Here is a 57,671-nt window from a genome sequence, read left to right as displayed (position 1 = left end):
AATCTCAAGATCGGTTTGGTTGTATTGTGAAACCATTAAGTCTCTTTTTTCTACTCCAACCCCATGTTCACCGGTCAGACATCCGCCAACCTCGACACAGAGTTTCAGGATATCCGCCCCGAACGCCTCGCATTTCTCAAGATCGCCGGGTTTGTTGGCGTCAAACAGGATCAACGGATGCATGTTGCCATCGCCTGCGTGGAACACGTTGCCCACGTCCAGCCCATACTCTTTCGACATTTCACCAATACGGCGTAGCACCAAGGGAAGTTCGGACACGGGGATCGTGCCATCCAGACACATATAGTCGTTGATCTGCCCCATCGCCCCGAAGGCCGACTTGCGGCCCAGCCAGATTTTCGCGCTTTCCTCGGCAGACGTGCTTTCGCGCAATTCCACCGGGTTATGGGCGCGGGCAATCTGCGTGATGCGCGACAGTTGATCGTCAATCTCGGCGTCCGACCCTTCGACCTCGATGATCAGCAACGCCTCGCAATCGGGATAGCCTGCCCCGGCAAAGGCTTCGGTGGCGCGGATGCAGGGGCGGTCCATGAACTCGATCGCGACGGGCAGGATGCCAGATTTGATGATGTCGGATACGCAATGGCCCGCGACTTCGTTCGAGTCGAACCCGACCAGCACCGGGCGCGCGCCTTCTGGCTTGGCAAGGATGCGCAGGGTCGCCTCGGTCACGATGCCCAATTGGCCCTCGGATCCGCAAATCAGCCCCAACAGGTCCAGCCCGCCCGCATCCAGATGCGCGCCTCCGATCTCGATCACCTCGCCATCAGCCATGACCATCGTCACGCCCATCAGGTTGTTGGTGGTGACACCATATTTCAGGCAATGCGCCCCGCCCGAATTCATCGCGATATTGCCCGCAATCGCACAGGCCAGTTGGCTTGACGGATCGGGGGCATAGAAGAAGCCTTCTTCTTCGACCGCACCGGTGACGGACAGGTTGGTGCGCCCCGACTGCACCCGGATGATCCGGTTTGCGAAATCGGTTTCAAGCACGTCATTCAGCCGGGCCACCCCCAAGATCACACTGTCGGACGTGGGCAGAGCACCACCGGCCAGCGACGTGCCTGCGCCACGTGGCACCACCGGCACGCCTTCCTCGTGGCACACCCGCATGACCGCCGACACCTCTGCGGTCGAGGCGGGCAGCACGGCACATAGCGGTGGACACTTGTAGGCGGTCAACGCATCACATTCATAAGCGCGTGTTTCAAACGGATCATGGACAACGGCGCCATCTGGCAAGACATCCTGCAGACGCTTCACGATCTGATCCTTGCGCGCAAGAATGGTGGCGTCAGGGGTCGGCATCTGCATCGGATTCCCTCCATCATCAGTAATTGGTAAAAATATATTACCAATTTTCCAGTTTGGCAACCGAAAGGAATGCGCTAAGCGTGCGCGCATGTCCTTGACCGAACGTCTGTCTCTGTTTTCTCCGCTAGACGGTGTCGCCGTTTGCCTGATCATTCTGGCCTGGGCCGCAATTGGTTGGCGAATTGAACATGCCCCGTCATCCAAACCCTCGGTATCGGGGCTTGTGGCGCAATACCGCCGCGATTGGATGGTGCAATTTGTCGAACGCGACCCGCGCATTTTCGACAGCGCCATCCTGGCCACGCTGCGCCAGGGGGCAAGTTTCTTCGCCTCGGCCTCGATGATCGCGATCGGGGGTGGCATGGCACTGTTGGGCAATACCGAGCGGTTGCGCGGCGTCGCCCAGGATCTGATTCAAAACAGCGCACCGGAATTGGTGTGGGAAATCAAGATCCTGCTGGTGGTGCTTTTTCTCGCCAACGCGTTTCTGAGTTTCGTATGGTCGCATCGCCTGTTCGGCTATTGTGCGGTTGTCATGGCCTCGGTGCCCAATGACCCGATGGACCCGACCGCCTTGCCCCGCGCCCGCAAGGCAGGCGACATTAACATCTCGGCGGCACGCAGTTTCAATCGTGGCCTGCGTTCGGTCTATTTCGCGTTGGGGGCATTGGCATGGCTGCTTGGCCCCGCCAGTTTGATCGTAGCGACCGTGCTCACCGTCATGCTCCTGTATCGGCGCGAGTTTGCATCGCATTCGCGATCTGTCCTGATGCAGCCCGACAGCTAGGTTTCAGCGGGCAGACGACGGGTCTGTTCGTCGCGCACCACCGCGCCCTTCGATCAGCCATGCCCCGATCAGCGACAGCGCAGCAATGGCCAGCATCAGCCATGCCGGAGCAAGGGGAATCACCCGGATCGCTTGTGTCACATAGGCGTTGCGCGGTGTATAACCGATCCAGCCCCGACCATGCGCCAGTTGGCCCATCCGCACCGGACGCAGGCCGGGCAGGCCATCCTCGATCCGGGTGACGGTGCCATTCGTCACATGGCCCAATGGGGCAAGCGGGGCGGCATCGGCTATCGGTTGTTCAAACTCACGCAACGCTGCCAGCCCACGCACCACAACCGTTGTCAGATCGTCCTGTGCGACACGATACAGCCCCTGTTCTGTCACCGCGATCTCGCCGTCAAACACGCCGGGCGCGCGTTCCGTCAGTTCAACCGGCGCTTCGGTTCCATCTGGGAAAGTTACGATCGCCTCAGGAGTGCTGTCCTGCATGGTGCGGCGTTCGATGCGCAGCCCGGTTTCAGTGGCGGTGGCGGTCAGCGCCTCTTCCTCAAGCTCGGGTTCGCGCATCAGCCAATGGGCCAGTCTGCGCAACAGCTCCAACTGCGGCCCGCCACCTTCGTACCCACGCGCCCACAGCCACGCATGGTCTGATCCCAGCAAGGCCACGCGACCATCGCCCACGCGATCAACGGTCAAAAGCGCAGCATCATCAGGTCCGTTCAAGATCGTGTGACCCCCGGTCGGTTCAAGCTCGATCCGGCGCAGCCATGGACCCCAACCGCCCTCGGGCGCGAAATCTTCCAGATCGCGCGAAATCGGATGGCGCGCACCCGCGTCGCTGATTTCAGGCCGGAATGCGTCTTCCACCAGACGCCCTGTGGGGAAAGCCGGCAACATGCCCGCCAGCCCCGACCGCGCGATGCTTTCGGCCCCGGCCAGGGCGGGACCAGCCGCGATCAACACGGCACCGCCCCGTTCGACATAGGCTCGGACACTGTCCAGATACCCACCGGGCAAAATCCCGCGCAGCCGATAGCGGTCGAAGATGATCAGATCAAACTCATCGATTTTGTCGACGAACAATTCCTGCGTCGGGAAGGCGATCAGGCTGAGCTCATGAACAGGCACACCATCCTGTTTTTCTGGCGGACGCAGGATGGTGAAGTGCACAAGGTCCACGGCGCTGTCGGATTTCAGCAGGTTGCGCCACGTGCGCGTGCCCGGATGCGGCGTGCCCGAGACCAAAAGCACGCGAAGGCGGTCACGCACACCATTTATTTCGATCACGGCAGCATTGTTGCGGTCAGTCAACTCGCCCTCGGCGGCGGGCAGAGTCACGTGGACCAGATTGCGGCCTGCATGAGTCAAGGTCAGCGGCAGCACAATCTCGGCCCCGACCTGCGCCAGCAAAGATTCGGGGTCAGCCCCGTCGCGGGATATCGAAAGCTCGACCAGTTCCTTGGGGACCAACGGCGCGCCCAAAGCATCGACACGCAGGCGAATTTCGGTTTGCTCGCCCAGAATGGCAAAGGCCGGGGCGTCGGTGACTGACAGGCGCAGATCCCAATCGTCCGCCCGCCCGGTCAGAAGCGCCTGAAACGGCGCGGGCAGGTTTGGCGCAAACTCGGTATCATGAACCACGCCATCGGTGATGGCCACGACGCCCGCCACACGGTCACGGGGCAAATCGGCCATTGCAGCGGTGATCGCGCGCATCAAATGGGTGCCATCCGGCGTGGCGGGATCGGCAAATTCAGACAGGCGACGCGTGGTCAAATCAAGCCCCGGACGCCCGGCGACCTGAGCCTCAAGCGATGCCAGCGCCGCTGCGTTCTGATCGGGTCGGTCAGACAGGCCTTGCGAGGCGCTGTCATCAACAACGGCCAACAGAATATCCGCCAGCGGATCGCGATCTTCCTGCTGCAGGGATGGCCCGGCAAGCGCCGTCAGCACAGCAAGAGCAGCCACGGCCCTGAGCGCCCAGCCCGACAAACCGCGCCACACCGCCAGCCCAAGCGCGACCAGCGACAGCACGGCGAGGACACCAATCACCAACCACGGCAAACCGGGTGAAAATATCAGGCCCGAGGCGTTCATTCCCCCAGCCTTTCCAGCAACGCCGGCACATGAACCTGATCGGATTTGTAATTCCCGGTCAGTACATGCATGACAAGGTTCACACCAAAGCGCACCGCCATTTCACGCTGACGTTCGCCTGCCTGACCGCGTCCCACCGGAAACATCGGCGCCCCGTCAGACCGGATGGCCCAGGCACCGGCCCAATCGTTGCCACCGATGATCACCGGGCTGACGCCGTCATTCAGATTGCGAAACGGCATCCCCTCGGCGCGTTCTGCGTTGGGCGGGGCGGCCTCGACCCATGCTGGGCCGCGGGCGCGGCCGGGAAATTCTTCCAACAGGTAAAACGCGCGGGTCAGAACATGATCGTGCGGCACGGGTTCCAAAGGGGGCAGACCCAGCGGCAGGGCAATGGTGCGCAACCGACGAGCAGCAGCACTTTCGCCGCCAAACCCGGCATCACGCGTGTCGAACAGAATAAACCCGCCAGTCGCCAGATAGGTTTTCAGACGTGCATAAGCAGCGGGGCTGGGTTGGCGGGTTGTCTCGCTGACCGGCCAATAAAGGAACGGGTAAGCCGACAATTCATCATTCTCTACGTCCAGTCCAACCGGTGGTGCCGGTTCGACCGACGTGCGCGAAAACATCTGATCGGACAGACCCATCAACCCGGCCTTGGCGATCTCGTCCGTCGCCGGATCGCCGGTCAACACATGCGCAAGCGTTACCGTGCTGGCCGCGCTGATCAGCGCCTCGGGCGTTTCAACGTCTTGCGCCGCGCCGTATTCCGGCAGGACGAACAACGCTGCGCCGACAAGAACACCCACACGCGCCGCGCTTTCTACCATCCGCCTGCGAAGCCGTCCGGAAATCCAAAGGCTCGCCAGAATGTCCAGCATCCCAAGGAACAGCGCAGTCGCCAACAGAAACGGCGCAAGGCTGCGCGTGGCGCTTTGGTCGTTCCATCTGGGGACTATGCGGGCAGGCCAGTCGGCAGGCGACATCTGCGCGTCCGGACCCAACGTGTTCACCGCCAAACGGCGGTCGCCGTCGGCGTAAAGCCCCGGCGGCACCTCGGCGCCTGCGCCATCCAGAAGGCTAGGCCCCGGCACCCCGGCCTGCGCCCCGGCTGGGCCAAGTTGCCCAAAGGGGTCAAGCACGCGTTCGGCGACCCATTGCGTGCCCTCCAATGTCTGCGCCTCGACCTGACCGGGGCGGGTCGACACCGCCAACCGCTCAAGCATCTGGACGAACAGTCCAGACAGCGCCAGCGATGACCATTCTGCATTGGCCGAAATGTGGAACAACACAACCTGCCCCTGACCCAACGCCTTGCGGGTCACAAGCGGCGTGCCATCTGCCAGCGACGCCAATGTGCGATCGGCAAGATCGGGGCTGGGTTCGGCCAGAATTTGCGCGCGGACCAACACATCATCTGGCACCCGCAGCCCGAAGAAGGGCGACGTTTCGGGGAAAGGTGCCAATGCGCGCGGAGCGCCCCAGCTCATCGCGCCGCCCACCACACGCCCGCCCGAGCGCAGCCGAACGGGCAGCAAGATATCCTCAACCCCGCGTCCGGTATCGGCTGCTGCCAGCCGGGGCCCTGCAAAGCGCAAGAGCAGACCACCTTGGGCAACCCATCCGGCCAGCGCCTTTTGGTCAGGTTCGGCAAGGCTGGGCACATCGGGCAGGATCAACACTTCCGGCCCGGCTTCGATCAGCGTTTCGATGGCGACATCTTCGATCACCTCGGCGGACGGAACCAGGGCTTCGCGCAGGTAATGCAGGGGCGACAACAGCTCCAGTCCCTCACGCGACTGGGTGCCGGTCAGAAGCGCCACGCGGCGGCGGCGCAAGCTGTCATCGGCCAGCGTCACAGCGCCAGAGGCGCGCTGATCTTCCAGTTGAAACCGCGTGATCCGGTTGCGCAATTCCGGTGGCAGAGGCATCTGTGCCTCGGCGCGGGCGGCCCCGGCGGTGAAGCTGAGTGTGGAAGAGGCAAGCACCCGTTCGACCCCGGTCGGGTCTGGCCCAACGCCCTGCACAACAACGTCTGTCCCGGTTGCAACACCCGTGCGCAGAGCTTCCAGCACAAGCGCGCCATCCTCGGCCCGCGCTGGCAACAGACCAAAGCGCGGCGCGGTTGGCTGCACGACGTCAACGCGGCCTTTCGCTTCGAACGCCGTCAGCAGGTCAAGACGCCCGGCTCGCGACACCCCGTCCGACACCCAGAGCGTGTCGGCATCCTGAAGCCCGGCAACCCAAGCAGAGGCGGCGCCATATGGGGCCTCCCACGCGACAGGGGACAGTCCTGCAAGCCGAACGCGCCAATCGCCGGCGCTTTGCCATTGCGGCGCGGCGGCATCGGTGTCTGAAACCTCGTGCGACAGGGCAATTGCAACAGGGCGCCCGGCCTGAGCTGCGATATCAAGCTGATCTTTTATTGCGCCCATACGCTGCGGCCAATCCGACGCAGCCGCCCACCCGGCATCGACAAAGATCAACAGAGGCCCGCGCCCGGCCTGACGCTGTTCGGGGTTCAGCACCGGGCCCGCAAACCCAAGGATCAGCGCAGCAACGGCCAACAGGCGCAGCAACAAAAGCCACCACGGTGTGCGATCGCTTTCCGCATCGCGATCTTCCAACCCCAACAGCAAGGTAACAGCCGGAAACCGCTGGCGCAGCGGCGCGGGTGGAATGGCACGCAACAGCCACCACAGAACCGGCAAGGCCACCAACCCTGCCAGCAGCCAAGGGGTCGTGAAGGCGATGGGCAAGCCAAAGATCATCTGTCCCCCTCGATCGCATGATAAAGCCATAACAGGGCGGCACTGTCGGCGTCCCCGCTATGATGCGTGTGAAATTGCCAGCCGGTGCGTTGCGCCAGATCGGACAGCTCGGCCTTGCGCGCAGTCAGCCGGTCCAGATAACGGTCACGCAGATCGTGCGCCTCAGTCGTGTCATGTTCCAACACGCCGCTCATATCCTCGAAGATCATCCGGCCATGGAAGGGGAACGCCTCCTCTACCGGATCGAGAATTTGAAACAACACGCCGGTCACGCCGCGATCTGCGGCACGGGTGACGGCACGGGTGACACTGCCCGTATCGCCAAGAAAGTCTGACAGGAACACCGCGCGGGACCGGGCTGGAAGGTCTGCAAACTCTGCCGTCTGCGGGGACAGAAGGGCGGTCGCCATGCGCGATAAGGCAAGCTCGCCTCGGCCTGCCGGGGCTGCACTGGTGGCCAATCCGACCCGTTCACCGCCGCGCACTAAAAGCACGGCCAATGCCATGGTGATCAGCCGTGCCACGTCACCTTTCTGTGCCAGATCGGACGAGGATGCAAAATCCATTGATCGCGACGGATCCACCCAGAACAAAACGCTTTGCGCCGCCTGCCATTCCTTTTCCTGCACATAATGCTGGTCAGACCGGGCCGAGCGGCGCCAGTCGATCCTATGTGCCGGATCACCGGGTTGGGCGGGGCGGAATTGCCAGAACGCATCCCCCTGCCCCGGTTTGCGGCGACCATGCTCGCCCAGTTCGACACTGACTGCCAAATGGCGCGCATGGGCCATAAGCGGCGGCAACCGTTCAGCCAGACCCTCGGCCCGGCTGCGCAATGTGGGGTTGGGGGTCACGCCGCCGCCACGGCGCGCGTGGTCTGGTCGACCACTGTGTCAATCACACTGGCCAGATCATGACCCGCCGCCCGTGCACCATAGCTCAGCGCCATACGGTGGCTGAGCACCGGACGCGCGAGCGCCTGCACATCGTCGATCCCCGGCGCCAGACGCCCGTCGATCAAGGCGCGCGCCCTTGTCAGCAACATCAATGCTTGCGCTGCCCGTGGCCCCGGCCCCCAACTGACCGTGTCACGCACGATTTGCGGGGCCGTGGCTTCCGCCGGACGACAGGCCCGGACAAGATCAAGAATCGCATCGACCACGTTCTCGCCAACCGGCATCCGGCGCAAAAGCTTTTGCGCGGCGATCAGGTCGGCAGCGGAAAAGACCGGCTCGGCCTTGGCGTCCTCGGTGCCGGTGGTGGCAATCAGAATATCGCGCTCGGCGTCGCGATCAGGGTAGTCAACATCCACCTGCAACAGGAACCGGTCCAACTGCGCTTCGGGCAAGGGATAGGTCCCTTCCTGTTCCAGCGGGTTCTGCGTGGCCAACACATGAAAGGGGGCGGCCAGTTCATAAGTCTGCCCGGCAACGGAAACCTGATGTTCCTGCATCGCCTGCAACAGTGCCGACTGGGTGCGGGGGCTGGCGCGGTTGATTTCATCCGCCAACAGAAGCTGACAGAAGATCGGCCCTTTCAGGAACCGGAACGAGCGGGTGCCCTCGGCGCTTTCTTCCAGCACTTCGGCCCCAAGAATGTCGGATGGCATCAGGTCGGGTGTGAACTGGATGCGCCCTTCGCGCAGGCCCATCACCGTGGACAGCGTTTCCACCAGTCGCGTCTTGCCCAGCCCCGGCAGCCCGATCAAAAGCGCGTGCCCACCCGCCAGCAGAGCCGACAGGGTCAGGTCAACCACTTGTTCCTGACCGATAATTCGCCGCGAGATGACACCCTTCGCGCGCGCCAGCGTGTCACCAAGGGCTTCGATCTCGTCCAGAATGGCATCGTTGGTCATGGAAATTCCTCCGCTTGGGCTTTACATTTCATTAAAGGCCAAACGCGTCGGGGGAACAAATGACAAAAACGGCAAGTGACGGAAAATCGCCGGAAAAAGCTGCATCCAGCAAGAACATGACCGAAGCGCTGGCCGATGCGGCCCGAAAAGCGGGCAAGAAAGGTCTGCCGCCCGTGCATTTGTGGAACCCTGATTTCTGTGGTGATCTGGACATGCGGATCGCGCGTGACGGGACCTGGTTTTACCTTGGCACCCCCATCGGGCGGCACGAACTGGTGAAACTGTTCTCATCCATCATCCGCAAGGATGGCGACGACTATTTCCTTGTCACGCCCGTGGAAAAAGTCGGCATCACCGTGGACGATGCCCCCTTCGTCGCCATCGACTTTGAAGCCACGGGCAAGGGCCGCGATCAGGTTCTGACCTTCACCACCAATGTCGGTGACGAAACCGTGGCTGGCCCTGATACCCCGATCCGTGTGGAACGCGACCCTGAAACGGGCGAGCCATCGCCCTATGTGCTGGTGCGCACCAATCTTGAGGCGCTGATCGACCGCAAAAGCTTCTATCGGCTGGTCGATCTGGGCGCGCATGAGGATCACGACGGCGAAAGCTGGTTCGGCCTTTGGTCGAGCGGTGTTTTCTTTCCGATCATCCCGTCGAAAGACCTGAAGGTGTGACAATCCCCCTCGCCCTGCCTGCGCCCTTGGGCTATGGGACAGCATGACTGACACCGATACATATGAGATTTTCCTTGTCGCCCCGCCGGGTCTGGAACCCGTGCTGGCGGACGAAGCACGCGCCGCAGGCTTTGCCACCCCCACCGCCAGCCCCGGCGGCGTGACCATCCATGGTGACTGGGCCGAGGTCTGGCGGGCCAACCTGACGCTGCGCGGGGCCACGCGCGTGCTTGTGCGGCTGGGCAGCTTCCGGGCGTTTCATCTGGCACAGCTGGACAAACGTGCGCGCAAATTTCCGTGGGGCGATGTGTTGCGCGCCGATATACCGGTGCGGGTCGAAGCGGTGTGCAAACGGTCGAAGATCTATCACCACAAGGCAGCCGCCCAACGGGTTGAAACCGCGATCCGCGAAACTCTGGGTGCAACGATCTCGAAAGATGCGGCTCTGGTTCTGAAAGTGCGGATCGACGACAATCTGGTGACGATCAGTCTGGATACGTCGGGGGATAGTCTGCACAAGCGCGGCTACAAGACCGCGACTGGCAAGGCCCCGATGCGCGAAACTCTGGCCGCCTTGTTCCTGAACGCCGCTGGCTACGATGGGCAAGAGCCGGTCTTGGACCCGATGTGCGGATCCGGCACGTTTCTGATTGAAGCCGCCGAGATGTCGGTGGGATTGCTGCCCGGGCGCGCCCGTCATTTTGCCTTCGAACATCTGGCCAGTTTCGATGCCGAAGCCTTTGCAAAGATGAAAACCGCGACCCGGGTCCAGGTCGCAGAGGCACCCCCCCGGTTCTTTGGGTCGGACCGCAACGCCGGCGCGATTGCTAACAGCCAACAGAATGCCGAGGCCGCCGGGGTCGCCCCCCTGACCCACTTCACCGAAGCCGCGATCAGCGATCTTGAGCGTCCCGATGCCCCACCCGGCCTTGTCATCGTGAACCCGCCCTATGGTGGGCGGATCGGCAACAAGAAACTGCTGTTCGCGCTGTATGGCACCTTGGGCAAGGTGCTGATGGAGCGGTTTGCAGGCTGGCGGGTGGCGATCATCACCAGCGACGGCGGGCTGGCCAAGGCGACAGGTCTGCCGTTCCTGCCCCCCGGTCCACCCGTCGATCACGGCGGCACCAAGGTGAAGCTGTATCAGACCTCGCAACTGCCCTGATGCAAAGAAAAGGCCGGGAACGATGCCCGGCCTTTTGTTCTTCAAGTGACTTGAGTTACAGCCCCCATTTCGCAGCGGTATCTGTAAAGAAACCCTGTTCCTTCTTCAGCTTAACCCAGCTGTTCACATAGTTGATCCAAACCTGATCGCCCTGTGGCAACAGCATTGCAATCGGTGTTGGCGCGCGCGGCGCATCCACCGGAACCGCTGTCACATTCGGAAACTTCTCGGTCAATGTGGCGCCTTCAATGTTCGACGTGATAAACACATCGGCGCGACCGGCCAGAACTTCCTGATACCCGCGCGCAGGCGCTTCGACGACCTTGATGTCAGCATCCGGGAACCAACTGCGCACCATCCCTTCGAACGAGGTGCCAAGCGTGGTCGCCACCTTCACCTCTGGTTTGTTGATTGCATCCCAGCCATCATAGTTCCCCACCTTGTCCGATGTGGTGAATGGCAGAATCTGCACCGAGATATAGGGCTCGGAATACCCGGCCACTTTCATCCGCGACGGCGAGATCGAGGCTGAGCCGGTCATGTGATACTTGCCCGCGACGATCCCGTTCACCAAGGTTTTCCAATCGGCCGGCACAAATTCCAGCTCGACCTCAAGATCCTTGGCCAGTTCGGTCATGATGTCGATGTCATAACCACGATAGCTGTCCGTGGCCGGATCCTTCATCGACATCGGGTTCCAGTCGCCGGTTGTGCCCACCTTCAGGACGCCGCCGGAAAGAATGTCATTCAGGGCGGATTGGGCCTGCGCCCCGCCTGCCAGCAGTGTCATCGCCAGCAGCCCGGCCCCAAGAGTTCGCAGAAAGTTCATCGCGCGGTGTCCTTTTGGTGGTTATCAAAATCGTTGCTTGTCCGTATACCTTAATAAACATGATACGGGTCAAGGCAGCCCTCGGATGGACTGCTCACGATCAGTTGAACAGATCGCGGGCAAAAGAACAAGTGGCGAACATTAACCAAGGCAAGCACGCGATCACCATGGCGCAGGTCAGCAAATGGTATGATGACTTTCAGGTGCTGCGCGACATCACGCTGGACGTGGACCACGGCGAAAAGCTGGTGATCTGCGGCCCCTCAGGTTCCGGAAAGTCCACCGTCGTGCGGCTTCTGGCCGGGTTGGAGCAGCATCAGAAAGGCACCATCTCGCTTTATGGGCAGCCCGTTGATTCCCAGGGTCGTGGCGATATTGGTATGGTGTTTCAACAGTTTAACCTGTTTCCGCATTTGACGGTTCTAGACAATCTGATGCTTGGCCCGATGCGTGCCCTTGGCATGCCCAGACCTGAAGCACGCGACCGCGCAATGGCTTATCTTGAACGCGTTCGCATCCCAGAACAGGCCGACAAACGCCCCGGTCAACTATCAGGCGGTCAACAGCAACGCGTCGCCATCGCCCGGTCGCTATGCATGGACCCCAAGTTGATGTTGTTTGACGAGCCGACCTCGGCGCTGGACCCCGAGATGATTGCCGAGGTGCTGGAGGTGATGGAGGATCTGGCCCGCGACGGCATGACAATGATCTGCGTCACCCATGAGATGGGATTTGCGCGCCGTGTGGCCGACCGCATCGCCTTCATGGACGCAGGCGAGATCGTCGAGGTCGAGCCACCCGAGATCGCATTCTCAGCGCCGAAATCTGCGCGGTTTGCGCAGTTTCTTGACAAGATACTGAAGCACTGAGGGGGCGATGATGACCAAATTCCGCCTGTCCCTTGCGCTTCTGTCGCTCTTCACCCTTACGGCCTGCGCCGCCCCGCCGGGGACATGGGGGTGGTATGTCATTGATCCGACCACATCAGCGGGCTGGACCAATATAACATTCCTGCTGCGCGGGTTTTCTGCGACCATCCAGATCTCGGTGATCGCGGCGGTGGCATCAATCATCATCGGCTTGCTGGTTGCCCTTCCCGCCTTTGCACGCAGTCGCTGGCTGCGCCTGCCCAACCGCATTTATGTCGAGTTCATTCGCGCCATTCCCCTGCTGCCCATGCTGTTTTGGGTGTTTTACGGCCTGCCGGTGGTGCTGCGCTCGATGGGGATCGACCTGAACATAGATCCTTTCTGGGGGGCCGTGATCACACTGGCCTTGTCAGACAGCGCCTTCACCGCCGAGATTTTCCGTTCGGGCATTCAGTCCGTTCCACGCGGGCAGGCCGAGGCCGCACAGACCATTGGCCTGACACGTGCGCAGGCGATGCGCTATGTCATTCTGCCGCAAGCAGTGCGTCGCATCCTGCCGCCACTGGCCAACCAATTCATCTATATCGTGAAAATGTCGGCTTTCGCGTCGGTGATCGGAATGGCGGAACTGACACGCCGCGCCAACGAACTGGTCGTCACCGAATACAGACCGCTGGAAATCTATACCCTGCTGATCCTTGAATATCTGGTGCTGGTGCTGATCATCTCGGCGGGTGTGCGGTGGTTGGAGCGCAAGATGAATGCGGATGAAAGCCGTTGATCCATACAGCGCGCTAGTTCAGATCGTCCAACAGCCGCTTGTGTTTCTTCGCCTCGGCAATGGCGCCTGCCAATGTCTCGACCCCGCGCGAATGCAGCATGGCCAACATCTTGCACAGAACTTCGGCGGTGGCGTGGGCGTCCCCTAACGCCGTGTGGCGCAATTCGGGCGGGATGGTCACGCCGAGGCGCTCACACAGAGCGTCCAGCGTATGCACCTCGGTCGTGCCATAAAGCACTGCCGACAACAGCACCGTATCCAGGATCGGATGGGTCCATTCAACGCCGCAGGTTTCGGCGTGGCGCCGCAGGAACGCCATGTCAAATGGCGCGTTATGGGCCACCAGAACCGCCCCGCGCGCGAAGTCATGCAAATGCTTGCCCGCCACATCAATACCGGGCTGTCCGGCCACCATGGCATTCGTCACACCGTGGACCTTGGTCGAGGCCGCCGGAATTTTCATCCCCGGATCGACCAGTTGATTTATGGTCTCGCCCGGCACGATCTTGCCCTTAACGACCCGCACAGCACCGATCTGAACCACCTCGTCCTTATGTGGCAGCAGCCCTGTGGTTTCCGTGTCAAACACCACATAAGTCAGGTCGTTCAGGTGCATTTCCATCAGGTTGTCGGTGGCCTGCCCCTCCATCAGGTCGAAATCGAACACAACGGGGCGGCTTTGATCTGGCGCGATGTTGGTATGGGCATCATCAATGATGACCAGATACCCGTCGCCGGGGCCAAGGGGTTTCAGACGCGCGTCAAATTCCAACCCATTGGCGGCGGCCAAATCAGTAAAACTCTGCTCCAACCCGGAAGAAATCATCTTCTTGTAAGCGGCCAGAAACGGACCTTTCTGGAAATAATCAAAGATCGAAGCGTTCAGACGGGGCGGGCAAACCTGCGACAGCACGCCCGCCGCCTGTTTGTCGTATAGCACAATCTGGTGAGCTGGATTTACAAGGATCATCGCCACCGGGATTTCGGACAAAAGCGCCGTTAGGCGCGCCTTGTCTGCCGACAGACGCGCGGTTTCCGAGGCGACGATACTGGCCTGATCCATCGTGGACTTCATCAGTTGTTCCGACACCGCTTCGGCGGCCGGGGCCAGATCACCCAAATAGCGCGCAGCATGTGTGTCGACACCACCCGCCCCCGCATGAGCACGCGACCTCAGCCCCGTTGCCAGTCGCTCAATCGGGCGCGCGACATTCTCGTCGAACAGAAACCAGATGCCCACCGACAATGCCAGCAAGCCAAACCCTGACAACACGCCCGCAAAGACAAATCCCGACGCCAGCCCGGTCGCTTGTGCACGTGCGTAACCGATGGCCAGTGCGGCCATGACCAGACCCACCCCGCAGATCGCCAAAAGTGCGAAAAACAGAAATATCCGCAGGCGTAACGACAGGGTGGTCAGGATTTTCATGATGTCACCTCAAGATTGCACATGGCGTTAAGAATGACGTCGTCGTCGGGTACGGCGACCCAATCGACGCCGGTAACCTGACCCGACGCATCAAACTCGACCGCATCGATCAAAGGGGCGCGCCTGCTGGCCTCGCAATCTCCGAGCACCACCATTTTCTCGGGCGCGGACCAGCGCCCCATGAACAGAAAATCGACCATCCGCAGATAAGGCTGTGCTTGGTGGGTGCGCAGGGATTGTTCATCAATGGCGGCAAAACGCTCGACAAATGGCGCCACAAAGGTCCACGGACGGTAGATCGAGTTGTTCTCGACCTCCATCACGACGGTCATGCCTTCTGGCAGAAGATCGCGGGTGCGGTCATACCAAGCGTATTCATTGGCGACCGTGGTCACGATCATCGCAAGCCCTGCCCCGACCGGCATCGCCCATTTGGGCAGACGCCCCCCCGTCAGCTTGTTCAGGGCCAGAACAAGGCCGGCTCCGACAAAGGCTGACACGAGCGTGGCAACGATTTCATAGAACATTCAGCTTCCTTCCCTTGCGCACAGCACGCGTCAGCCGAGCATGCCGCGCCCGTGCCCGATGGCACTTTGCATTGATTTCACGACCACGAAAGCATCGCGCAGATGGCTGCGGTCAAATTCTGACAACGCCGACGGCGCCAGATAGTTATCTGGTGCCTGTCCGGCCTTTACCTGTTCGGCCTGATGCTCAAGCCGTGTTTCTGCGATCAGGTCATAGGCATCCAGCAAGTCCTGCCCGCCCGATTGGCTCAGCCCGCCCGCATTGATCGCAGCGACAAAGCGTGCGCGCGTGTTTGCTTCGGTCAATTGTCCTTGCAACGCGTAAACGCGCCCCAGATCGACGATCGGCACCACGCCGTTATGTTTCATATCCAGATGGTTCTTGTGTTCACCCGACCGAATGGTGGCAAAGCCGCGCAGCAACCCCAGAGGCGGCGTGTGCTTCAGGCTGTTAGACACCATATGTGCCACGAAGATCGAATTCTTTGCGGCCATTGCCAGCGTGTCCGTTTGCAACGACCCAAACAACCGGGCGTCGCCCGCAATGGGCCGCAGATCGAACATGACAGAGGCCAGCATTTGCGCCTCGGGGCTTGGCTTGGCGACCCATCCGTCGAAATAACCACGCCAGACCGACAAGGGCTGTCGCCAGCGTGGATTGGTGGCCATCATGTCACCGGGACAATAGACGTAGCCGCAGGTATCCAGCCCATCGCAGACAAACGTCGCAAGTTCCGCGAAATAGCCATCGCGATCCGCGTCGCTCACGTCATCGGACAAGATCAGGCAATTGTCCTGATCGGACACGCCGGTTTGTTCCTGCCGTCCCTGACTGCCACAAGCAAGCCACAGGTAAGGCGCAGGCGCCGGGCCAAGTTTTTCTTCGGCCAGCGCGACAAGGCGGCGGGTGGCTGTGTCCGCGATGTCAGTGATCAGGCGGGTCACGACCTGATGGGGACTGCCGCCCGCGACCAGTTGCACCAGCAATTGCGGAATGCGTTTCGTCACGGCCTGCATTTCTTGCGCATCAGCGGCTTGCGCCAGTTCACGCACCAGTTCGGCCGAGCTGACGGCCTGGAACCGGGTCAGATCGGTCTGGCTGACGATCCCGACCAGCTTGTCACCCTCGACGATGGGCAAATGCCCGATACGCTTCTCCATCATCACATGCAGAACGTCCGACCCGATGGCCGACGGTGCCAGCGTGATGGGATTGGGCGTCATAACTGCGGACACCGGAGTGTCGTTGGGCAAGGCTTCAGCAACCACTTTGCCGGACATATCGCGTGTGGTCAGAATACCGGTCAACGTGTCGGCCTCGGTCATGCACAGGGAAGACACCCCGTAGTCACGCATCAGGATGGCGGCGTCACGAACCGTCGTGTCAGGCGAGCAGGTGATCGGGTTGCGTGCCATGAACGTATCAACCTGCGTTGTCGCAAGGCTTTGCTGCGCTTGTTTTCCCTGTCTGTCCGCCCGGGACCGGTCGAAGAACCGGCGCACAGGCTCATGCGCCTTCATCAGATCCCGGAAGGCATCAACGGGCAGGATCAGCAAGGTCGTTTCTGTCAGGGCCCGCGTCTTCGTCACCGCGCGCCCATCCCTCAGCAATCCACGTTCACCGAACGAGTTGCGCACGCCCAACTGGCTAACGGTCACATCATTCTCGTCCGTGACCTCGACCTCGCCAGCGTGAATGATGAAGATGCCGGGCAGCATTTCGCCCAGTTCATAAATGGGGTCGCCCGACGCGACAGAGCGTGGCTCGATCCGCGCGGCAAGTGTGTTCAACGTGTCCTGTGGCAGGACGTCATAAGGATGCACCGATTGCAAAAAACGAAGGATCTGATCCTGGGTCAACGGCATTCATACGGGCCTTTCCTAAAAAAATGTCCCGCCCGGTGTGCACCGGACGGGACAGGAATGAAAGGGGGCGGGACATCGCAGGGATCACCCGCCCAGACCTTTTACTTGTTCTGTGCCGCACCGGCGCCGCGCGGAACGCGAACCGATTCAACCAGTTCCTGGATATGTGCAGGCGTTTCCTTGGTCATGCCCGACACCACATAGGCCACTGCAAAGTTGATCGCAGCACCAATCGCACCGAACGATGTCGACTTGACCGTACCCAACAGCGGATTAGCGTCAGTGAAGCTGTTGGTGTCCGGGATGAAGAACCAACCCTTGTGCAGGAAGATATAGATCAGGGTCACGGTGATACCCGCGATCATGCCTGCAACCGCACCAGTGTTGTTCACCTTCGTCGAGAAGATACCCATCATCAGTGCCGGGAAGATCGACGCCGCTGCCAGACCGAAGGCCAAAGCCACGGTTTGTGCCGCGAAGCCCGGTGGGTTCAGACCCAGATAGGTGGCCACAAGGATCGCAACCGCCATCGCGATACGCGCTGACAACAGTTCGCCTTTTTCCGAGATCTGCGGGTTCAGGGCACCCTTGATCAAGTCATGCGACACCGCCGACGAGATGGCCAGAAGCAGACCGGCAGCCGTCGACAGAGCAGCGGCAAGACCACCGGCTGCGACCAGACCGATGACCCAACCGGGAAGGTTGGCAATCTCGGGGTTGGCCAGAACCAGAATGTCGCGGTTGAAGTTGGTCAGTTCGTTGCCTGCCCAGCCTTTTTCCGCGGCGATGGCCTGAAGATCGGCGTTACCGTCGTTATAGTACTGGATCGCACCATCGCCGTTCTTGTCTTCCCAGCCCAGAAGGCCGGTTTTCTGCCAGGTGTCCATCCAGTCGTAACGCTCGTCGCTTTCGATTTGCTCAAGCGTCACAGCACCACCTTCGATGCCGCCATTGGGCCACATCATTTCCGAGATGTTCAGGCGCGCCATCGCACCAACAGCCGGGGCTGTCAGATACAGAAGGGCGATGAACACCAGCGCCCAGCCAGCAGACCAACGGGCGTCGGACACTTTGGGAACGGTGAAGAAGCGCATGATCACGTGCGGCAGGCCAGCCGTACCAATCATCAGCGACAGAGTGAACAACAGCATGTTGAACGTATCGCCATGGTGCGCGGTGTACTCGTTAAAGCCAAGCTCGTTCACGATGGCATCCAGTTTGGCCAGCAGAGGCTCACCAGATGCTGCGTGATCGCCAAACAGGCCCAGCGCCGGGATCGGGTTGCCGGTCAGTTGCAGCGAGATAAAGATGGCCGGAATGGTGTAGGCCATGATCAGAACGACATACTGGGCCACCTGCGTATAGGTCACGCCCTTCATGCCGCCGAACACCGCGTATGCAAACACAACAGCCGCACCGATCAAAAGGCCGGTGGTGTTGTCCACCTCAAGGAAGCGGCCAAAGGCCACGCCAACGCCGGTCATCTGACCGATAACATACGTCACCGAAGCCACGATCAGACAAACAACAGCCACGATACGGGCTGTCTGGCTGTAGAAGCGATCACCGATGAACTCGGACACGGTGTATTTGCCGAACTTGCGCAGGTAAGGCGCAAGCAGCAGGGCCAGAAGCACATAGCCGCCAGTCCAACCCATCAGATAGGTCGAGTTGTCATAGCCGGTGAAGGCAATCAGACCCGCCATCGAAATGAACGAGGCCGCCGACATCCAGTCCGCCGCCGTTGCCATACCGTTGGTGACGGGGTGAACGCCACGCCCGGCGGCGTAGAATTCAGATGTTGAACCCGCGCGGGCCCAAATTGCGATGCCGATGTACAGCGCGAAGCTCGCGCCGACAAACAGCAGGTTGATCGTAAACTGATCCATGTGTCTCTCCCTTACTCTTCGTCGACGCCGTGTTCACGGTCGAGCTTGTTCATGCGCCAGGCATAGTTGAAGATCAGAATGAGGAAGACGATGATCGACCCCTGCTGAGCAAACCAGAAGCCCAAATCGGTGCCGCCAACAGCGATCCCGGACAGCATTGGGCGCAGCAAGATGCCGAACCCGAATGATACGATCGCCCAAATAATCAGGCTGATCACGATGATGCGCACATTGGCGGACCAATATGCGGAGTTGGATGAGTTTTCGGCCATGAAGCCACCTCCCTAACGTTCCACTGACCGGGCGCTGATGCGATCCGGCCCGTCCCTTTCTTATGCAATCGCCTCCTCAACGATTGCATTCAGATTGCCCGCGATCTCGTCGATGCCCAGCATCGCGTCGACCGTTTTCAGGCTGCCCTTGCCCTTGTAGTAGGCAATGAGCGGTGCCGTTTGTCCGTGGTAAGCCACAAGGCGGCTTCCCACGGTTTCGGCATTATCGTCGGCCCGGCGTTTCATGTCCGTGCCGCCGCATTTGTCGCAGACGCCTTCCTTGGCGGGCTGCTTGAACTCGTCGTGATACCCTTCGCCACAGGCGCCGCAGGTGTAACGACCGGAAATCCGGGTCACCATCGCGGCGTCGTCAACCTCAAGACTGACAGCGGCGTTGATCTGCTGACCGCTCTCGGCCAGCAGCGCGTCCAACGCTTCGGCTTGAACGGTGGTGCGGGGGAAGCCGTCAAGGATGACGCCCCGGGCGCAATCTGCATCCGCCAGACGGTCGCGCAGAATGGCGATCACGATCTCGTCCGAGACCAGTTCGCCAGCCTCCATGACAGCTTTCGCGGCCTTTCCAGCATCGGTACCAGCGGCCACAGCCGCCCGCAGCAAGTCGCCCGTCGACAATTGCACAAGGCCAAACTTCTCTTCCAGCATCCGGGCCTGAGTGCCCTTCCCGGCCCCCGGGGGGCCAAGCAGAATCAGAACCGGCGCTGCTGTTTTCGTGGCCGCATCCATCATGCTTTGTCCTTGGTCATCCGGTTGTCGATCAGGTCGTCCACAACCGACGGATCGGCCAGGGTCGAGGTGTCCCCCAGCGAACCGAAGTCGTCCTCGGCGATCTTGCGCAGGATACGACGCATGATCTTGCCCGAACGGGTCTTCGGCAGGCCCGGGGCCCACTGGATGTGGTCGGGGCTGGCGATCGGGCCGATTTCCTGACGAACCCAGTTGCGCAGCTCGACCTTCAGATCATCGGTATACTCTTCACCGTCCATCAGGGTAACGTAGCAATAGATGCCCTGACCCTTGATGTCGTGCGGGAAGCCAACAACGGCGGCCTCGGAAACCTTGGCGTGGGCAACCAGAGCACTTTCCACTTCGGCGGTGCCCATGCGGTGACCCGATACGTTGATCACGTCATCCACACGGCCGGTGATCCAGTAGTAGCCATCCGCGTCACGGCGACAGCCGTCACCAGTGAAATAGTAGCCTTTGTAGTCGGCAAAATAGGTCGCCACGAAGCGGTCATGGTCGCCATGGACGGTGCGCATCTGGCCGGGCCAGCTGTCTTTCATGCACAGAACACCTTCGGCTTCGGTCGTGGTGATCTCTTCGCCGGTGGTCGGCTCAAGGATCACGGGCTGGACGCCGAAGAAGGGCGTGGTGGCCGAACCGGGCTTGGTTGCGGTCGCACCGGGCAGCGGGGTCAACAGGTGACCACCGGTTTCCGTCTGCCACCAGGTGTCAACAATCGGGCAGTTTCCTTTGCCGACAACATCGTTGTACCAGTTCCAGGCTTCGGGGTTGATCGGCTCGCCCACGGTGCCCAGCACCTTCAGGTCGCTCAGATCGTACTTGGTCACGAAATCCTCGCCGCGCGCCATCAGGGCGCGGATCGCGGTCGGCGCGGTATAGAACTGGTTCACCTTGTGCTTTTCGCACACGGCCCAGAAACGGCCTGCATCCGGATAGGTCGGAACGCCTTCAAACATCAGCGTAGTCGCGCCGTTGGCCAGAGGGCCATAGACGATGTAGCTGTGACCCGTGACCCAACCCACGTCAGCGGTACACCAATAGATGTCGCCTTCGTGATAGTCGAACACGTATTCATGGGTCATCGCAGCCCACAGCAGGTAACCACCGGTGCAGTGCTGAACGCCTTTCGGCTGGCCGGTCGAACCCGAGGTATAGAGGATGAACAGCGGATCTTCGGCGTTCATGGTTTCTGGCGGGCAGTCAGCAGACGCGTCTGCCATCAGCGCCGAATAGGAATGGTCGCGGCCGGCCTTCATCGGAACGTCGCCGCCGGTACGCTCGACCACCAGAACCGGGGTGTTGGCTAGGTCGCCGTGATCCAGGGCGGCATCCACGTTGGTTTTCAGGGGTGTATTGCGGCCACCACGGGGGGCTTCGTCCGCAGTGATCACCAGCGATGCGCCGCAGCCTTCGACACGGGCGGCCAGTGCCTCGGGCGAGAAGCCCGCGAAAACGATCGAGTGGATTGCTCCGATACGGGCACAGGCCAGCATGGAATAAGCCGCCTCGGGGATCATCGGAAGATATAGGACAACACGGTCGCCTTTGCCGACGCCCATGCCCTTCATAACGTTGGCCAGCTTCGAGACGTTCTCGTGCAGCTCGCGATACGTGATTTTCTTGTCGAGATTCGGGTCATCCGATTCCCAGATGATCGCAACCTGATCGCCACGGGTTTCAAGGTGGCGGTCAATACAGTTGGCCGAGACGTTCAGTTCGCCGTCTTCAAACCATTTGATCGACACATCGGGATGCGCAAATGTCGTGTTCTTGATCTTGGTTGGGGTCTTCGCCCAAGTCAGGCGGGTCATCTGATCGGACCAGAACGCTTCCGGATCATTGACCGAAGCGGCATACATCTCTTGGTATTTCGCAGCATCAATATGTGCATTCGAGACAAACTCCGCAGACGGAGCATAGGTCTTATCAGCCGTAGCTTGCGACGACATTCAGATTCCTCCCAATAATTCCTCCGGATCGCGTCTGGCACGCGGTCCGCGGAAACCGGGCAGGTTAACAGCCCAACTTCCGCTGCCGCTGAAAATAGTGGGACAACCCTGCGTCAAACAACAATTTTTTTGTAAATTTGTTTAACTACTTCTCTCTGTATTTGTAAATTTTTTACTTTCGCAGTGAATTTTCCGCAGAAATGCTGGTGCTTGCCTGTGAAATGCGCGCCGCACGATGTGCAAAGTGGGTCACGGGTTTCTGCTAATAATCTTGCGTGGACTGATGCGACACCCCGAATATCAGCCCCAACCACCTTAAGCCACTAAGAATCCCCCAGAAGAATCCTCTAGCGCAGAAATGCTGCGACATGGACGCCTCGGGCGGGATCATTTACCAAAGACGGGCAACAACCCGTGGTGCCCCATGTCTCATACCCTCGACAACTTGTTAGAGACCCGCCGTTCGACCCGCGCCTTCACCTCAGACCCGGTGCCACGCGATGCAATTGAACGTATGTGCCGCGCCGCCAGACGTGCGCCCAGCGGGGCCAACCTGCAACCGGGCCAGTTTCATGTGCTGACCGGATCGGTCCTGCGGGGTCTGGTGAGGGCACTAAAGTATGCGCAAGAGCAGAACACGCCACACGTCGCCGAATATTCCTATTTCCCAAGCCCCATGCCTGCCGAGTTGAAAGCCCGTCAGAGGGCAGCAGGATATGCGCTTTATACAGCCCTTGGCGTCGGACGCCGCGATGTCGACGGGCGGCGTGCCCAGTTTGCCCGCAACTATGCCTTTTTCGATGCCCCCGTGGGTGTCGTTGTGACAATCCGGCGCGACATGGGCAAAGGGTGTTTCATGGATCTTGGCATGTCCCTGATGTCGTTTCTGCTGTCGGCCGAGGATCAGGGCTTTGGCGCAACTGGAATCGGCGCGTTGGCCAATTACGGCCCGGTCGTGCAGAATCATCTTTGCCTGCCGGACGACGAAATGGTCGTCTGCGGAATTGCGTTGGGTGTGGCCGACGACACCGCCCCCGAAAATCAGTTTCGAACCGAACGCGCAGGGCTGAACGAATTCACCAGTTTTCGCGGTTTCGACTGATCGGGGTCAACCCGACCGCATCACCAAGGCGGTCCCCAGCCCCCCGGCGGCGGCGATCGCGGCCAACCCCACGCCGCCTTGTTCGGCCAGTTGGTGATACAGTCGCACGGCAAGGATCGCGCCTGACGCGCCCACAGGATGACCGCGCGCCAGACCACCGCCACCGGAATTGACGATATCGCGCGAGATACCCGCCCCCTGTTGGCAAGCAATGGCTTGCACCGCGAAGGCCTCCATGATCTCGGCGTTGGTCAGGTCAGGCGGCGTCAGCCCGGCGGCGTCAAGTGATGCGGCGATGGCGGCAACAGGGGCCAGACCGGGCAAAACCGGATCACGGCCGACGGTCGCACCCGAGAGGATTTGCACTGCAGGGCGCGCCAAACGCTTGGCCAATCGCCCGGACACCACAAGGCAGAACGCCGCCCCATCTGCGGCCACCGCCATGTTGGCTGCCGTGATGTCGCCCGACACCACCGGCGCACGCGCACATAAACGCGCGGTCAGGTTTCGGGTGAACGCATCCCGCGTAGCACCCGAAATGGGAACGATCTCGGCGGTTTCGGACTGCGCCTGCCAGCGCATTGCCTTGGCGTGGCTTTCGATTGCCCACGCATCTTGATCGCCCCGTGACACCCCAAGTTTTCGGCCCAGCGCATCGGCCGCGTCAGCCATGTCCGGGTCGCGATCCGCCCAAGGGGTGAACGGTGCCTGATCATACGGCTCTGGCGGTCGACCATCCGCAAATGTCCGTGACCTTTGCGGTCGGCGAGAATAGCTTTCCGCCCCACCTGCAAGGACAATGTCATGCTGCCCGGAAGCAACCATCGCCTGTGCTAAAAGGATCGCGTCCAGCCCGCCGCAGCATTGGCGATCAATGGTCAGGCCAGCAACGCGCTCGGGAAGGTTTGCGGCCAGTGCTGCAAGACGCGCCGGGTTGCCGCCTGCGCCCAGCGCGTTGGACAGGATCAATTCGCCGACGTCTTCCGCGCCCACCCCAGCATCCGCCAGAACCGCCTGAATAACCGGAGCCGCCAGTTCATGAATATCGCAGGACGCAAGCACACCACCCTGTGGGATGACGGCAGTTCGTCGGGCAGCAATGATGAAGGCGGGGGTCATGCAAGCTGCCCCAACTGGTCGGCAAGGGTGATAAGGTCGGGTTTCCCGGCAGAGAGCATGGGCATTCTTTCAACAAACACGATGCGGCGCGGCGCGGCGTGTGGCCCCAGCACAGCACGACATTGGGCCTGCACATGGTCGGCAAGGGCTGCATCCTGCGCGCCCTCAAGAACCCCGACAATCACGTTACCGCGTTGCACATCCGGTATGGGGACGGCCACACAGTTCCCGACACCCGGCACCGCACGCATCTGTGCCTCGATCGCTTCAGGAAATACATTGTGATCCGACACTGTCACCATCCGGTTTTTCCGCCCCAACACGGTCAGGTTGCCCACATCGTCCAACTGCCCCATTTCACCAATGGTGAGGTAACTGCCATCCCAACGCGTCTCGGGGCTGTTGCCTTGGTCATAGCCGTCAAACAGATACGGGCTTTTCACCCAAATCTCGCCGAAGCCACTGGTGTCCTGGCCCTGCGCGCCACGAACACGCAGCTCGACGCCGGGATATGCACGCCCCACCGAGCCCAACGGCGTATCTGTATCACTCAATGTCATGAAACTTGTCTCGGACGCGCCAAAGAACTCATGCAGTGTTGCGGATGGAAACACGTGGCTAACTTGCGCGCGTGTTTGAGGATCAAGCGTTCCGCCCCCGCAGAAGACCCATCGCAAGGATGGGTTCTTGGGGGCAGAAACCCCGGTCAAAAGACGCAACTGCGTCGGCGTGACATAGAGCACTTGCGCTTCGGTCTCACGAAGCCTGCGCGCTTGGACCCGAGGGGCCAACCCGGTCAAAACCGAAAGGTCACTGCCAATATGCAATGCCTCCAGCACCGCATACAGCGTCAGGGAATGGGACATCGCGCCCAGCACGGCATAGGGCGCGTCCGGGCCAATGCTAAACCGGCCGCGTGTCACGTCAAAGCTGGCAATCCACGAGGCAGGCTTGCGCCGAATGGTTTTTGGCGCGCCAGTTGACCCCGCACTTTGAACCATCAGCCATTGGTTTCCATCGACCCGGCCCGCAGCCTCGACACCTGCTTGTGTCACAATCAGGCTTTCACCACGACGCAGCAGGTCCAGAACAACCGCCAACACCTGCGCCGTTTCAGTGCCGAGAGCGGACCGCCCATCTCCGGGCACCAGCACCTTGCTGGCTATGTCCTGCCGAAAAAACGTGCCGGTCACATCGGTTTCCTTGCTGTGCGATTTGCACAGCACTATGCGACGGTGGTTCGAGCTTCGCCAACCCTTTCCGGCAGTTCACACCCTTAGCGCAGACGTTTTTCCGTGGCTGCGTCAAAGAACATGGCGTCAGCATCCTCGAACCCGACAATGACTTCGCTGGATTCGGGCAGCGTATCCTCGGTCCGGTTCTCAACGATGATCTTCTCGCCCGTGGTTGCGATCAGATAGTCATAAGACACGCCACCCAACCGTTCACGCAGATCCAGCACCGCACCGCCATTGCCTGCGCTGATGGTCAGATGTTGCGGACGAACCCCCACTATGACGCGTGTGCCATCGGCGGGCAGCGCCACATTTGTGGTCACTTCCCGGTTGTTCAGCGACGACAACACGACTTTCCCGCCCTGAACCGTACCATCAAGAAAGTTCATTGCAGGCGACCCAATGAAACCCGCGACAAACTTGTTGTCTGGATCCTTGTAAAGGTCCATCGGGCTGCCAACCTGTTCGATCAATCCGGCGCGCAACACCACGATCTTGTCAGCCAGTGTCATCGCTTCGACCTGATCATGCGTGACATAGATCATCGTGGCGCCAATTTCCTTGTGAAGGCGCGCAATCTCTACCCGCATATCGACGCGCAGCTCTGCATCAAGGTTGGACAGCGGTTCATCAAACAGGAACACCTCGGGTCCGCGGACAATGGCGCGACCGATGGCAACACGTTGACGTTGACCGCCTGACAGGGCCTTGGGCTTACGTTTCAAGTAATCGTCAAGCTGCAAAATCCGGCTGGCTTCCCCGACCTTCCGGGCAATCGCGTCCTTGGGGTGGCCATTCATGCGCAGACCAAAACCCATATTTTCTTCGACCGTCATGTGCGGGTAAAGCGCGTAGGTCTGAAACACCATCGCCACGCCCCTTTCCGAGGCATCGAGCCGCGTCACGTCGTGTTCTCCGATGTTGATTTGACCCGAAGTCGTTTCTTCAAGCCCGGCAATCATCCGAAGCAGCGTGGACTTGCCACACCCCGACGGACCGACGAAAACGCAGAATTCGCCATTGTCGATCTGAAGGTCGATATCGTGGATGACCTGAACATCGCCATATTTCTTCACGGCATTTGAGAGTGTCACACCTGACATGCGCGTTCCTTTTTTGTTAGCCCGGGAACTGCCATGCTTCGGCAGCCTCGGCGATTTTTGCGGCGGTGTCCTGAAGCTGCGGGCGCAACCTGGTCAGGCCGTCCAAATCGTAGTGTTGACTGGAGGTTGTAATGGACAAAGCCCCGATGACCCGCTCGCTGCTGGACAGAATTGGTGCTGCGATACAGTTGATACCCAGTTCGTGCTCTTCACGATCGAATGCCACCCCGTCTTCGCGAATCGCATCCAGCTCGGCGCGCAGTGCCTCGGGGGTGGTCAGCGTGTTGTCGGTATGACGAAAGAATGACTGGCGTTTTATCGCATCTTCCCGCGCCTCAGGCTTCAGAAAGGCCAACATGGCCTTGCCGACCCCGGTGCAATAGCCCGGCCCGATCTTCCCGGCCTGTGAAAACATTTCAATAGGCGTCGCCGCGTTGCGTTTATCAACATACAGAACCTGCCCCCCATCCAGCTGAGCAAGGTGAATGGTCTGACCGATTTCGGCTGACAGATCGTCCAGAAACGGGCGCGCAACAGGAGCCAGCGAGCTTTGGCTCCAGGCGGCATGAGCCAAACGGACCAGCCGCATCCCAGGAGCATAGGTTTGCCGCTCGTCATCATAGGACAACATCCCCTGACTCGTCAGCGTTTGCAGCAAACGATACAGCGTGGCTTTCGGAAACGGGCTTTCAGCAAGAACGTCATTGAACCTTACCGGGCGCGCCTTTCCAGCGACCATGTCAAGCACCTGCAGCGCTTTCCCCACGGTCCCGTCTGCGGCTTGCGGTGACTTGTCCATCGCGCCCATCGTCGCCTCCTCCCTGGCTGAGCCTCTTTGATGAGACTGTTGACATCTATAGCGGGCTTCGCGCATAGTTTCAACTGTTGAAATTAAGTTTCACAATGTGGAACCAAAAGAATCGGCTGATAACCTTGGGAGGAACCTCATGCTGAAATCTATAAAAACGTCCGTTGCGACGGTGGCCATGACGGCTGGCCTGACGACTGGCGCAATGGCCGCTGACCTGTCGGGCACGCTGCGCATCATCTCGGACATGTCCAACCCTGCGCCGCGCGCGATCATGGAAGGCCTTGCCGCCGACTTTGATGCCATGCACCCCGACCTGACGGTCGAACTGGAAGTGGTGGACCGCGAGGCTTGGAAAAGCCAGATCCGCAACGCTTTGACCGCCAATCCGCCCGATGTGATCAACTGGTATGCCGCGAACCGTATGGCACCTTATGTCAACGCTGGCCTGTTCGAAGACATCACAGGCATGTGGGAAGGTGGCGATTTGCCCGGACTGGACAGCGTCAAAGGCGCGATGACCATGGACGGCAAGCAGTATGGCGTGCCGTATACCTATTATCAGTGGGGTATCTATTACCGCGAAGACATCTTCAACGAACTGGGTCTGACCGAGCCGACCACATTCGACGAAGAAATCGCCAATTGCCAGAAGATCATCGATTCGGGTCGCAAATGCTACACCATCGGGTCCAAGTTCCTGTGGACCGCTGGTGGCTGGTTTGACTATCTGAACATGCGCACCAACGGCTTTGATTTCCATATGAAGCTGGCCACAGGCGAAGCAAGCTGGACATCGGACGAGGTGCGCGCCACCTTTGCCAACTGGCGCAAGCTGGTCGACATGGGCGCGTTCATCGACGACCACCAAACCTATAGCTGGCAAGAAGCCCTGCCCTTCTTCGTAAATGGTGAAGCCACTGCTTATCTGATGGGCAACTTCGTGGTGCCACACCTGCGCGAAGCAGGTCTGACTGATGACCAGATCGACTTCTATCAGTTCCCGAAGATCGCGGATGTGCCAATGGGCGAAGACGCCCCGACTGACACGTTCCACATCGCATCGGGTGCGCAAAACAAAGAAGCGGCACGTGCGTTCTTGCAATTCGTGACATCGCCTGACGTCCAGTCGAAGATCAACGGGCCGGATGGTCTGGGCCAGCTTCCGGTGAACGCAAACGCGTCTGTTGCCGATGACGAGTTCATCCAGCAAGGCTTTGAAATGCTGTCGAACAACGCCACTGGCGGGATCGCACAGTTCTTCGACCGTGACTTCCCCGCCGAAATGGCGTCGGTGGCCATGGAAGGCCTGCAGGAATTCATGGTGTTCCCTGACAATCTTGAGGACATCCTGAACCGTTTGGAATCCGCGCGCGAGCGTATTTACCAGTGACCACTCACATTACTGCCCCGCGCGTGTATTGCGCGGGGCAGTTCCCGTTTCCGCGCAGACACACGCAATCGGAAAGCCCGCCACAGGCATTCGGGTTTCCCCATAGCGTGTTCAGGGAGGACTGCGATGACCAATGCTCATGATACAAGCTGGGTCCGGCGCAACCGGATGACCCTAACACCGTTGATGTTTCTGCTTCCGGGTGTGTTGTTCTTTCTGGTCTATGTGATCAGCCCGATCCTGCAAAGCTTCAACATCTCGCTTTACGAATGGGACGGTTTGGGCGAGGCGACGTATATCGGGCTGGGCAATTATCAGGAGTTGATGTCCGACCGCGCGTTTGAAACGTCGCTGTGGAACAACCTGAAATGGCTTGCGCTTTACCTTTTGGCGATCCCTGCGGGGTTGTTCATTGCGCTGTTTTTGAACCAGACCATCACCGGTATGCGGCTGTATAAGTCGCTGTTCTTCTTTCCCTTTGTCCTCAGCCAGGTGGTCGTCGGTCTTGTTTTTTCGTGGTTCTATCTGCCGCGCGAAGGGCTTTTAAACGCCGTTCTGAGCTTTCTGGGCATGGATGCCATCAATGTGTTGGGCGACCCCACCATGGCCACTTATGGCATCATTGCCGCCGGTCTGTGGCCGCAGACCGCCTATTGCATGATCCTGTATCTGACCGGCCTGAACGCCGTGGACCCCGAACAGATCGAGGCCGGACGGCTGGACGGCGCCAAAGGTTGGCGGATGTTGTGGCATGTGATCCTGCCCCAGTTGAAACCCGCCACCTTCATCGCCTTCGTTGTGACCATCATCGGCGCGCTGCGGTCGTTCGATCTGATTTCGATCATGACCAACGGAGGCCCCTTCGGGTCAACCCGCGTGCTGAGCTTCTATATGTTTGAAAAAGCCCTGTCGGAATACGGGTTCCGCATGGGCTATGGCTCGGCCATCGCCGTCGTGCTCTTCCTGATCATGCTCGTCTTTATCGGCTACTTCCTGTGGTCGATGTACCAAGACGAAAAAGCCGCGCGGAGGTAGTCGACATGTTCCCCACCCCCATCGAGAAACGATCGCGCGGGGCGCAGATCACCTATCAGACCCTTGTGCCGTTGGCATTGATCATGTGGCTACTGCCGCTGATCGCTGTTGCCTTGTTTTCGGTCCGCCCCTTGGCGGATTTCACCAATGGCAATTATTGGGGCGTGCCATCGTCGTTCGAGTTTTTCACCAACTATGGCAAGGTGTTTCTGGAATCCGACATGCCGCGCTATATGTGGAATTCGATCCTGATCACGGTGCCTACAGTGGTCGGAGCGGTGGCCCTGTCCTGCATGACCGGCTTTGCCCTTGGCATCTATCGCTTTCGTGGCAACCTGATCATCTTTTTCATGTTCATCGCGGGCAATTTCGTTCCGTTCCAGATCCTGATGGTGCCGGTGCGCGACCTGACGGTGTCGGCTGGGCTTTACGACACGAAGCTGGGGCTGGTGTTGTTCCACATCGCGTTCCAAACCGGGTTCTGCACCCTGTTCATGCGCAATTTCATCCGCGCCCTGCCCTATGAATTGATCGAGGCCGCGCGCGTCGAAGGCGTCGCGGAATGGCGCATCTTCTGGTATGTCGTATTACCTTTGATGAAGCCCGCAATCGCGGCGCTGGCCGTGTTGATCTTCACCTTTATCTGGAACGACTATTTCTGGGCCATCGTATTGACCCAAGGGCCGGACGCACAGCCGGTAACAGCTGGCATTACGTCCTTCAACTCACAATTCGTGGCGCAGTATCACTTGATGAGTGCTGGCAGCATCGTGGCTGCCCTTCCACCCGTGGCGATGTTCTTCCTGATGCAACGCCACTTTATCGCTGGTCTCACCCTAGGAGCCGTTAAATGACCAAACTGACCTTTATTGGTGCCGGTTCGACGATCTTCATGAAGAACATCGTCGGCGACATGCTGCATTTCGATGCGCTGAAAGACGCAACGATTGCATTAATGGATATCGACGCCACGCGGTTGGCGGAAAGTGAGTTGGTGGCAAAGAAGATGATCGCCACCATGGGCAGCGACGTGAATGTCGAAACCTATTCCGACCAACGCCGCGCGCTTGAAGGGGCTGACTTCGTCGTCACCGCGTTCCAGATCGGTGGTTACGATCCCTGCACGATCACCGATTTCGAACTGCCCAAGCAATACGGGCTGCGTCAGACCATTGCCGACACATTGGGCGTGGGCGGCATCATGCGCGGGCTGCGCACCGTGCCGCATCTTTGGTCAGTCTGCGCGGATATGGAAGCGGTCTGCCCCGACGCGCTTTTGATGCAATACGTCAACCCGATGGCGATCAATACGTGGGCCATTGCCGAACGGTTCCCGAACATCAAGCAGGTCGGCCTGTGCCATTCGGTGCAGAACACGGTTCAGGAACTGGCCCATGATCTGGACATGGCTGAAAGCGACTTTCGCTACAAGGTCGCGGGCGTAAACCACGTCGCGTTTTTCCTGCGGCTCGAAGATGCCTCCGGCAACAGCCTTTATCCCGCACTGCGCGATGGATACCGGTCCGGCGCCCTGCCCAAGCCGCCGCTTCTGATGCCGCGCTGTGGCAACAAAGTGCGCTATGAGGTGATGAAGCATCTGGGCTATTTCTGCACCGAAAGCTCGGAACACCTGTCGGAATATGTGCCGTGGTTCATCAAAGACGGGCGCGATGATTTGATCGCTGAATTCGGCATCCCTCTGGATGAATACCCCAAACGCTGCGTGGAACAGCGGGCCGCATGGAAAGACCAGGCCGCGGCCCTGAAAACCGCGGCGGGGATCGAGGTGCCCAAAAGCCACGAATTTGCCGCCGAGATGATGAACGCCATCATCACCGGGCAGCCCTATGTCGCCTATGGAAACCTGCCGAACACGGGCCAGATCCCCCAGCTGCCGATGGGCGCTGCAGTCGAAACCCCCTGCCTTGTGGATATGAACGGGGTGCAGCCCTCTGTTGTGACGGATATTCCGCCGCAGCTGGTTGCGTTGATGCGCAGCCAGATCAACGTGCAGGAGCTGACGGTGCGCGCCTTGGTCGACGAAAACCCCGAACATCTGTACCACGCCGCGATGATGGATCCGCACATGGCCGCCGAGCTGGACTTGCGCCAGATCCGGTCCTTGGTGGATGATCTACTGGTTGCCCATGGCAACTGGAACCCCGCATGGGCGCGCAAAAGGAAAGCCGCATGACCAAGAAACGCCGCAGCCAGAATTGGTATGGAAAACTCGACAAAGACGGGTTCATTCACCGGTCATGGATGAAAAATCAGGGCTTTCCTGATCACGCCTTCGATGGCCGCCCGATCATCGGCATCTGCAACACATGGTCCGAATTGACCCCGTGCAATTCGGGCCTGCGCGATCTGGCTGAAGGCGTGAAACGCGGCGTGTGGGAGGCCGGAGGGTTCCCCGTCGAATTCCCCGTCATGTCGCTGGGTGAAACCCAGATGAAGCCTACCGCCATGCTGTTTCGCAACCTTCTGGCCATGGATGTCGAGGAATCGATCCGCGCTTATGGCATTGATGGCGTTGTCCTTTTGGGTGGCTGCGACAAGACCACGCCGGGGCAGTTGATGGGTGCGGCCTCGGTCGATCTGCCGTCGATCGTCGTCAGCTCCGGCCCGATGTTGAACGGCAAATGGAAGGGCAAAGATATCGGGTCGGGCACCGATGTCTGGAAGTTCTCGGAAGCCGTGCGGGCGGGCGAGATGACATTGCAGGACTTCATGGCCGCTGAAAGCGGGATGAGCCGGTCCAAGGGCGTGTGCATGACGATGGGCACTGCTTCCACGATGGCGTCGCTGGTCGAAGCGATGGGTATGAGCCTGCCGACCAACGCCGCCCTGCCCGCAGTCGACGCACGTCGCGCGGCATTGGCACATCTGACCGGCAAGCGCATTGTCGAAATGGTGGATGAGGATCTGAAGCCCTCGGACATTCTGACAAAAGAGGCATTCGTCAATGCGATCAAGGCCAACGCCGCCGTGGGTGGGTCAACCAATGCGGTGGTGCACCTGCTGGCATTGGCGGGCCGGATCGGCGTTGACCTGAGCCTGGCTGATTTCGAGTTGGGAAGCGAAATCCCATTGCTCGTGAACTGTATGCCGTCGGGCAAATACCTGATGGAAGATTTCTGCTATGCGGGTGGAATGCCGGTCGTGCTGAAAGAGCTTGCGGACGCCGGTCACCTGACCTCGGCCAAGACTGTTCTTGGGGGTGACATCACCGCGTATGCAGACGGGGCGGAATGTTACAATGAGGATGTCATCAAGCCGTTCACCGATCCCGTCAAACCGGCGGCGGGTTTGCGTGTGCTGCGCGGCAACCTTGCGCCAAACGGAGCGATCGTGAAACCGTCAGCGGCGTCCGATCACCTTCTGGAACATGAAGCCGACGCCTATGTGTTCGAGAACATCGAAGACATGAAAGCCAATATTGACCGCGATGATCTTCCTGTCACGCCCGATACGATCCTTGTGCTGAAAGGGGTCGGGCCCAAGGGTTATCCCGGCATGCCCGAGGTCGGCAATATGCCGATCCCCGCCAAGCTGGTGCGCGAAGGTGTGCGCGACATGATCCGTATTTCAGACGGGCGGATGTCGGGCACGGCCTTTGGCACGGTGATCTTGCATGTGTCACCGGAAAGCCAGGCCGGTGGCACGCTGGGGCTGGTAAAAACCGGCGACCGCATCCGCGTCAGCGCCTCGACCGGTGCGCTCGACCTGTTGGTGGATGATGCCGAGCTGGACGCCCGCCGCGCCGCGTGGACACCAGATGATCCACACTACACCCGCGGCTATGCCAAGCTGTATATCGACACGGTGCTGCAGGCCGAACATGGCGCCGATCTTGATTTTCTGGTGGGCAAAGACACCCGCCTTGTGACACGGGAAAGCCACTGATGAGCAACACGAGTTTTCACGACCTCAAGGACACTTCTGTATTTATCACGGGCGGCGGATCAGGCATCGGTGCATCCCTGACCGAAGGGTTCTTGCGCCAAGGGGCGAAGGTCGCCTTTGTCGGTCGTTCGGACGCTTCGGAGTTTGTTGAACGGATGGAAGCCGAGACCGGCAACCGCCCCTTGTTCATCCAATGCGACATCACCGATATTCCGGCGCTGAAAGCCGCGATTGCCGACAGCGCCAAGGCCCATGGCCCGATCACGACATTGGTGAACAACGCGGCCAATGATCAGCGTCACAGCACGATGGAAGTGGATGAAGACTTCTGGGATTGGGCCCAATCCATCAACCTCAAGGCCTATTTCTTTGCCTGTCAGGCGGTCATGGAAGGGATGCGAGGCGCAGGCGGCGGGTCGATCATCAATTTCACGTCGATCAGTTACATGATGGGGAACACGGGCTATCCCGCCTATACCACGGCAAATTCGGGTATCAACGGCATGACACGCAGCCTTGCCCGCGAATTCGGACCGGACAAGATTCGCGTGAACGCCTTGGCGCCGGGCTGGGTTCTGACACAAAAACAACTGGATATGTGGGCCGAACCAGATGCATTAGCTGCACATCTGGAACGCCAGTGTCTTAAGGAGCATCTGAGCCCAGACGACATCGTGACCCCGACACTGTTCTTGTCGTCGAATGCAAGCCGCATGATCACCGGACAATCGCTGGCGGTCGACGGCGGCGTGGTGGTGTCGGGATGAGCGTCACGGCCAAAAATCCCGATTGGATCGCCGTTGACTGGGGCACCACACATCTGCGCGTCTGGCTGATGAGCGCGGAAGGTGTGGCCCTCGATCATCGCAGCAGCGATAACGGTATGGGCGGTCTGGCGCGCGACGGTTTTCAACCGGTGCTGCAAGCGATGTTGTCCGACGTGTTGGGCACCAAACCCCTGCCCGTGATCATCTGCGGAATGGCCGGATCGCGGCAAGGCTGGGCCGAAGCCCCTTATGCGACCGCGCCCTGCCCGCCGCCCGGAATTGTGCAGGCCACGCGCTTTGCTTCGGACGGCATGGACGTGCATATTCTGCCAGGTGTAAAGCAAACTTCACCCGCTGACGTGATGCGCGGTGAAGAGACGCAAATTGCGGGTTTCCTGACCCGAGAACCCGGTTTCGACGGTATTCTCTGCCTGCCGGGATCGCACACGAAATGGGTCCAGATCAGCGCGGGCGAGATTGTCAGCTTTCGCACCTACATGACCGGCGAGATGTTTGCTCTTCTGGGCCAACAATCTGTATTGCGTCATTCGGTTGACACCTCGGATTGGGATCAGGCTGCGTTTGATGCGGGTCTTCCGGATACCTTGTCGCGCCCTGCCGATCTGGCCGCAAAACTGTTTTCCATACGGGCCGAGACCTTGTTGCAAAACCTGCCTGCCCCTGCCGCCCGCGCGCGCCTGTCCGCGCTTTTGATCGGGGCCGAACTGGCATCGGCGAAACCCTATTGGCTGGGACAGGAGGTTGTCGTCATCGGGGCCACCCAATTGGCAAAAGCCTATCAGGGCGCGTTGGCGCAGCAGGGTGTTGCGGCACGATCTGCCAATGTCGGAGATCTGACACTGGATGGACTGACCGCCGCATATCAACAAATGACCGAGGGCACCCAATGAGCCGGGAAATCATCGCCATCCTGCGCGGCATTCAGCCAGACGAAGCCATCGCGATCACCGACGCGCTGATCCATGCCGGCATCACGAAGATCGAGGTGCCATTAAACTCTCCCAACCCTTTCGACAGCATCGCACAAATGATCTCTCATGCCGGGGATCGCGCGCTGATTGGGGCAGGCACCGTGCTGACCGTGGAGGCTGTGGATCGACTGGCCGATATGGGCGCGGGGATGGTTGTGTCGCCCGACGCCAATCCTGATGTGATCGCGGCCACAAAACGACACGGCATGTTGTCTTACCCCGGCGTCTTAACCCCGACCGAGGCGTTTGCAGCCCTGCGCGCCGGTGCTGACGGGCTGAAGTTCTTTCCCGCATTCAAACTGGGGCTGGACGGGTTCAAAGCGCTATCGGCCGTTCTTCCCCCGGAAACCGCAACCTATGCCGTGGGCGGCGTCGGACCTGATGAATTTGCCGAATGGATTGGCGCAGGTATCACCGGGTTTGGCCTTGGTTCAAATGTCTACAAGCCGGGTCATACCGCAGACGAGGTCGCCAAGGCGGCGACCCGGATCGTGACAGCATTTGATAAGGCCACGAAATGACGGCGCATGTCTTTTCCGACACGATTTGCCAGTTGGGAGAAGGAGCGCTTTGGCACCCCGAACGTGAACAGCTGTTCTGGTTCGACATCTTGGGGAAACGGCTGCTGACGCGCGCAGGTCGGGGCGAACAGCACTGGGATTTTGAAGATTGCGTTTCGGCGGCGGGTTGGGTGGATCGCGATACGCTGATCCTGGCAGACGCGTCGGCCTTGTGGCGGTTCGACATCGAAACCGGCAAACGTGACCGATTGGTCGGATTGGAAGAGGACAAGCCGCAGACCCGATCCAATGACGGGCGCGCCGATCCCTATGGCGGGTTCTGGATCGGGACGATGGGACGCAACGCGGAACCAGAGGCAGGTGCGATCTATCGCTACTATCGCGGCGCGCTACGTTTGCTGGTGGACAATATCACGATTTCGAACGCCATATGTTTCTCACCCGATGGGAAATATGCCTTCTTCACCGACACGCGTGACGGGCGCATCATGCGTCAGCCTTTGGACGGCAAAGGTTGGCCGACAGGCAACCCGCAAGTCTTTCTGGACCTGTCCGGCGAACCCTTCGGACCCGACGGCGCGGTGGTCGATGTACAGGGGCGGTTCTGGAACGCGCAATGGGGGGCCGGGCGCGTCGCCTGTTACGGCCTTGATGGCACTCTGGTCGATACCCACGCCCTGCCCACCGCACAGGTATCTTGCCCCGCATTCGGCGGCCCCGACCTGAGCACGTTGTTCGTCACGACCGCTGCCGATGGCCTTTCTGACGATGCCATGGCGGGCAAAACCTATACGATCAAGACGACGGCGAAGGGTCAGCCTGAACACCGTGTCATCTTGTGATGAACGATATGAAACGTACACTTGGCACCTGCTACTATCCCGAACACTGGCCCGAACACATGTGGAAGGAAGACGCCCGTCGCATGGTCGATACCGGCCTGACCTGGGTGCGGATCGGTGAGTTTTCGTGGTCGCGGCTTGAACCGTCGCCGGGTGATTTGCATTGGGATTGGCTTGATCATGCAATCGAGGTGCTGGGCGCAGCCGGATTGAAGATCGTGCTGGGAACCCCAACCGCCACCCCACCGCGTTGGATGATCGACCGCCACCCTGACATGTTGGCCGTTGATGTTGATGGCCGCCCCCGCAAGTTCGGATCACGGCGGCATTATTGTTTCAGCCACATGGGCTATCGCGAGGAATGCCGTCGGATTGCCAGACTATTGGCGGACCGTTATGGCCGAAATCCGCATATCGCTGCATGGCAGACCGACAACGAGTATGGTTGCCACGACACCACGATCTCGTATTCCGATGCTGCCCGCACAGGATTTCGTGATTGGCTGGCGCAGCGATACCAATCCGTTGACGCGCTGAACCGGGCATGGGGCAATGTATTCTGGTCCATGGAATATGCCAGCTTCGATCAGATTGATCTGCCCAATCTGACCGTGACCGAGCCCAACCCCGCCCACGTCATGGATTTCCGGCGGTACAGCTCGGACATGGTCGTGGACTTCAACCGCGCGCAGGTGGATGAAATCAAACCACGCTCGGACGCCCCTGTTTCCCACAATTACATGGGTCGGATCACCGATTTTGACCATTTTGCCGTGGGCAAGGACCTTGAGATCGCGACATGGGACAGTTACCCCCTTGGTTTTCTGGAAGATCGCGTGGGGGCCTCGGCAGCCCATCAACGCGCCTTTGCCCGGCAGGGCGATCCTGATTTTCAGGCGTTTCACCATGACCTTTACCGTGCGGTCGGGCGCGGCCGCTGGTGGGTGATGGAACAACAACCCGGCCCCGTGAACTGGGCACCTTACAACCCTGCCCCCTTACCCGGAATGGTACGGCTGTGGACCTGGGAGGCGTTTGCCCACGGGGCGGAAGCCGTATGTTATTTCCGATGGCGGCAGGCCCATTTTGGCCAGGAACAGCTGCACGCAGGTCTGTTGCGGCCCGACAATCAGGATGCCCCCGGCCGTGCCGAAGCCCGTCAAGTTGCAGAAGAACTTCGTAACGCCCAATCCGTGCAACCCACGCAAGCGCCTGTTGCGCTGATCTTCGATTATCAGGCGGATTGGGCGTGGGCCACGCAGCCCCATGGGGTTGGTTTGAACTATTTTGGGCTGATCTTCGATCACTATCGCGCGCTCAGACGGGTGGGCGTGTCGGTGGATATCCTGCCACCTGACACGCGTGATTTCGATGGTTTCGCCGTCGTGTTGGCCCCCGGCCTGATCCATCTGGACCCTGATCTGGCAGACGCCTTGTCCAATGCTGACGCACATGTTGTCTATGGCCCACGCACAGCCGCACGCGATCAGTATTTCAACATTCCCGACCCGCTACCGCCTGCAATTCCCAAGCTCAACTTGACTGTATCACGCATTGAGAGCCTGCGACCCGATATACCCGTATCGCTGCATGGTGGTGGGCAGGTCCAGCACTATATCGAAGAGATCGAAGGCGACGCCGAACCTCTTATGACCACCGAAACAGGCGCCCCCGTGGTGCTGGCCCGCGAGTCACAGCTTTATTGCGGCGGATGGCTGGACGACGCGGCGCTGGATCGCTTGGTCGTCATGCTTGCTGAGCGCACGGGATTGTCCACCCTCGCCTTACCCGATGGCGTTCGGTGCCGCAAAACCGCGACCGAGGAATTCTGGTTCAATCACACCACCGCCACCGTCGACACCCCGCATGGTCCACTACCACCCGCAGGTGTGCTGCGCCGCGCGTTGTGATCGAGGCTCTGGAACTTACAGACCGGCACGGCGCACCCATTCAGGCGATCACGCTGCAAACGGATGGATTACACGCGCGTATTCTGTCACTAGGTGCCTGCCTGCAAGATTTGCGGCTGGAAGGGGTCTGGCATCCCCTCGTTCTTGGCTATGCAAATCCAATCAATTATCTTTCCAACCCGGCGTATCTGGGTGCTGTGGTGGGGCGGGTGGCCAATCGTCTGTCTGGAGGTGCAATCACCCTTGATGGGAAGCGGTTCGAGTTGGATCGCAACGAGCGCGATACGACCTGCCTGCATGGAGGGCGGGACGGGTTCAGTCACCAGAACTGGCAGATCACGGATCATTCGCGGAACCATGTCACGCTCGGCCATATCTCACCCCACATGTACATGGGATTTCCTGGGCGATTGTTGGCGAAAGTGACTTACCGCTTGAACGGCACCAGCCTGTCTATCACCCTGACCGCAAACACCGATGCGCCGACCGTGTGTAACATGGCACCGCATATTTATTTCAACCTCGACGGATCGCCTGATATCGCCCGGCACCGCTTGTCGATCGCCGCCAGCCATGTACTGCCGGTGAAAAACGGGCTGCCCGTCGCAAACCCCGTTCACGCAAGATCATTGGGGGTGGACGTCAGCCACCGGGCGGATATCCCGAAAGGTCTGGATCACCATTACTGCCTTAGCCAAGCGCCACGCCCTCTGCGCCGTGTGGCGGTTTTGTTCGCGGACACGTTAGCAATGTCCGTCGACACCACTGAACCTGGGTTGCAAGTCTATGACGGGTCGGGACTAAGTATCGTTGATGAGGGGCTTGAAGGGCGCAGCTATCGCGGGCGGGCGGGTATTGCACTTGAGCCACATCGTTGGATCGATGCGCCAAACCAACCGTGGCAACGGCAAACCCGTCTGCGCCCTGGCGAAGTTTATCAGGCGCAAACGGTATTCAGCTTCACAAGGGGCGCGGAGGCCACATTCTGAACGTCAGTTCAGCCGCTGTCCGCTGTCCGGCGCGAAGTAAGACACTTTGCTCATGTCGATGGACAGGTCCAGCATTTCGCCCGGTGTTGCAACGGTTTCCGCGTGCAACCGCGCCGTGACCTGCTTGCCGCCAAGTTCCGACACCACATAGGTGTCGGCACCAGCAGGTTCGACCATATCGACCAGACAGCTGGCGTCTTGCACATCCGCTCCGGCGCGGAACCCTGCTTCGGCAATGTCTTCCGGGCGCAGACCAAGGATCACGTCTTCGGGTAAGGCGGGGGCGTGTTCATCGACAAGAATCAACGGATCGCCCGTGCCACGCGCAATTTCGATCTGTGCACCTTTGCCCCCAGATCGCGCCTTTGCCGGGATCAGGTTCATCGCGGGCGAGCCCATGAAGTCGGCCACAAACAGATTGGCAGGTTTGTTATAGATCTCGGCTGGCGATCCGATCTGCTGGATAATGCCGCCCTTCAAAACCACGATCTTGGTGGCCAGCGTCATTGCCTCGATCTGGTCATGGGTCACATAGACCATCGTCGCGCCAAGGGTCTGGTGCAACTTCTTGATCTCGGACCGCATTTCAACCCGCAGCTTGGCGTCGAGGTTCGACAGGGGTTCATCGAACAGGAACAACTTGGGATCGCGCACCAGCGCCCGCCCCATCGCGACCCGTTGCCGTTGACCACCGGATAACTGGCCGGGGCGGCGGTTCAGAAGCTGTTCGATCTGCAACTGGCTGGCCACTTCGTTCAGCTTGCGGGTCTGGGTTTCCTGATCGACGCCGCGCACTTTCATCCCGAAGGTGATGTTCTTCGCAACGCTCATGGTCGGGTAGAGCGCATAGGATTGGAACACCATCGCGATATCGCGATCCTTGGGGCTGACATCGGTCATGTTTTTCCCGCCGATCATCAGGTCGCCACCGGTAATCGGCTCAAGCCCCGCGATACAGTTCAGAAGTGTGGACTTGCCACAGCCCGAGGGGCCAACCAGCACAAGGAAGTCGCCGGGTTCGATGGCGATGTTGATGTCCTTCAGGATCTCAACCGGGCCATAGTTCTTATAGAGGTTTTGGATTTCAAGAATGGGTGCCATGGGTCTTATCCCTTTACTGAGCCCGCGGTCAGTCCGCGGATGAAGTATTTGCCAGCGACGATGTAGACAAGAAGCGTCGGGGCGGCGGCGATGATCGCGGCGGCCATGTCGACATTGTATTCCTTCACGCCGGTGGTCGAGTTGACGATGTTGTTCAGGGCCACCGTCACGGGTTGCGTGCCCGCCTGGCTGAATGACACACCAAACAGGAAGTCGTTCCAGATCTGCGTGAACTGCCAGATGACGGTCACAACGATGATGGGCAGCGACAGCGGCAGGAAGATCGACCAGAAGATGCGGAAGAACCCTGCCCCGTCCACCTTCGCGGCCTTGGTCAGTTCGGACGGGATTGAGACATAATAGTTACGGAAGAACAGTGTCGTGAAACCGATGCCATAGATCACGTGGACAAAGATCAGACCGGGAATGGTGCCTGCGATCCCCATCAGGCCCAGCAGGCGGGCCATGGGAAGCAGCACCACCTGGAACGGGATGAAGCAGCCAAACAGCATCAGCGAGAAGATGATGTTGGCGCCAGCGAACCGCCATTGCGCCACCACATATCCGTTCAACGCGCCAATGAAGGTCGAGATCGCGACAGCTGGCACGGCCAACAGGACCGAGTTCCAGAAGTACGGACGCAAGCCTTCGCACTGGATGCCCGTGCAAGCGCCGGACCATGCGGTTTTCCACGCGTCGAACGTGACCTCGCGCGGCAGGGCCACAAGGCTGCCGGTGCGGATTTCCTCAAGACTTTTCAACGAGGTCGTGACCATCACGAACAGAGGCATGAGGTAGTAAAGCGCGAACAGGCAAAGCAAGATGTAAAGCACCCAGCGCAGGACGACCTTTCCGAACGCGCCGCTTTTCTGGGCGGGGGGATGTGCAAGTTCAGTCATTTTTCGCTCGCAGTTCCGAATAGAGGTAGGGCACGACAATCGCGAACACGACCAGCATCATGATCATCGCGGAGCTGGCCGCCTGACCGATGTCGCCGCGCGAGAACGCCATGGCATACATGTAGGTTGCAGGCAGATCGGTCGCGTAACCGGGACCGCCGCCCGTCAAGGCGATGACAAGGTCAAAGCTTTTGATCGCGAGGTGTGCCAGCACAATGAAGGCGGACATGAAGATCGGCCCCATCGACGGAATGATGATCGCGGAATAAATGCGCCATGTCGGGATGCCATCGACCTGCGCGGCCTTGATGATTTCGTCATCCACCGACCGAAGCCCGGCCAGAAACAGCGCCATCACGAAGCCCGAGCTTTGCCAGACGGCGGCGATCACAACCGTATAGATCGCGAAGTCCGGGTTGACGAGCCAGTCGAAGGTGAAGCTTTCGAACCCCCAGCTTTTCACGGTGGCCTCGATGCCCAGGCCGGGGTTCAGGATCCACTTCCACGCGGTGCCTGTGACAATCATCGACAGCGCCATGGGGTATAGATAGATCGTGCGGATCACCCCCTCGGTGCGGATTTTCTGGTCCAGAAGAATGGCCAGAAGCAGACCCATCACCATCGCGATGATGATGAAAAGCGCCCCGAAGATGAACAGGTTGTTCATCGCCGTGTCCCAACGCGGCGAGGCGAACAGGCGGTCGTATTGAATGAAGCCGTCGATCTCGTATTTGGGCAACAGACGCGAGCGGGTCAGCGAGACCCAAGCCGTCCAGGCAATAAACCCATATACGAAAACGAGAACGGCGATGAATGAGGGCGCAAGCACCATCTTGGGCAGGTGCGTTTCCAGCCATTTTGTCATCGGATCGGTCCCCGGATAGCTTCGCCCCCGGCCCGGTATTGGGCGGGGGCGAAGTGGTCAGTTTTACATGCTGTTGGCAACGGCGTCGGCCAGCATCTGGACCGCGTCAGCCGACGACATGTCCGAGTTGAAATGCGCAGTCACAACATCGGTGATCGCGCCAGCCTGCGCCCCGCGCAGCGCCATGCCGTGGGCATAGCTGGGCAGCAGCGAGCCATTGGCCGAACTGGCATTCATATCCTCGGACGAGGTATGGGCGCAGCTGTCGAACTCGTCCAGCGCCACGTCAACGCGGGCCGGGATCGACCCTTTGTTCAGGTTGAACACCTTCTGGAAGTTCTGACCGACGATCAGCTCGGCCAGCAGGTCCTGCCCGGCTTTCTTGTCGTCACCATCCACATTGAACATGGCAAAGCTGTCCACGTTATACAGGAAACCGTCACCCGGTGTGGACTGGCACAGGAAATCCTCGCCCGGCTTTTTGCCCGCGGCAAGGAATTCGCCCTTGGCCCAGTCGCCCATGATTTGGAACGCGGCTTCGCCGTTCATCACCATCGCGGTGGCAAGGTTCCAGTCACGGCCCGAGAAATTGTCGTCCACGTAGCCGCGCATTTTGCGCATCTGATCGAAAACAGCGACCATGCCGTCCGAGGTCAGCGTTTCGGGGTCCAGATCGACAAATGCCTTCTTGAACCCGTCAGGTCCAAGGATGCCCAAAGCCACAGCTTCAAAGACGGTCGCGTCCTGCCAGGCTTGACCACCATGGGCCAAGGGGATCACACCCGCGGCTTGCAGTTTCTCGGCAGCGGCGTTGAACTCGTCCCAAGAGGTGGGCATCGTGATGCCATTTGCTTCCAACACGTCTGCATTGGCCCAGATCCAGTCGATCCGGTGCACGTTGACCGGTGCGGCGCACCAAGTGCCCTCGCATTTCATGTGGTTGGCAATCGATTCCGGCAGCACATCTGCCCAACCGTTCGCCTCGGCCACAGATGAAATATCGGCCAGCACACCTTCTTCATACCATTCCTGAATGGCCGGGCCTTTCAACTGGACGGCGGTCGGTGCGTTGCCTGACAGAACACGGGCACGCAGCGCGGTCATGGCAGCGTCACCACCACCACCGGCAACCGGCATATCGGTCCATGTGCCACCATTTGCGGCAAATTCTTCTTGCAGAACAGCCACAGATTTGGCTTCGCCACCCGAAGTCCACCAGTGCAGCACTTCGGCCTGCGGTTCGGCCACGGCAACATTGCTTGCCATGAAGGCAAGCGCGGATACGGCCGCAAAAGCGGTTCTTTTCATATTAAAGTCCTCCCATAATCTGCCACCCTCCTCGGCGGCGATAGCACCAGCATGCATCTGCCAACCGAGTCGCAGCAACGGTCAACCACAGCCACTTTCGGGTCGGACTGCAGTTTTTCTGCCAATCTGTTACAGCTTGTTACCTAATCCTTGATTCTGTTGCTGTTTGTTACAAAGGCTGGATCAAGAGGCCGGTTCTGACCGGAGGGAGAGATCGAAACGTGACAATTCCACGCCTTCTTGTTGTCGACGACGACGCAGAGATGCGGTCGATGATGACTCAGTTCCTGCGACAGCAAGGTTTCATTGCCCTTCCCGCTGCATCCGAAACCGAAATCCGCGGCCATCTTGACGCCGGGCGCATTGATCTGATCCTTCTGGATGTGATGCTGGGAGATGAAAACGGCGTTGATATCTGTTCGCGCCTGCGTCGCGAGCAGGACGTGCCAATCATTCTTGTGTCCGCGCTCTCTGCCGATCATCAACGCATGGCGGGATACGAGGTTGGGGCGGACGACTATATTGCCAAGCCATTCAACCCGCAGCTTCTGCTGGCCCGGGTGCGGGCGGTTTTGCTGCGCGCCCAACGCACACCGTCGCTGGCGTATCGCCGCCGCGTGTCGATCTTTCATTTCGGGGGCTGGATATATGACGGGAAGCGCGATGAGGTCGTGTCGCCCGAAGGGTTTCAGGTGGCCCTGTCCCAGCGCGAAACAGCGCTGTTGAAAGTGCTGCTTGCAAATCCACACATCCCCCTGACGCGCGAAGAAATCGCGGCCGCGCTGGATGTGACAGGTGACGGAAACCAGCCCGAAGCCACGGGCCGTGCCATTGACGTTCTGGTCGGGCGTCTTCGGTCGAAGATCGAAAAACAGCCGAAAGACCCGCAATTGCTGCGCACCGAACGGGGCACCGGCTATGTGTTCGCTGTTGATGTGACCGTGAAGGACGATTGATGACGCGTGGGTTGTCACGAGGGCTTTCAATGCGTCGGGTCGGTGGGGCTTGGGTTGCGTTGGCCTTTGTTTCCGGTGTGGCTGCTGCCGCGCTTTGGCTGGGGTCGGTGCGCGCATGGGATCGCCACTTGTCACAAGCCTATGCGGCGGGATTTACGATCTATGAATCGTTGCGGCTTGGCGTGCCACCCGGTGAGCAGATTGCCATAACGCCGCTGTCAACGGACGACGCGGCAACCGCCACGATGGGCGATTTCGCAAGATTGCCGGACACGCCCAAGCCCGCTTATGTCACCAATCTTTCGATCCTGACACGACCCGCGTCGCCGACAGATCGGGCTGTTCTGACCCTTGGGATTGTGTCGGACGAGCTGGTCTATCCAATCTCGGACATCGTGGTGAGTAGCGACCCCATTCCCGCTGGACGCCTGGGTCAAATGACCCGCCTTCTGGCCACCTATTGCAGCGAACCGATCATCTTCGCCCGCTTCGCAGACAAACCCTGGCAGCGCGTTGATGGCACGGGCATCTGGGGATGCGACACGGCGCCTGCCGATATGCGGGTGCCCGCCGCGATCGCGGCGATCATCGCACTGGCCGCGCTTCTGACGCATGTCGCCAACACCACGGCCCGCTTTGAGAACTTTGCGCGCGCGCTGCACACACGTCGGCGTTTTGGCGGCCCCGAAAGCTATGACATCGAGGGACCGACCGAATTGCGCAGTATTGTGGCCGCAGTGAACTCTTACCTCGAAGCAGAACGCGCGCAGCTTGCCCAGCGCGCAATGGTCTTGTCCGGGGTCAGCCACGATCTGGGCACCCCCGCCACGCGGTTGCGATTGCGAACGGCCCTGATCCCCGACGATGCCCTGCGCGGAAAGCTGGAAGCGGATATCGACCAAATGACCGGCATGATCGAAAGCGTACTGACCTATACGCGGTCCGAGATTAACGCCGAGGAACCGCGACACCTGTCGCTGACATCGCTGATCGAGGCGTTGGTGGCAGACTATCAGGACACGGGTCGCCCTGTTTCACTTCGGGATCAGGATCCGGTTATCGTCGAGGGCGGCGCCTCGGTTTTCATGTCGCGCCGGGGCCATAGCCAACTGCCGGATGAACGCCGGGTGCTGGTCACTGCACGCCCGATATCGCTTCAGCGGGCCATCACGAACCTGATTGACAACGCGCTGAAATACGGTCGGCGTGCCACGGTCGAACTGCAAACGGACGCCGAAACCGCCACCATTATCGTCGAGGATGAGGGATCAAACTACTCAGTCACCGATGTTGAACGGATGATGGCACCCTTTGAGCGGGGCGAGAACACTGTGAACATCGGAGGTTTTGGACTGGGGCTGACGATTGTTGCAACCGTAGCCAACCAACACGGTGGCACACTCCGCTTTGAGACTGGGACCAAAGGGTTGCGGGCGCTGCTGTCTATTCAGCGACACTGATGAATTTGGGTGCGAGTGGAGGCTGCCCGACACCAACTCGGTCGGGCAGCCATGTCTTGTGTTAATGGCGCACGACATACACCGAGCATTCCGAGTGGCGCACCACACGGGCCGCGTTCGGACCCAGAAGGTAATCCTTCAAATCGGGCCGATGCGCCCCGATCACGATCAGATCCGATTTGCCCAGCTTGGCGGCGCGCAGGACTTCTTCATACACCGTTCCAACCGCCACGACGTGACGCACGGCCGTGTCCCGTTCAGCCCCGAGCGTAGACCGGGTCATCTCTTTCAGAAGCTCCTTGGCCCGTTCCTTGACCGGCTCGACATGGTGATCCTGAAAATAAGCCCCCACCACCGACATGCCGAAATCGGGCACCACGGTGATGACATCCAACTGCGCGCCATCCATCTTGGCCAGTTTGGACGCGGTGGTCAGCACCTCTTTTTCCTCATCAGGACGATTGATGTCCACGGCACAAAGAATTGTCTTGGTCATGCCAGTTCTCCTTGAGGGGTTTCATCTTCGGCCCGGCGCGACTGCAAAAAGGCCACAAGGCCCAGCAACAGAAGTGCCGGTATGAAGATCAGCTCTTTCGGTGGTTGGTTGGACGGGGCTTGCACCGCTGCGATTTGCACCGGTTCATCACCGTAGAAGTCGAACGACGCCAGTTTGTCCGCCAGGAAGGTGCCGAACATTGGCTCGTCCAGTTTTACGGTGTCGCCTTCCGGCACAAGTATGATGCCCAACCCATCCAGCCGCGCTTGCGCATCGGCCTCGTCCGGCACATCAAAGACAACCGTCAGGTCTTTGCTTTCCAACGTGTCGAAATCCGGACCACGGATCACCGCGCGAAGTTGAGCGCCCGGCGAAGCCTCCTCTAATGCAGTGGCAAACTGTGCCGGCGGGATTTCGGCGAAGGGTGGCTGGATCTGGTTCATGAAGAAGCCGGGACGGAACAGGGCAAACGCCACAACCAGCAGCGCAACGGTTTCCCAAATACGCGACTTGGTCAGGAAAAAACCCATCGAGCCAGCCGTAAAGACCAGAATACCGATCGTCGCCACGATGAACACGATGATCCCCTGCATCCACGTCACGTCGATCAACAGAAGGTCGGTGTTGAAGATGAACACGAAGGGCAAGGCCACGGTGCGCAGGCTATAGAAGAACGCGGTGAACCCGGTGCGGATGGCGTCGCCCCCCGACACGGCGGCTGCCGCGAAACTGGCCAAACCAACGGGTGGTGTCACATCCGCCATGATCCCGAAATAGAACACGAACAGATGGACCGCGATCAGGGGTACGACCAGACCGGATTGCGCCCCAAGCTCGACCACGACGGACACCATCAGCGAGGACACGACGATATAGTTCGCCGTGGTCGGCAGGCCCATCCCAAGGATCAGCGACAGGATCGCCACGAAGATCAGCATCAGGATCAGATTGCCGCCCGACAGGAATTCGACAAAATCTGCCATCACCTGCCCGATCCCGGTCAGCGACACCGTGCCCACGATGATCCCGGCGGTGGCCGTGGCCAGACCGATCCCGATCATGTTGCGGGCGCCGTCAATCATCCCTTCGATCAGGTCTTTGAACCCTTCGCTCAACCGCGCAACCGCATCGCTTTCGCCACGGAACATGGCTTTCAGCGATTTCTGCGTCAGCAGGATGCCGAACAACAGGAAGGTGGCCCAGAAGGCCGACAGGCCCGGCGATTTACGCTCGATCATCAGGAAGTAAACCAGAACAATGATCGGCAGCAGATAATAAAGACCGGATTTGTAGATCTTCGCCACATCCGGCAATTCGACCACTTCGGCGTTGGGATCGTCCGGCTCAAGGTCCGGCACCTGTGCGGCCAGATAGATCAGCGCGATATAGATGACGAACAGCAGAATCGATAGAACCCAGCCCGACCCGGACGGGAACATCGACACGATCCAGCCAACCGGATATTGCGTGGCATAGCACAGCAGGGCAAAGCCCGCGAAGAAGGCGAACATGCCGCCGATGGTCTTGCCCATCGACACCACCTTGTTGCCAATGGTCGGCATCCGGTTTTTCACCGCCTCAAGATGCACGATATAGACCAGCGCGATGTAGGAAATGATCGCAGGAAGGAAGGCGTGGGTGATCACCTCGACATACGAGATGCCGACATATTCCACCATCAGAAACGCAGCTGCGCCCATGACGGGCGGCATGATCTGACCGTTCACGGACGAGGCAACCTCGACCGAGCCGGCCTTCTCGGCGGAAAAACCAACGCGTTTCATCAGCGGAATGGTGAACGTGCCCGTGGTGACAACATTCGCGATCGACGAGCCCGAGATCAGGCCAGTCGCCGCAGACCCCACAACAGCAGCCTTGGCCGGCCCGCCGCGCAGGTGGCCAAGCGCGCCGAACGCCATTTTGATGAAATAATTACCTGCACCGGCGCGATCCAGAAGCGCGCCGAACAGCACGAATAGGAACACGAACTTGGTGGACACGCCCAGCGCAATGCCAAACACCCCTTCCGAGGTGATCCACATATGGCTCATCGCCTTGCGCAAGCTGGCACCGGCCCAGCGGATCTGATCGGGCACGACCTCGGACGAGCCGAAGAATACATACAGAAGGAAGACCACCGCCAGGGCGACCATCACCGGGCCGAGCGTGCGATAGGCGGCAAGGAACAAAAAGCCCAACGCAATCAGCGATATGATCGCGTCGGTATCATCCGCCAGACCGCCATTTCCGACGATCTTCTGATAAAAGAAATACCCGTACATGGCGAGCAACGCGCCCCCCACGCCGTGGATCCAGTCATACCACGGAATGCGGTCGCGCGGGCTGGACTTGAACAGCGGATAGGCCATGGCAGCCAGGAATATCGCGAACGCCAGGTGGATCTGGCGCGAGTTGTTGATCAGGTCGCCGGGCAGCACATAAGGCGCCACGGGCGAGGCCAAGAGCACCTGAAAGATCGACCAGACCAGGGCGACCCCTGCGATCATCAACCCAACCGGCCCGTGCGGGCTGCGGGCACCAGTATCGCTGGCGGCAACCAGTTCCTGTAGCTCTTCTTCGCTGAGTGCGCGTTCTTCCGTTTTGGACATCTGTCCCTCCCTTGGTTGCCCCGATGTTTCTGCGGCAACCCTCACTGGTTCCATTCTTGGTCACATGCCCGATCTTTGCGCCGGGTCAGGGGATGTTGGGGGCAGCGCACCGCCCCCAATTAAAGCATGTTCTGATCAGCTTACTCGATCAGGCCTTTTTCTTTGTAGTATTTCTCGGCACCAGCATGCAGCGGCGCGGACAGACCGGCCGACGCCATTTCTTTCGGGTCCAGATTGGCGAAGGCAGGGTGCAGACTTTTGAAGTCTTCGAAGTTCTCAAAGACGGACGACACGACGGCATAAACCGCATCTTCCGACACCTGGTCCGAGCTGACGAAGGTGGCACCGACACCGAAGGTCTTTGTATCTTCATCATTGCCGCGATACATGCCGCCGGGGATGGTGGCGGTGCGATAGAACGGGTTGTCTTCGACCAGCTTGTTCACCACGTCACCGGCCACTTCAACCAGCACGGAATCGCACGCAGTGGTGGCTTCCTGGATCGACCCCGAGGGGTGACCAACGGTATAGACCATGGCGTCGATCTGGTTGTCACACAGGGCCGCCGATTGCTCGGCCGCTTTCAGCTCGGTCGCCAGGGCGAAATCGCCTGTGGTCCAGCCCATGGCTTCCAACAGCACTTCCATCGTGCCGCGCTGACCCGATCCGGGGTTGCCGATATTGACGCGCTTGCCCTTCAGATCTTCGAAGGTCTTGATGCCGCTGTCAGCCCGCGCCACGACCGTGAAGGGTTCCGGGTGAACCGAGAACACGGCGCGCAGCCCTTCGAACGGCCCGGCTTCTTCGAATTGCGAGCTGCCGTTATAGGCGTGATACTGCCAGTCCGACTGGGCCACACCAAACTCCAACTCGCCTTCGCGGATGGTGTTGATGTTGTAAACCGACCCGCCGGTCGATTCCACCGAGCAGCGCACACCATGATCCTTGCGCCCCTTGTTCACCAGACGACAGATCGCGCCGCCGGTCGGGTAATACACACCCGTCACACCGCCGGTGCCGATGGTGATGAATTCCTCGGCCATGGCGGCCGGGGCCAGAACCGCCGTGGCGGCAACCCCGGCAAATGCTAGTTTGAACCTGTTCAACATCACTATACTCCCTTGTGTTGATGTTCTGATGTTATTCGGACCACACCTCGGCCAGTTGCCGATTACGCAGTTCGACTTCCGCAATACGCTCTTGCGCGGCAGCACCCGAGCGCCCGACAACCATTCCGATGATCGTTTCGATCAGGAACAAGGTCGTCACGTAGGATGAATAGAAATTGGCGCTGTCCGCCGCGACCACGAAGCTGACCGACGCATATTCCAGCGCCGGGCAGGCATGGGTATCGGTGATGACGATCACCACCACGCCCAGCTTGTGGGCCAGCCGGGCCGCCTTGATCACGTTCGACGCGAAAGGCGGCTTGGTCACGATCAACAGCGCATCGCGCCCGTCCAGCCCGGACAAGGCCCCGCCCAGCGACGCCCCCATACGATTGGCCAGAAGCCAGTTGTCTGCGCAGAAATTCGCCATGTAGGACATGTATTCCACGATACCGGTCGACCCCAGCGCCCCAAGAAGCAACACCTTGCGCGCCTTCACCAGCACGTCGACGCAATGCTCAAGATCCTTTTGGTCCAATGATGCCAGCGCATGGTTGAGATTGGATTGGCACGCCGCGAAATGGGTGTCGATGAACCGGTTCTGGCCATCGTCATGCTGCTTCTGAAGCTCTTCGGCCCGTTGCGCGAAATTGTTGACCCGACGGTCGATCTTGTCGCGCATCTCTTCGCGAAGTTCTTCGAAATCTTCATAATCCAGCGCCTTGGCCAGCCGCGAGAACGCGGCGGGGGACACGCCGCTGTTGCGCGACACGGTGCGCAGGGGGCGGGTCACAACATCCAGCGGGTTGGCCACAAGGAAATCCGCAGCGCTGCGCAACGCATCGCTGAGATCGGCGTAAGCCAACGCAAGCCTCTTTTCGAAGCGTTTCTCCAAATTGCCCCCCTGATTGGACAATTTCAGTGTTCCCTTTGTTTCACACATTGTCAAATGGCGATTTTTTTGTTTCAATGACATCGAATTTCAGAGGGTGCCATGTCACACGTATTTCCCCGCCACACCAAAGCCATCCCGCCCATCGCCGCAAAGGGGGATGGTATTTATATATTTGATTCCAAAGGGAATAAATACCTTGATGGATCGGGTGGGGCGGCTGTGTCCTGCCTTGGTCACTCGGACCCTGATGTGATCGCGGCGATCAAGACTCAGGTCGATACACTGGCCTTTGCCCATACCGGGTTTCTGTCGTCAGAGCCTGCAGAATCACTCGCCGATCGGCTGATCGCCCATGCCCCGGATGGAATCGAGCGGGTCTATTTCGTCTCCGGCGGGTCAGAGGCCGTGGAAAGTGCGTTGAAATTGGCACGGCAATACATGATCGAAACCGGCCAGCCGCAGCGCACCAAATTCATCTCGCGTCGGCAAAGTTATCACGGCAACACCTTGGGCGCGCTTGGCACTGGCGGCAATGAATGGCGGCGCGAACCTTTTGCGCCAGTCATGGTGTCTGCATCGCATATCTCGCCTTGTTATGAGTACCGACTGCGTCGGGAAGACGAGACGCAGGAAGATTACGGACAGCGCGCCGCAAACGAGCTGGAGGCCGAGCTGCTGCGCCAGGGGCCAGAAAACGTCATTGGCTTCATCGCCGAGCCTGTGGTGGGCGCGACGGCTGGCGCGGTGCCCGCCGTGCCGGGGTATTTCAAGCGCATTCGCGAGATCTGCGATCAGTATGGCATCCTGTTGATCCTGGACGAAGTCATGTGCGGCATGGGGCGCACCGGTACGTTGTTTGCCTGTGAACAGGATGGGATTGCCCCCGATATGGTCACCATCGCAAAGGGGCTGGGGGCCGGGTATCAGCCGATTGGCGCGATGCTGTGTTCGGGCAGGATTTACGAAGCGATTGAGACCGGCAGCGGCTTTTTTCATCATGGCCACACCTATGTCGGCCACCCGACGGCTTGCGCCGCCGCCGATGCGGTTGTGAAAAAGCTGACTGAGGGTGGCTTGACAGCGCGCTCGGCACAGATGGGCGGGAAGTTGATGGACGCGCTGACCGATGCGTTCGGTCAACATCCCCATATCGGTGACATCCGCGGGCGCGGCATGTTCCGTGGGCTTGAGATCGTCGAGAACCGCGAGACCAAGACCCCTTTTGCACCCGAAAAGGGCATCGCGGCCAAGCTGAAGAAGCAGGCCTTTGCCAACGGGCTGATCTGTTATCCGATGGGTGGCACGATTGACGGGCGACAAGGGGACCATGTGCTGATCGCCCCGCCCTTCATCATCACCGATGATCAGATTGATGAGCTTGTGGACAAGCTGTCAAAGACCATTGCCGAAGTTTTATGACCCGCCTCCCCAACCTGATGGTCGCGCCCAATGGCGCACGGCTGACCAAGGCGGATCACCCGGCATTGCCGATGACCCTGCCCGAGATCGTCGCAACGGCGCGCGATTGTCAGGCGGCCGGGGCCGATGGTCTGCACCTGCATCTGCGCGACGCCGACGGTGGACACCTGCTGGATGCGGGCGCCTATCGCGAAGCTGTGCAGGAACTGACGGCGCAGGTGCCCGGCATGGCGATCCAGATCACCACCGAGGCGGTCGGAATCTATGAGCCGCCGCATCAACGGCAGGTTGCGCTGGAATCTGGCGCGTCAATGGTCTCTGCGTCGGTGCGGGAGCTTTGTCGAGACCCGGAAGACATCACACGTGCGTTTTATGAAGATTGCGCAGCAAAGGGCATAGCCATCCAGCATATCCTTTATGACTGCGCGGACGGTGAACTGCTCTGCAAGATCCTGCCGTCAGACTTGCTGAGATCACCCGATCTGCAGCTATTATTCGTCCTTGGTCGCTATGCGGCGGATCAGAACTCGAACCCTCACGATCTGGATGATTTTCTGGATTGGCTGGGTGCGCATGGGCTGGCCCCCGATTGGGCCGTTTGCGCGTTTGGTCAAAACGAAACCGCTTCGCTGGTTTATGCTGCGAAACAGGGCGGGAAATGCCGCGTCGGCTTCGAAAACTCCCGCGTTCACGCCGACGGACACACGGCGCGTGACAATGCGGACCGCGTGTGTGCGGTTCGTGACGCGATCAAACACCAGTAAGACAAGGCCCCGTGCACGACGCCAGCTGCGGCGATTTTCCCGGATAGCCAAACCTTCCAATTTGTCGCATGCTATCACGATATGACTGCATGAAACTGGGAGGACTACATGCGCAAACTACTTGGCCGCACCGCATTTGCCTCCGTTTCGCTGGCCTTTGCCACCGAAGCCATGGCGACCGAATGGAACGTGTCCCTTTGGGGCAAACGCCGTGCCTTCACCGAACATGTTGAGAAACTGGCCGAACTGGTCAACGAGAAGACCAATGGCGAGTTCACTCTGAACATCAGCTATGGTGGCCTGTCGAAAAACACAGAGAACCTTGACGGTATCGCCATCGGAGCGTTCGAGATGGCCCAGTTCTGTGCGGGCTATCACCGTGACAAGAACCCGTCGATCACTGTGCTGGAGCTTCCATTTCTTGGCGTAACGTCTTTGGAACAGGAAATCGCACTGTCAAAGGCCGTGTATGACCACGCGGCTACGAAGGACGATCTGGCCCGTTGGGACGCGACGCTTCTGATGCCGTCGCCTCTGCCACAATACAACCTTGTCGGTGTAGGTGATGCCCCGAAAACGCTGGCGGACTTTAACGGGCTGAGCGTGCGTGCCACGGGCGGGATCGGCGCTGCAATGGAAACCGTTGGTGCAGTGCCGACGTCGATGTCCGCGACCGAAGTGCGGCAGGCGATGGACAGCGGCATCGTGAAAGCCGTGTCTTTCGCGCCCCATGCCCACATGTCCTTTGGCACCATCGAGAACGGCAAATGGTGGACGACCAACCTGAACCCGGGCACGGTCAACTGTCCGGTCGTTGTGAACACGCCCGCACTGGAAAGCCTGCCGGAGGCCCATCGCGAAGCCCTGCTTGGGTCGGTGGATGAAGCCCTGACGCACTATGTGGACTTCTACAACAACCAGACCATGGCGGCCTGGGGTCCGGCGCTGGACGAGCGCGGGATCGAGCAAGTGACCTTCTCGGACGACGAGATTGCGGCTTTCAAAGAGGCTGCTGCCGCCCCCGCCGCCGCCACGTGGATTGAAGAAAACGCGGCCCGCGGCCTTCCTGCACAAGAGCTGTATGACCTTGTGACCGGAATGATTGCCAACGGTAGCTGACGCGCTTTACCCCCGCGCCTGACATGACAGGCGCGGGGCTGATATCTGATCATTTCACAGCATTCACGCCCGAGGACCTCATGGCCGGATCATCCCTTGTGCTGTCAGACGACAGCACGCTCAGCAAAATCGACCAGGGGCTTTATCGGCTGGAAACTGCGCTGGCGCTGGTGAGCGGGCTTGCGGTGTTTGCTTTGATGATATTGGCGGTCGTTTCTGTGAGCGGCCGCAACTTTTTCCAACAACCTTTGCCGGGCTATGTCGATTGGATCGAACAGGCCATGCCCCTGATTGCCTTCATGGGTGTCGCCTATGCGCAGCGCGATGGCGGGCATATCCGCATGGACATGCTGGTTGGCAAACTGCGGGGGCGCGCGCTGTATCTGGTCGAGATCATAACGACGCTCGCAATCCTGATCTTCATGGTGCTGATCGTCTGGGGCAGTTGGGCGCATTTCGCACGCAGCTTTGACTTTGCCGCTCCGATGTGGAGCCGCGACAGTTCGATGGATATTGCTTTGCCGCTCTGGCCTGCAAAACTACTGGCGCCAGTGGCGTTCAGTGTGTTGTGCCTTCGGCTGGTGCTGCAACTCTATGCATATGGTCGGGCCTTCCTGCGCAATGACGCATCTCCCGCAGCCGTTCCGCTGGTTGCCGATGCAGCAACGCAGGCCGCACTGGAGGCCCAGCATGTTTCGGGCCATGACAGCGAAGGGTCGTGAATATGGAGCCGATTGAAATAGGTCTGATCGTCTCGGGCGGTATGCTATTGCTTGTGTTGCTTGGCATGCGGGTCGCCTTTGCCGCAGGGTTGGCAGGGTTGATTGGGCTGATCTGGATCTTCTGGGCCAAGTTCGGCTATGACCCCAGCCGGTTTGGCAAGGCGCTGAACGTTGCGGTGAAAACCGCGGGTCAGGTGCCACATTCCAAGGTATCGTCGCAGGCCCTGAGCCTGATCCCCACCTTCATCCTGATCGGTTATCTTGCCTATTACGCCGGGTTGACCCGTGCGCTGTTCGAAGCCGCCAAACGCTGGCTGGCATGGGTGCCGGGCGGGCTGGCCGTATCAACCGTATTTGCCACAGCCGGGTTTGCCGCAGTGTCTGGCGCGTCGGTCGCGACCTCTGCCGTCTTTGCCCGGATTGCCATCCCCGAAATGCTGGCCATTGGATATGACAAACGCTTTGCGGCGGGCGTGGTGGCGGCAGGTGGAACGCTGGCCTCGCTGATCCCGCCCTCGGCGATCCTTGTGATTTACGCCATCATCGTTGAACAGGATGTGGGCAAGCTGTTGCTTGCAGGCTTTATCCCCGGAGCATTCTCGGCGGTCATCTATGGGCTTCTGATCATCGGCATGGCAATGACCATCAAGGGGTTTGGCCCGCCCGTCACCGGATTCACGTGGAAAGAGCGGTTCGCCGCCCTGCCCCCGGCCCTGCCCATCGTCTTTGTCGTCGTGACTATCATCTTCTTTGTCTACAACCCCTTTGGCGGCGATGCCTGGGGCACCCCGACCGAAGGCGGGGCCATCGGCGCCTTCGTGGTCTTCCTGATGGCGCTTTATCGCGGGATGCGGTGGAGCGAGCTTAAGGACGCGCTTCTGGAAACGGCAAAACTATCCGTGATGATTTTCACGATCATCTGGGGGGTTCTAATCTATGTCAGATTTCTGGGCTTTGCCGGACTTCCCTCGGCATTCTCGGACTGGATCACATCACTGACCCTGTCACCGATGCTGATCCTGATATGCATCCTTTTGGCCTATGCGGTGCTGGGCATGTTCATGGATGCAATCGGGATGCTGCTTCTGACGCTGCCGGTGGTCTATCCCGCCGTCATGGCGTTGAATGGTGGCGAAGCCGTATCTGCCGCCGACAGCACATTCGGCATGTCTGGCCCGATGTGCGCCATCTGGTTCGGTATCCTCGTGGTGAAAATGGCCGAGTTCTGCTTGATCACCCCCCCTATCGGTCTGAATTGCTTTGTCGTGGCCGGTGTGCGCGACGATTTAAGTGTGCAGGACGTGTTCAAGGGCGTCACCCCGTTTTTCATCGCCGACGCCATAACCATCGCTTTGCTGGTGGCTTTCCCAATGATCGTCCTTTGGCTTCCCAGCCAGGCCTGAGGCGCAATGGGTCGTCATGCGTCTGCTTGCCGTAACGGAAACCGTTCATATTAACTGCACAGTCTGACAGTATAGACACTTTCTGTCATAGGCGGCTGGTAAAACTGCCAAAGTGAACCTAATTAACATGTCTGCACCATCCCAAACAATCGCCGGTGCGCTTTTCTGACGAAGGATTTTGGAATGCCGAAAGACGAGCTGCCAGATTTGAATGGGCAACTGAAATTCGAAGACGACAAGGGTGCAGGGCGATCCAAGTGGTTGGCTGCATTGTTTGCCGTTGTGCTGGTCGGGTGGATGGGCAGCGGCTATATCATTCCATCGCAACCCGTCGAAGAACAACCTTCTGATGAGCCGGCGGCGCGTGCGGTCGCCGTCGCGGTTATGACATCGGTCGCACAGGACATTGATCTTGTTTTGATCTCGGAAGGCCAATCCATCCCTGACCGAGCAACCAATATCGCCGCCAAGGTCGGGGGCGAGGTTCTGTCTGTATCCGCCGGGCGCGGCGATCTTGTTGCCACCGGGCAAGAGATCGGTCGTCTTGACGCCGCCACCATCGAGGCACAGTTGGTGCAGGCTCAGACCCAATTGGATCAAGCGACCAGCGACCTTGAGAAATCCACATCACTGCAAAAAAGCGGGATCACCACTGAAGACCGTGTCTTGCAGGCCCGCGCGGCCAAGGCCTCGGCCGAGGCGGCTGTCGCGGCCGCGCAAGAGCAGTTGGAAAACACCGTGATCCGCGCGCCTTTTGCCGGGCGGTTGAACGACATGACGCTGGACGAAGGCGAATTTGTAAACAGCGGCGACGTTGTGGCCGAGGTGTTGGACAACAACCCGCTGTCGATTGTCGTACAGGTGCCCCAACAGGCGTTATCACGGCTGGAAAAAGGTCAGTCGGCCAAGGTCTCGTTTATCACGGGCGAAGTGCGCAATGGCACGGTCGCGT

50 protein-coding genes (2 of these 50 only partly in view) are annotated in these 57,671 nt (G+C 59.7%); 25 read left to right on the top strand and 25 right to left on the bottom strand.

The genetic code is table 11. From position 1 onward, the window contains the following. On the bottom strand, window positions 1-1,338 hold the 5' portion of the coding sequence (locus tag J3R80_RS05145; RefSeq protein WP_275392683.1) for an FAD-linked oxidase C-terminal domain-containing protein. The gene continues 96 nt to the left of window position 1, outside the view; the window shows 1,338 of its 1,434 coding nt (coding positions 1-1,338); its start codon is at window positions 1,336-1,338; its stop codon lies beyond the left edge, outside the window. 88 nt (window positions 1,339-1,426) lie between these two features. Here J3R80_RS05145 and J3R80_RS05140 point away from each other — a divergent pair, with 88 nt between their 5' ends. Further along, the gene (locus J3R80_RS05140; RefSeq protein ID WP_275392682.1) at window positions 1,427-2,125 is read left to right on the top strand and encodes a DUF599 domain-containing protein; all 699 of its coding nucleotides are present in this window, start codon (window positions 1,427-1,429) and stop codon (window positions 2,123-2,125) included. Window positions 2,126-2,128: 3 nt separating this feature from the next. On the opposite strand, the gene J3R80_RS05135 is transcribed toward J3R80_RS05140, so the two are convergent. The 4 genes from J3R80_RS05135 to J3R80_RS05120 are packed head-to-tail and all read right to left on the bottom strand — an operon-like array spanning window position 2,129 to window position 8,851. Beyond that, entirely contained in the window at window positions 2,129-4,225 is a 2,097-nt protein-coding gene (locus tag J3R80_RS05135) for a hypothetical protein (RefSeq protein ID WP_275392681.1), read from the bottom strand. Beyond that, a complete protein-coding gene (locus J3R80_RS05130; protein WP_275392680.1) occupies window positions 4,222-6,996 on the bottom strand; it encodes a DUF4159 domain-containing protein in 2,775 nt (924 codons plus the stop codon). The genes J3R80_RS05135 and J3R80_RS05130 overlap by 4 nt, the downstream gene beginning before the upstream one ends. After that, on the bottom strand, window positions 6,993-7,850 hold the full coding sequence (locus J3R80_RS05125; protein WP_275392679.1) for a DUF58 domain-containing protein: 858 nt from the start codon (window positions 7,848-7,850) through the stop codon (window positions 6,993-6,995). The genes J3R80_RS05130 and J3R80_RS05125 overlap by 4 nt, the downstream gene beginning before the upstream one ends. Then, window positions 7,847-8,851 carry a MoxR family ATPase gene (locus J3R80_RS05120; protein ID WP_275392678.1) on the bottom strand — a complete coding sequence of 335 codons (1,005 nt, stop codon included), beginning with the start codon at window positions 8,849-8,851 and terminating at the stop codon, window positions 7,847-7,849. The genes J3R80_RS05125 and J3R80_RS05120 overlap by 4 nt, the downstream gene beginning before the upstream one ends. Window positions 8,852-8,967: 116 nt before the next feature. Between J3R80_RS05120 and J3R80_RS05115 the strand changes: the two genes are divergently transcribed. Next, window positions 8,968-9,531: a DUF1285 domain-containing protein gene (locus tag J3R80_RS05115; protein ID WP_275392781.1), complete on the top strand. Its 564-nt coding sequence runs from the start codon at window positions 8,968-8,970 to the stop codon at window positions 9,529-9,531. Between the two features lie 43 nt (window positions 9,532-9,574). Beyond that, window positions 9,575-10,696, top strand: coding sequence for a class I SAM-dependent RNA methyltransferase (locus J3R80_RS05110; RefSeq protein WP_275392677.1), 1,122 nt, complete (start codon window positions 9,575-9,577; stop codon window positions 10,694-10,696). Window positions 10,697-10,751: 55 nt separating this feature from the next. Here J3R80_RS05110 and J3R80_RS05105 read toward each other — a convergent pair whose 3' ends face one another. Then, window positions 10,752-11,525, bottom strand: a complete 774-nt coding sequence (locus tag J3R80_RS05105; protein WP_275392676.1) for a transporter substrate-binding domain-containing protein — start codon at window positions 11,523-11,525, stop codon at window positions 10,752-10,754. Between the two features lie 167 nt (window positions 11,526-11,692). On the opposite strand from J3R80_RS05105, the gene J3R80_RS05100 reads away from it, so the two are divergent. Then, window positions 11,693-12,394 (top strand): amino acid ABC transporter ATP-binding protein, encoded by a 702-nt coding sequence (locus tag J3R80_RS05100; protein WP_275392780.1) that lies wholly within the window; start codon window positions 11,693-11,695, stop codon window positions 12,392-12,394. A gap of 10 nt (window positions 12,395-12,404) precedes the next feature. Continuing rightward, complete coding sequence (locus tag J3R80_RS05095; RefSeq protein WP_275392675.1) at window positions 12,405-13,175, top strand: amino acid ABC transporter permease; 771 nt, start codon at window positions 12,405-12,407, stop codon at window positions 13,173-13,175. A gap of 13 nt (window positions 13,176-13,188) precedes the next feature. Here the strand turns inward: J3R80_RS05095 and J3R80_RS05090 are convergent, their stop codons facing one another. The 7 genes from J3R80_RS05090 to acs form a co-directional block, all read right to left on the bottom strand. Continuing rightward, window positions 13,189-14,604: an exonuclease domain-containing protein gene (locus tag J3R80_RS05090; protein ID WP_343075814.1), complete on the bottom strand. Its 1,416-nt coding sequence runs from the start codon at window positions 14,602-14,604 to the stop codon at window positions 13,189-13,191. Beyond that, entirely contained in the window at window positions 14,601-15,131 is a 531-nt protein-coding gene (locus J3R80_RS05085; protein ID WP_275392674.1) for a hypothetical protein, read from the bottom strand. Before J3R80_RS05085 ends, J3R80_RS05090 begins: the two co-directional genes overlap by 4 nt. A 30-nt stretch (window positions 15,132-15,161) precedes the next feature. Then, window positions 15,162-16,997, bottom strand: a complete 1,836-nt coding sequence (locus J3R80_RS05080) for a DUF294 nucleotidyltransferase-like domain-containing protein (protein ID WP_275392673.1) — start codon at window positions 16,995-16,997, stop codon at window positions 15,162-15,164. Window positions 16,998-17,098: 101 nt separating this feature from the next. Further along, entirely contained in the window at window positions 17,099-18,886 is a 1,788-nt protein-coding gene (locus J3R80_RS05075; protein WP_275392672.1) for a sodium:solute symporter family protein, read from the bottom strand. An 11-nt stretch (window positions 18,887-18,897) separates the two neighbouring features. Further along, window positions 18,898-19,158 carry a DUF4212 domain-containing protein gene (locus J3R80_RS05070; protein WP_275392671.1) on the bottom strand — a complete coding sequence of 87 codons (261 nt, stop codon included), beginning with the start codon at window positions 19,156-19,158 and terminating at the stop codon, window positions 18,898-18,900. Window positions 19,159-19,218: 60 nt separating this feature from the next. Next, the gene (locus J3R80_RS05065) at window positions 19,219-19,902 is read right to left on the bottom strand and encodes an adenylate kinase (RefSeq protein WP_275392778.1); all 684 of its coding nucleotides are present in this window, start codon (window positions 19,900-19,902) and stop codon (window positions 19,219-19,221) included. Continuing rightward, window positions 19,902-21,872 carry an acetate--CoA ligase gene (acs, locus tag J3R80_RS05060; protein WP_275392670.1) on the bottom strand — a complete coding sequence of 657 codons (1,971 nt, stop codon included), beginning with the start codon at window positions 21,870-21,872 and terminating at the stop codon, window positions 19,902-19,904. The genes J3R80_RS05065 and acs overlap by 1 nt, the downstream gene beginning before the upstream one ends. Window positions 21,873-22,296: 424 nt before the next feature. Between acs and J3R80_RS05055 the strand changes: the two genes are divergently transcribed. After that, entirely contained in the window at window positions 22,297-22,974 is a 678-nt protein-coding gene (locus tag J3R80_RS05055; protein WP_275392669.1) for a nitroreductase, read from the top strand. Between the two features lie 6 nt (window positions 22,975-22,980). On the opposite strand, the gene J3R80_RS05050 is transcribed toward J3R80_RS05055, so the two are convergent. From J3R80_RS05050 to J3R80_RS05035, 4 genes are all read right to left on the bottom strand, one after another. Next, window positions 22,981-24,093, bottom strand: coding sequence for an acetyl-CoA C-acyltransferase (locus J3R80_RS05050; RefSeq protein WP_275392668.1), 1,113 nt, complete (start codon window positions 24,091-24,093; stop codon window positions 22,981-22,983). After that, entirely contained in the window at window positions 24,090-25,286 is a 1,197-nt protein-coding gene (locus J3R80_RS05045) for an AMP-binding protein (protein ID WP_275392667.1), read from the bottom strand. Before J3R80_RS05045 ends, J3R80_RS05050 begins: the two co-directional genes overlap by 4 nt. An 83-nt stretch (window positions 25,287-25,369) precedes the next feature. Continuing rightward, window positions 25,370-26,431, bottom strand: a complete 1,062-nt coding sequence (gene ugpC / locus J3R80_RS05040) for a sn-glycerol-3-phosphate ABC transporter ATP-binding protein UgpC (RefSeq protein ID WP_275392666.1) — start codon at window positions 26,429-26,431, stop codon at window positions 25,370-25,372. Between the two features lie 16 nt (window positions 26,432-26,447). Continuing rightward, complete coding sequence (locus tag J3R80_RS05035) at window positions 26,448-27,230, bottom strand: IclR family transcriptional regulator (RefSeq protein WP_275392777.1); 783 nt, start codon at window positions 27,228-27,230, stop codon at window positions 26,448-26,450. 148 nt (window positions 27,231-27,378) lie between these two features. Between J3R80_RS05035 and J3R80_RS05030 the strand changes: the two genes are divergently transcribed. The 11 genes from J3R80_RS05030 (at window position 27,379) to J3R80_RS04980 (ending at window position 39,594) form a co-directional block, all read left to right on the top strand. Beyond that, entirely contained in the window at window positions 27,379-28,632 is a 1,254-nt protein-coding gene (locus J3R80_RS05030; RefSeq protein ID WP_275392665.1) for an ABC transporter substrate-binding protein, read from the top strand. A 126-nt stretch (window positions 28,633-28,758) separates the two neighbouring features. Next, entirely contained in the window at window positions 28,759-29,667 is a 909-nt protein-coding gene (locus J3R80_RS05025; protein WP_275392664.1) for a sugar ABC transporter permease, read from the top strand. A 5-nt stretch (window positions 29,668-29,672) separates the two neighbouring features. Next, window positions 29,673-30,521 (top strand): carbohydrate ABC transporter permease, encoded by an 849-nt coding sequence (locus J3R80_RS05020; RefSeq protein ID WP_275392663.1) that lies wholly within the window; start codon window positions 29,673-29,675, stop codon window positions 30,519-30,521. Next, a complete protein-coding gene (locus tag J3R80_RS05015; protein WP_275392662.1) occupies window positions 30,518-31,861 on the top strand; it encodes an alpha-glucosidase/alpha-galactosidase in 1,344 nt (447 codons plus the stop codon). Before J3R80_RS05020 ends, J3R80_RS05015 begins: the two co-directional genes overlap by 4 nt. Further along, window positions 31,858-33,573 carry an IlvD/Edd family dehydratase gene (locus tag J3R80_RS05010; RefSeq protein WP_275392661.1) on the top strand — a complete coding sequence of 572 codons (1,716 nt, stop codon included), beginning with the start codon at window positions 31,858-31,860 and terminating at the stop codon, window positions 33,571-33,573. Before J3R80_RS05015 ends, J3R80_RS05010 begins: the two co-directional genes overlap by 4 nt. Then, complete coding sequence (locus tag J3R80_RS05005) at window positions 33,573-34,340, top strand: SDR family oxidoreductase (protein ID WP_275392660.1); 768 nt, start codon at window positions 33,573-33,575, stop codon at window positions 34,338-34,340. Before J3R80_RS05010 ends, J3R80_RS05005 begins: the two co-directional genes overlap by 1 nt. Then, window positions 34,337-35,251, top strand: a complete 915-nt coding sequence (locus J3R80_RS05000) for a 2-dehydro-3-deoxygalactonokinase (RefSeq protein WP_275392659.1) — start codon at window positions 34,337-34,339, stop codon at window positions 35,249-35,251. Before J3R80_RS05005 ends, J3R80_RS05000 begins: the two co-directional genes overlap by 4 nt. Beyond that, the gene (locus J3R80_RS04995) at window positions 35,248-35,853 is read left to right on the top strand and encodes a 2-dehydro-3-deoxy-6-phosphogalactonate aldolase (protein WP_275392658.1); all 606 of its coding nucleotides are present in this window, start codon (window positions 35,248-35,250) and stop codon (window positions 35,851-35,853) included. Before J3R80_RS05000 ends, J3R80_RS04995 begins: the two co-directional genes overlap by 4 nt. Next, window positions 35,850-36,695 (top strand): SMP-30/gluconolactonase/LRE family protein, encoded by an 846-nt coding sequence (locus tag J3R80_RS04990; protein WP_275392657.1) that lies wholly within the window; start codon window positions 35,850-35,852, stop codon window positions 36,693-36,695. The genes J3R80_RS04995 and J3R80_RS04990 overlap by 4 nt, the downstream gene beginning before the upstream one ends. 8 nt (window positions 36,696-36,703) lie before the next feature. Continuing rightward, a complete protein-coding gene (locus tag J3R80_RS04985) occupies window positions 36,704-38,605 on the top strand; it encodes a beta-galactosidase (RefSeq protein ID WP_275392656.1) in 1,902 nt (633 codons plus the stop codon). Beyond that, entirely contained in the window at window positions 38,602-39,594 is a 993-nt protein-coding gene (locus J3R80_RS04980) for an aldose epimerase family protein (RefSeq protein WP_275392655.1), read from the top strand. The genes J3R80_RS04985 and J3R80_RS04980 overlap by 4 nt, the downstream gene beginning before the upstream one ends. Before the next feature lie 3 nt (window positions 39,595-39,597). Here the strand turns inward: J3R80_RS04980 and ugpC (J3R80_RS04975) are convergent, their stop codons facing one another. From ugpC (J3R80_RS04975) to J3R80_RS04960, 4 genes are all read right to left on the bottom strand, one after another. Continuing rightward, a complete protein-coding gene (ugpC, locus tag J3R80_RS04975; RefSeq protein ID WP_275392654.1) occupies window positions 39,598-40,695 on the bottom strand; it encodes a sn-glycerol-3-phosphate ABC transporter ATP-binding protein UgpC in 1,098 nt (365 codons plus the stop codon). A 5-nt stretch (window positions 40,696-40,700) separates the two neighbouring features. Beyond that, the gene (locus tag J3R80_RS04970) at window positions 40,701-41,594 is read right to left on the bottom strand and encodes a carbohydrate ABC transporter permease (RefSeq protein ID WP_275392653.1); all 894 of its coding nucleotides are present in this window, start codon (window positions 41,592-41,594) and stop codon (window positions 40,701-40,703) included. Beyond that, window positions 41,587-42,459: a sugar ABC transporter permease gene (locus tag J3R80_RS04965; protein ID WP_275392652.1), complete on the bottom strand. Its 873-nt coding sequence runs from the start codon at window positions 42,457-42,459 to the stop codon at window positions 41,587-41,589. Before J3R80_RS04965 ends, J3R80_RS04970 begins: the two co-directional genes overlap by 8 nt. A gap of 63 nt (window positions 42,460-42,522) precedes the next feature. Further along, on the bottom strand, window positions 42,523-43,767 hold the full coding sequence (locus tag J3R80_RS04960; protein ID WP_275392651.1) for an ABC transporter substrate-binding protein: 1,245 nt from the start codon (window positions 43,765-43,767) through the stop codon (window positions 42,523-42,525). Between the two features lie 221 nt (window positions 43,768-43,988). On the opposite strand from J3R80_RS04960, the gene J3R80_RS04955 reads away from it, so the two are divergent. Next, window positions 43,989-44,723, top strand: coding sequence for a response regulator transcription factor (locus tag J3R80_RS04955; protein WP_275392650.1), 735 nt, complete (start codon window positions 43,989-43,991; stop codon window positions 44,721-44,723). Next, window positions 44,723-46,183: an ATP-binding protein gene (locus tag J3R80_RS04950; RefSeq protein WP_275392649.1), complete on the top strand. Its 1,461-nt coding sequence runs from the start codon at window positions 44,723-44,725 to the stop codon at window positions 46,181-46,183. The genes J3R80_RS04955 and J3R80_RS04950 overlap by 1 nt, the downstream gene beginning before the upstream one ends. 61 nt (window positions 46,184-46,244) lie before the next feature. Here the strand turns inward: J3R80_RS04950 and J3R80_RS04945 are convergent, their stop codons facing one another. The 4 genes from J3R80_RS04945 to J3R80_RS04930 all read right to left on the bottom strand — a co-directional run bounded on the left by J3R80_RS04945 (window position 46,245) and on the right by J3R80_RS04930 (window position 51,340). Continuing rightward, window positions 46,245-46,679, bottom strand: a complete 435-nt coding sequence (locus J3R80_RS04945) for a universal stress protein (RefSeq protein WP_275392648.1) — start codon at window positions 46,677-46,679, stop codon at window positions 46,245-46,247. Continuing rightward, a complete protein-coding gene (locus J3R80_RS04940) occupies window positions 46,676-49,288 on the bottom strand; it encodes a TRAP transporter permease (protein ID WP_275392647.1) in 2,613 nt (870 codons plus the stop codon). Before J3R80_RS04940 ends, J3R80_RS04945 begins: the two co-directional genes overlap by 4 nt. Window positions 49,289-49,428: 140 nt before the next feature. Continuing rightward, window positions 49,429-50,397 carry a TAXI family TRAP transporter solute-binding subunit gene (locus J3R80_RS04935; protein ID WP_275392646.1) on the bottom strand — a complete coding sequence of 323 codons (969 nt, stop codon included), beginning with the start codon at window positions 50,395-50,397 and terminating at the stop codon, window positions 49,429-49,431. A 31-nt stretch (window positions 50,398-50,428) separates the two neighbouring features. After that, window positions 50,429-51,340: a MurR/RpiR family transcriptional regulator gene (locus J3R80_RS04930; RefSeq protein WP_275392645.1), complete on the bottom strand. Its 912-nt coding sequence runs from the start codon at window positions 51,338-51,340 to the stop codon at window positions 50,429-50,431. Between the two features lie 51 nt (window positions 51,341-51,391). Between J3R80_RS04930 and J3R80_RS04925 the strand changes: the two genes are divergently transcribed. From J3R80_RS04925 to J3R80_RS04900, 6 genes are all read left to right on the top strand, one after another. Further along, window positions 51,392-52,711 (top strand): aspartate aminotransferase family protein, encoded by a 1,320-nt coding sequence (locus J3R80_RS04925; protein WP_275392644.1) that lies wholly within the window; start codon window positions 51,392-51,394, stop codon window positions 52,709-52,711. After that, window positions 52,708-53,475, top strand: a complete 768-nt coding sequence (locus tag J3R80_RS04920; RefSeq protein ID WP_275392643.1) for a 3-keto-5-aminohexanoate cleavage protein — start codon at window positions 52,708-52,710, stop codon at window positions 53,473-53,475. Before J3R80_RS04925 ends, J3R80_RS04920 begins: the two co-directional genes overlap by 4 nt. Before the next feature lie 108 nt (window positions 53,476-53,583). Continuing rightward, window positions 53,584-54,594: a TRAP transporter substrate-binding protein DctP gene (gene dctP, locus J3R80_RS04915; RefSeq protein WP_275392642.1), complete on the top strand. Its 1,011-nt coding sequence runs from the start codon at window positions 53,584-53,586 to the stop codon at window positions 54,592-54,594. Between the two features lie 80 nt (window positions 54,595-54,674). Continuing rightward, entirely contained in the window at window positions 54,675-55,316 is a 642-nt protein-coding gene (locus tag J3R80_RS04910; protein ID WP_275392641.1) for a TRAP transporter small permease, read from the top strand. A 2-nt stretch (window positions 55,317-55,318) separates the two neighbouring features. Then, entirely contained in the window at window positions 55,319-56,719 is a 1,401-nt protein-coding gene (locus J3R80_RS04905; RefSeq protein WP_275392640.1) for a TRAP transporter large permease, read from the top strand. Window positions 56,720-56,902: 183 nt separating this feature from the next. Beyond that, window positions 56,903-57,671, top strand: the 5' portion of a protein-coding gene (locus tag J3R80_RS04900) for an efflux RND transporter periplasmic adaptor subunit (RefSeq protein ID WP_275392639.1). 377 nt of this gene lie beyond the right edge of the window; only the first 769 of its 1,146 coding nucleotides appear in the window; the start codon lies at window positions 56,903-56,905; its stop codon lies off the right edge, out of view.

The organism is Aliiroseovarius sp. Z3 (assembly GCF_029105185.1).
In the GTDB taxonomy this organism is placed as follows: domain Bacteria; phylum Pseudomonadota; class Alphaproteobacteria; order Rhodobacterales; family Rhodobacteraceae; genus Aliiroseovarius.
Note: the sequence above shows the minus strand (reverse complement) of the source record. Positions and strands in the feature narration are given on the sequence as shown.

Excerpts from the sequence above, each read along its gene's own strand:
- J3R80_RS05085 (WP_275392674.1), bottom strand. The coding sequence starts at position 15,131 with ATGTTCTATGAAATCGTTGCCACGCTCGTGTCAGCCTTTGTCGGAGCC.
- J3R80_RS04910 (WP_275392641.1), top strand. The coding sequence starts at position 54,675 with ATGGCCGGATCATCCCTTGTGCTGTCAGACGACAGCACGCTCAGCAAA.
- J3R80_RS05070 (WP_275392671.1), bottom strand. The coding sequence starts at position 19,158 with ATGGCCGAAAACTCATCCAACTCCGCATATTGGTCCGCCAATGTGCGC.
- J3R80_RS04940 (WP_275392647.1), bottom strand. The coding sequence starts at position 49,288 with ATGTCCAAAACGGAAGAACGCGCACTCAGCGAAGAAGAGCTACAGGAA.
- J3R80_RS05010 (WP_275392661.1), top strand. The coding sequence starts at position 31,858 with ATGACCAAGAAACGCCGCAGCCAGAATTGGTATGGAAAACTCGACAAA.
- J3R80_RS04960 (WP_275392651.1), bottom strand. The coding sequence starts at position 43,767 with ATGAAAAGAACCGCTTTTGCGGCCGTATCCGCGCTTGCCTTCATGGCA.
- J3R80_RS04965 (WP_275392652.1), bottom strand. The coding sequence starts at position 42,459 with ATGACAAAATGGCTGGAAACGCACCTGCCCAAGATGGTGCTTGCGCCC.
- J3R80_RS04925 (WP_275392644.1), top strand. The coding sequence starts at position 51,392 with ATGTCACACGTATTTCCCCGCCACACCAAAGCCATCCCGCCCATCGCC.
- J3R80_RS05120 (WP_275392678.1), bottom strand. The coding sequence starts at position 8,851 with ATGACCAACGATGCCATTCTGGACGAGATCGAAGCCCTTGGTGACACG.
- J3R80_RS05105 (WP_275392676.1), bottom strand. The coding sequence starts at position 11,525 with ATGAACTTTCTGCGAACTCTTGGGGCCGGGCTGCTGGCGATGACACTG.
- J3R80_RS05035 (WP_275392777.1), bottom strand. The coding sequence starts at position 27,230 with ATGGACAAGTCACCGCAAGCCGCAGACGGGACCGTGGGGAAAGCGCTG.
- J3R80_RS04995 (WP_275392658.1), top strand. The coding sequence starts at position 35,248 with ATGAGCCGGGAAATCATCGCCATCCTGCGCGGCATTCAGCCAGACGAA.
- J3R80_RS05135 (WP_275392681.1), bottom strand. The coding sequence starts at position 4,225 with ATGAACGCCTCGGGCCTGATATTTTCACCCGGTTTGCCGTGGTTGGTG.
- J3R80_RS04905 (WP_275392640.1), top strand. The coding sequence starts at position 55,319 with ATGGAGCCGATTGAAATAGGTCTGATCGTCTCGGGCGGTATGCTATTG.
- J3R80_RS05015 (WP_275392662.1), top strand. The coding sequence starts at position 30,518 with ATGACCAAACTGACCTTTATTGGTGCCGGTTCGACGATCTTCATGAAG.
- J3R80_RS04950 (WP_275392649.1), top strand. The coding sequence starts at position 44,723 with ATGACGCGTGGGTTGTCACGAGGGCTTTCAATGCGTCGGGTCGGTGGG.
- J3R80_RS05025 (WP_275392664.1), top strand. The coding sequence starts at position 28,759 with ATGACCAATGCTCATGATACAAGCTGGGTCCGGCGCAACCGGATGACC.
- J3R80_RS05115 (WP_275392781.1), top strand. The coding sequence starts at position 8,968 with ATGACCGAAGCGCTGGCCGATGCGGCCCGAAAAGCGGGCAAGAAAGGT.
- J3R80_RS05030 (WP_275392665.1), top strand. The coding sequence starts at position 27,379 with ATGCTGAAATCTATAAAAACGTCCGTTGCGACGGTGGCCATGACGGCT.
- J3R80_RS04970 (WP_275392653.1), bottom strand. The coding sequence starts at position 41,594 with ATGACTGAACTTGCACATCCCCCCGCCCAGAAAAGCGGCGCGTTCGGA.
- J3R80_RS05140 (WP_275392682.1), top strand. The coding sequence starts at position 1,427 with ATGTCCTTGACCGAACGTCTGTCTCTGTTTTCTCCGCTAGACGGTGTC.
- dctP (WP_275392642.1), top strand. The coding sequence starts at position 53,584 with ATGCGCAAACTACTTGGCCGCACCGCATTTGCCTCCGTTTCGCTGGCC.
- J3R80_RS05090 (WP_343075814.1), bottom strand. The coding sequence starts at position 14,604 with ATGAAAATCCTGACCACCCTGTCGTTACGCCTGCGGATATTTCTGTTT.
- J3R80_RS05020 (WP_275392663.1), top strand. The coding sequence starts at position 29,673 with ATGTTCCCCACCCCCATCGAGAAACGATCGCGCGGGGCGCAGATCACC.
- J3R80_RS05095 (WP_275392675.1), top strand. The coding sequence starts at position 12,405 with ATGACCAAATTCCGCCTGTCCCTTGCGCTTCTGTCGCTCTTCACCCTT.
- acs (WP_275392670.1), bottom strand. The coding sequence starts at position 21,872 with ATGTCGTCGCAAGCTACGGCTGATAAGACCTATGCTCCGTCTGCGGAG.
- J3R80_RS05110 (WP_275392677.1), top strand. The coding sequence starts at position 9,575 with ATGACTGACACCGATACATATGAGATTTTCCTTGTCGCCCCGCCGGGT.
- J3R80_RS04990 (WP_275392657.1), top strand. The coding sequence starts at position 35,850 with ATGACGGCGCATGTCTTTTCCGACACGATTTGCCAGTTGGGAGAAGGA.
- J3R80_RS05065 (WP_275392778.1), bottom strand. The coding sequence starts at position 19,902 with ATGGATGCGGCCACGAAAACAGCAGCGCCGGTTCTGATTCTGCTTGGC.
- J3R80_RS05080 (WP_275392673.1), bottom strand. The coding sequence starts at position 16,997 with ATGCCGTTGACCCAGGATCAGATCCTTCGTTTTTTGCAATCGGTGCAT.
- J3R80_RS05050 (WP_275392668.1), bottom strand. The coding sequence starts at position 24,093 with ATGACCCCCGCCTTCATCATTGCTGCCCGACGAACTGCCGTCATCCCA.
- J3R80_RS04935 (WP_275392646.1), bottom strand. The coding sequence starts at position 50,397 with ATGTTGAACAGGTTCAAACTAGCATTTGCCGGGGTTGCCGCCACGGCG.
- J3R80_RS05005 (WP_275392660.1), top strand. The coding sequence starts at position 33,573 with ATGAGCAACACGAGTTTTCACGACCTCAAGGACACTTCTGTATTTATC.
- J3R80_RS05000 (WP_275392659.1), top strand. The coding sequence starts at position 34,337 with ATGAGCGTCACGGCCAAAAATCCCGATTGGATCGCCGTTGACTGGGGC.
- J3R80_RS05100 (WP_275392780.1), top strand. The coding sequence starts at position 11,693 with ATGGCGCAGGTCAGCAAATGGTATGATGACTTTCAGGTGCTGCGCGAC.
- J3R80_RS05055 (WP_275392669.1), top strand. The coding sequence starts at position 22,297 with ATGTCTCATACCCTCGACAACTTGTTAGAGACCCGCCGTTCGACCCGC.
- ugpC (WP_275392654.1), bottom strand. The coding sequence starts at position 40,695 with ATGGCACCCATTCTTGAAATCCAAAACCTCTATAAGAACTATGGCCCG.
- J3R80_RS05130 (WP_275392680.1), bottom strand. The coding sequence starts at position 6,996 with ATGATCTTTGGCTTGCCCATCGCCTTCACGACCCCTTGGCTGCTGGCA.
- J3R80_RS04920 (WP_275392643.1), top strand. The coding sequence starts at position 52,708 with ATGACCCGCCTCCCCAACCTGATGGTCGCGCCCAATGGCGCACGGCTG.
- J3R80_RS04985 (WP_275392656.1), top strand. The coding sequence starts at position 36,704 with ATGAAACGTACACTTGGCACCTGCTACTATCCCGAACACTGGCCCGAA.
- J3R80_RS05075 (WP_275392672.1), bottom strand. The coding sequence starts at position 18,886 with ATGGATCAGTTTACGATCAACCTGCTGTTTGTCGGCGCGAGCTTCGCG.
- J3R80_RS04945 (WP_275392648.1), bottom strand. The coding sequence starts at position 46,679 with ATGACCAAGACAATTCTTTGTGCCGTGGACATCAATCGTCCTGATGAG.
- J3R80_RS04930 (WP_275392645.1), bottom strand. The coding sequence starts at position 51,340 with ATGTGTGAAACAAAGGGAACACTGAAATTGTCCAATCAGGGGGGCAAT.
- ugpC (WP_275392666.1), bottom strand. The coding sequence starts at position 26,431 with ATGTCAGGTGTGACACTCTCAAATGCCGTGAAGAAATATGGCGATGTT.